The organism is Clostridioides sp. ES-S-0005-03 (assembly GCF_020658455.1).
Classification (GTDB): Bacteria; Bacillota; Clostridia; order Peptostreptococcales; family Peptostreptococcaceae; genus Clostridioides.
Genome location: NZ_JACVWI010000005.1, coordinates 57672 through 115342, shown reverse-complemented (window position 1 = coordinate 115342; position 57671 = coordinate 57672). Strand labels below are relative to the sequence as shown.

56 protein-coding genes (2 of these 56 cut by a window edge) are annotated in these 57671 nt (G+C 26.1%); 44 read left to right on the top strand and 12 right to left on the bottom strand.

The window, feature by feature from the left end; all coding sequences use genetic code 11:
- The 4 genes from dnaE to IC218_RS16825 all read left to right on the top strand — a co-directional run.
- A protein-coding gene (dnaE, locus tag IC218_RS16840; protein WP_227824992.1) for a DNA polymerase III subunit alpha crosses the window boundary here: on the top strand, window positions 1-2227 show its 3' portion. 32 nt of this gene lie to the left of the window's left edge; 2227 of the gene's 2259 nt are visible here — the last part of the coding sequence; its start codon lies beyond the left edge, outside the window; it ends in the stop codon at window positions 2225-2227.
- Between the two features lie 738 nt (window positions 2228-2965).
- Entirely contained in the window at window positions 2966-4867 is a 1902-nt protein-coding gene (gene ltrA / locus IC218_RS16835; protein WP_095903720.1) for a group II intron reverse transcriptase/maturase, read from the top strand.
- A 214-nt stretch (window positions 4868-5081) separates the two neighbouring features.
- Window positions 5082-6686 carry an OB-fold nucleic acid binding domain-containing protein gene (locus tag IC218_RS16830; RefSeq protein WP_413927335.1) on the top strand — a complete coding sequence of 535 codons (1605 nt, stop codon included), beginning with the start codon at window positions 5082-5084 and terminating at the stop codon, window positions 6684-6686.
- A 105-nt stretch (window positions 6687-6791) separates the two neighbouring features.
- Window positions 6792-6992 carry a hypothetical protein gene (locus IC218_RS16825; protein ID WP_095903721.1) on the top strand — a complete coding sequence of 67 codons (201 nt, stop codon included), beginning with the start codon at window positions 6792-6794 and terminating at the stop codon, window positions 6990-6992.
- Window positions 6993-7052: 60 nt separating this feature from the next.
- Here IC218_RS16825 and IC218_RS16820 read toward each other — a convergent pair whose 3' ends face one another.
- The 3 genes from IC218_RS16820 to IC218_RS16810 form a co-directional block, all read right to left on the bottom strand.
- Window positions 7053-7637 (bottom strand): hypothetical protein, encoded by a 585-nt coding sequence (locus IC218_RS16820; RefSeq protein WP_227824990.1) that lies wholly within the window; start codon window positions 7635-7637, stop codon window positions 7053-7055.
- 15 nt (window positions 7638-7652) lie between these two features.
- Entirely contained in the window at window positions 7653-8822 is a 1170-nt protein-coding gene (locus tag IC218_RS16815) for a ParM/StbA family protein (RefSeq protein WP_227824989.1), read from the bottom strand.
- Between the two features lie 243 nt (window positions 8823-9065).
- Window positions 9066-9740 (bottom strand): hypothetical protein, encoded by a 675-nt coding sequence (locus IC218_RS16810; protein WP_227824988.1) that lies wholly within the window; start codon window positions 9738-9740, stop codon window positions 9066-9068.
- Between the two features lie 271 nt (window positions 9741-10011).
- Here IC218_RS16810 and IC218_RS16805 point away from each other — a divergent pair, with 271 nt between their 5' ends.
- A complete protein-coding gene (locus IC218_RS16805; protein WP_227824987.1) occupies window positions 10012-10317 on the top strand; it encodes a hypothetical protein in 306 nt (101 codons plus the stop codon).
- 335 nt (window positions 10318-10652) lie between these two features.
- Entirely contained in the window at window positions 10653-10910 is a 258-nt protein-coding gene (locus IC218_RS16800) for a hypothetical protein (protein WP_227824986.1), read from the top strand.
- A gap of 408 nt (window positions 10911-11318) precedes the next feature.
- Here the strand turns inward: IC218_RS16800 and IC218_RS16795 are convergent, their stop codons facing one another.
- Window positions 11319-12524, bottom strand: coding sequence for a helix-turn-helix domain-containing protein (locus tag IC218_RS16795; RefSeq protein WP_227824985.1), 1206 nt, complete (start codon window positions 12522-12524; stop codon window positions 11319-11321).
- Between the two features lie 398 nt (window positions 12525-12922).
- Here IC218_RS16795 and IC218_RS16790 point away from each other — a divergent pair, with 398 nt between their 5' ends.
- Both IC218_RS16790 and IC218_RS16785 read left to right on the top strand, forming a co-directional pair.
- Window positions 12923-13195, top strand: a complete 273-nt coding sequence (locus IC218_RS16790; protein ID WP_227824984.1) for a hypothetical protein — start codon at window positions 12923-12925, stop codon at window positions 13193-13195.
- A 215-nt stretch (window positions 13196-13410) separates the two neighbouring features.
- Window positions 13411-14679 (top strand): replication-relaxation family protein, encoded by a 1269-nt coding sequence (locus IC218_RS16785; RefSeq protein ID WP_095903729.1) that lies wholly within the window; start codon window positions 13411-13413, stop codon window positions 14677-14679.
- A gap of 39 nt (window positions 14680-14718) precedes the next feature.
- Here the strand turns inward: IC218_RS16785 and IC218_RS16780 are convergent, their stop codons facing one another.
- The gene (locus tag IC218_RS16780; protein ID WP_227824983.1) at window positions 14719-15192 is read right to left on the bottom strand and encodes a hypothetical protein; all 474 of its coding nucleotides are present in this window, start codon (window positions 15190-15192) and stop codon (window positions 14719-14721) included.
- A 208-nt stretch (window positions 15193-15400) separates the two neighbouring features.
- On the opposite strand from IC218_RS16780, the gene IC218_RS16775 reads away from it, so the two are divergent.
- The 14 genes from IC218_RS16775 to IC218_RS16710 all read left to right on the top strand — a co-directional run bounded on the left by IC218_RS16775 (window position 15401) and on the right by IC218_RS16710 (window position 29249).
- A complete protein-coding gene (locus tag IC218_RS16775) occupies window positions 15401-17365 on the top strand; it encodes a ParA family protein (protein WP_227824982.1) in 1965 nt (654 codons plus the stop codon).
- 24 nt (window positions 17366-17389) lie between these two features.
- Window positions 17390-18169 carry a Flp pilus assembly protein CpaB gene (locus IC218_RS16770; RefSeq protein WP_227824981.1) on the top strand — a complete coding sequence of 260 codons (780 nt, stop codon included), beginning with the start codon at window positions 17390-17392 and terminating at the stop codon, window positions 18167-18169.
- A 210-nt stretch (window positions 18170-18379) separates the two neighbouring features.
- On the top strand, window positions 18380-19837 hold the full coding sequence (locus IC218_RS16765) for an ATPase (protein WP_227824980.1): 1458 nt from the start codon (window positions 18380-18382) through the stop codon (window positions 19835-19837).
- A gap of 115 nt (window positions 19838-19952) precedes the next feature.
- Window positions 19953-21356, top strand: a complete 1404-nt coding sequence (locus tag IC218_RS16760) for a CpaF family protein (RefSeq protein WP_227824979.1) — start codon at window positions 19953-19955, stop codon at window positions 21354-21356.
- A gap of 66 nt (window positions 21357-21422) precedes the next feature.
- Entirely contained in the window at window positions 21423-22376 is a 954-nt protein-coding gene (locus tag IC218_RS16755) for a type II secretion system F family protein (protein WP_227824978.1), read from the top strand.
- 29 nt (window positions 22377-22405) lie between these two features.
- A complete protein-coding gene (locus IC218_RS16750; protein WP_227824977.1) occupies window positions 22406-23302 on the top strand; it encodes a type II secretion system F family protein in 897 nt (298 codons plus the stop codon).
- A gap of 163 nt (window positions 23303-23465) precedes the next feature.
- The gene (locus tag IC218_RS16745; protein ID WP_227824976.1) at window positions 23466-23717 is read left to right on the top strand and encodes a hypothetical protein; all 252 of its coding nucleotides are present in this window, start codon (window positions 23466-23468) and stop codon (window positions 23715-23717) included.
- Between the two features lie 168 nt (window positions 23718-23885).
- Window positions 23886-24440 (top strand): hypothetical protein, encoded by a 555-nt coding sequence (locus IC218_RS16740; RefSeq protein ID WP_227824975.1) that lies wholly within the window; start codon window positions 23886-23888, stop codon window positions 24438-24440.
- 1 nt (window position 24441) lies between these two features.
- Entirely contained in the window at window positions 24442-25089 is a 648-nt protein-coding gene (locus IC218_RS16735) for a hypothetical protein (RefSeq protein ID WP_227824974.1), read from the top strand.
- Window positions 25090-25093: 4 nt separating this feature from the next.
- Complete coding sequence (locus tag IC218_RS16730; protein WP_227824973.1) at window positions 25094-25588, top strand: prepilin peptidase; 495 nt, start codon at window positions 25094-25096, stop codon at window positions 25586-25588.
- A gap of 98 nt (window positions 25589-25686) precedes the next feature.
- Window positions 25687-26349 (top strand): ABC transporter ATP-binding protein, encoded by a 663-nt coding sequence (locus tag IC218_RS16725; protein ID WP_227824972.1) that lies wholly within the window; start codon window positions 25687-25689, stop codon window positions 26347-26349.
- Window positions 26346-27707, top strand: a complete 1362-nt coding sequence (locus IC218_RS16720) for an ABC transporter permease (RefSeq protein ID WP_227824971.1) — start codon at window positions 26346-26348, stop codon at window positions 27705-27707. Before IC218_RS16725 ends, IC218_RS16720 begins: the two co-directional genes overlap by 4 nt.
- Before the next feature lie 63 nt (window positions 27708-27770).
- Entirely contained in the window at window positions 27771-28517 is a 747-nt protein-coding gene (locus tag IC218_RS16715; protein WP_227824970.1) for a VWA domain-containing protein, read from the top strand.
- Window positions 28518-29249 (top strand): hypothetical protein, encoded by a 732-nt coding sequence (locus tag IC218_RS16710; RefSeq protein WP_227824969.1) that lies wholly within the window; start codon window positions 28518-28520, stop codon window positions 29247-29249.
- 86 nt (window positions 29250-29335) lie between these two features.
- On the opposite strand, the gene IC218_RS16705 is transcribed toward IC218_RS16710, so the two are convergent.
- A complete protein-coding gene (locus tag IC218_RS16705) occupies window positions 29336-30001 on the bottom strand; it encodes a TlpA family protein disulfide reductase (RefSeq protein WP_227824968.1) in 666 nt (221 codons plus the stop codon).
- Between the two features lie 142 nt (window positions 30002-30143).
- Here IC218_RS16705 and IC218_RS16700 point away from each other — a divergent pair, with 142 nt between their 5' ends.
- From IC218_RS16700 to IC218_RS16660, 9 genes are all read left to right on the top strand, one after another.
- Entirely contained in the window at window positions 30144-30596 is a 453-nt protein-coding gene (locus IC218_RS16700) for a hypothetical protein (protein WP_227824967.1), read from the top strand.
- A 150-nt stretch (window positions 30597-30746) separates the two neighbouring features.
- Window positions 30747-31394: a sigma-70 family RNA polymerase sigma factor gene (locus IC218_RS16695; protein WP_227824966.1), complete on the top strand. Its 648-nt coding sequence runs from the start codon at window positions 30747-30749 to the stop codon at window positions 31392-31394.
- A 113-nt stretch (window positions 31395-31507) separates the two neighbouring features.
- The gene (locus IC218_RS16690) at window positions 31508-31939 is read left to right on the top strand and encodes a hypothetical protein (protein ID WP_227824965.1); all 432 of its coding nucleotides are present in this window, start codon (window positions 31508-31510) and stop codon (window positions 31937-31939) included.
- A 152-nt stretch (window positions 31940-32091) separates the two neighbouring features.
- Window positions 32092-32400, top strand: coding sequence for a PrgI family protein (locus IC218_RS16685; protein WP_227824964.1), 309 nt, complete (start codon window positions 32092-32094; stop codon window positions 32398-32400).
- Entirely contained in the window at window positions 32397-33341 is a 945-nt protein-coding gene (locus IC218_RS16680; protein ID WP_227824963.1) for a hypothetical protein, read from the top strand. The genes IC218_RS16685 and IC218_RS16680 overlap by 4 nt, the downstream gene beginning before the upstream one ends.
- A gap of 17 nt (window positions 33342-33358) precedes the next feature.
- Window positions 33359-35281 carry a VirB4 family type IV secretion system protein gene (locus IC218_RS16675; protein WP_227824962.1) on the top strand — a complete coding sequence of 641 codons (1923 nt, stop codon included), beginning with the start codon at window positions 33359-33361 and terminating at the stop codon, window positions 35279-35281.
- 19 nt (window positions 35282-35300) lie between these two features.
- Complete coding sequence (locus IC218_RS16670; RefSeq protein ID WP_227824961.1) at window positions 35301-37952, top strand: hypothetical protein; 2652 nt, start codon at window positions 35301-35303, stop codon at window positions 37950-37952.
- A 115-nt stretch (window positions 37953-38067) separates the two neighbouring features.
- Window positions 38068-41268: a peptidoglycan DD-metalloendopeptidase family protein gene (locus IC218_RS16665; RefSeq protein ID WP_227824960.1), complete on the top strand. Its 3201-nt coding sequence runs from the start codon at window positions 38068-38070 to the stop codon at window positions 41266-41268.
- Between the two features lie 232 nt (window positions 41269-41500).
- Window positions 41501-41950, top strand: coding sequence for a hypothetical protein (locus IC218_RS16660; RefSeq protein WP_227824959.1), 450 nt, complete (start codon window positions 41501-41503; stop codon window positions 41948-41950).
- Window positions 41951-42025: 75 nt separating this feature from the next.
- Here the strand turns inward: IC218_RS16660 and IC218_RS16655 are convergent, their stop codons facing one another.
- Window positions 42026-42901 carry a hypothetical protein gene (locus IC218_RS16655; RefSeq protein WP_227824958.1) on the bottom strand — a complete coding sequence of 292 codons (876 nt, stop codon included), beginning with the start codon at window positions 42899-42901 and terminating at the stop codon, window positions 42026-42028.
- A 236-nt stretch (window positions 42902-43137) separates the two neighbouring features.
- Between IC218_RS16655 and IC218_RS16650 the strand changes: the two genes are divergently transcribed.
- Window positions 43138-43986 (top strand): class I SAM-dependent DNA methyltransferase, encoded by an 849-nt coding sequence (locus IC218_RS16650; protein WP_227824957.1) that lies wholly within the window; start codon window positions 43138-43140, stop codon window positions 43984-43986.
- Here the strand turns inward: IC218_RS16650 and IC218_RS16645 are convergent, their stop codons facing one another.
- Window positions 43987-45825: an ATP-binding protein gene (locus tag IC218_RS16645; RefSeq protein ID WP_227824956.1), complete on the bottom strand. Its 1839-nt coding sequence runs from the start codon at window positions 45823-45825 to the stop codon at window positions 43987-43989.
- 7 nt (window positions 45826-45832) lie between these two features.
- A complete protein-coding gene (locus IC218_RS16640; protein ID WP_227824955.1) occupies window positions 45833-46501 on the bottom strand; it encodes a chromosome partitioning protein ParA in 669 nt (222 codons plus the stop codon).
- A gap of 248 nt (window positions 46502-46749) precedes the next feature.
- Between IC218_RS16640 and IC218_RS16635 the strand changes: the two genes are divergently transcribed.
- The 3 genes from IC218_RS16635 to IC218_RS16625 all read left to right on the top strand — a co-directional run bounded on the left by IC218_RS16635 (window position 46750) and on the right by IC218_RS16625 (window position 49429).
- The gene (locus tag IC218_RS16635; protein WP_227824954.1) at window positions 46750-47709 is read left to right on the top strand and encodes a phosphohydrolase; all 960 of its coding nucleotides are present in this window, start codon (window positions 46750-46752) and stop codon (window positions 47707-47709) included.
- A 57-nt stretch (window positions 47710-47766) separates the two neighbouring features.
- Complete coding sequence (locus IC218_RS16630; protein ID WP_227824953.1) at window positions 47767-48798, top strand: hypothetical protein; 1032 nt, start codon at window positions 47767-47769, stop codon at window positions 48796-48798.
- A 295-nt stretch (window positions 48799-49093) separates the two neighbouring features.
- Window positions 49094-49429 (top strand): hypothetical protein, encoded by a 336-nt coding sequence (locus IC218_RS16625; RefSeq protein WP_227824952.1) that lies wholly within the window; start codon window positions 49094-49096, stop codon window positions 49427-49429.
- Between the two features lie 328 nt (window positions 49430-49757).
- Here the strand turns inward: IC218_RS16625 and IC218_RS16620 are convergent, their stop codons facing one another.
- The 3 genes from IC218_RS16620 to IC218_RS16610 all read right to left on the bottom strand — a co-directional run bounded on the left by IC218_RS16620 (window position 49758) and on the right by IC218_RS16610 (window position 51562).
- On the bottom strand, window positions 49758-50009 hold the full coding sequence (locus IC218_RS16620; RefSeq protein ID WP_227824951.1) for a hypothetical protein: 252 nt from the start codon (window positions 50007-50009) through the stop codon (window positions 49758-49760).
- A 238-nt stretch (window positions 50010-50247) separates the two neighbouring features.
- Entirely contained in the window at window positions 50248-50835 is a 588-nt protein-coding gene (locus tag IC218_RS16615) for a hypothetical protein (protein WP_227824950.1), read from the bottom strand.
- A gap of 199 nt (window positions 50836-51034) precedes the next feature.
- Window positions 51035-51562, bottom strand: coding sequence for a hypothetical protein (locus IC218_RS16610; protein ID WP_227824949.1), 528 nt, complete (start codon window positions 51560-51562; stop codon window positions 51035-51037).
- Window positions 51563-51947: 385 nt separating this feature from the next.
- Here IC218_RS16610 and IC218_RS16605 point away from each other — a divergent pair, with 385 nt between their 5' ends.
- From IC218_RS16605 to IC218_RS16565, 9 genes are all read left to right on the top strand, one after another.
- Window positions 51948-52958 (top strand): DUF4116 domain-containing protein, encoded by a 1011-nt coding sequence (locus IC218_RS16605; RefSeq protein WP_227824948.1) that lies wholly within the window; start codon window positions 51948-51950, stop codon window positions 52956-52958.
- A gap of 98 nt (window positions 52959-53056) precedes the next feature.
- Window positions 53057-54028, top strand: a complete 972-nt coding sequence (locus IC218_RS16600) for a DUF4116 domain-containing protein (RefSeq protein ID WP_227824947.1) — start codon at window positions 53057-53059, stop codon at window positions 54026-54028.
- A gap of 66 nt (window positions 54029-54094) precedes the next feature.
- Complete coding sequence (locus IC218_RS16595) at window positions 54095-54499, top strand: hypothetical protein (RefSeq protein ID WP_227824946.1); 405 nt, start codon at window positions 54095-54097, stop codon at window positions 54497-54499.
- Between the two features lie 49 nt (window positions 54500-54548).
- The gene (locus tag IC218_RS16590; RefSeq protein ID WP_227824945.1) at window positions 54549-55181 is read left to right on the top strand and encodes a DUF4116 domain-containing protein; all 633 of its coding nucleotides are present in this window, start codon (window positions 54549-54551) and stop codon (window positions 55179-55181) included.
- A 36-nt stretch (window positions 55182-55217) separates the two neighbouring features.
- The gene (locus IC218_RS16585) at window positions 55218-55358 is read left to right on the top strand and encodes a hypothetical protein (protein WP_227824944.1); all 141 of its coding nucleotides are present in this window, start codon (window positions 55218-55220) and stop codon (window positions 55356-55358) included.
- A gap of 92 nt (window positions 55359-55450) precedes the next feature.
- Window positions 55451-55618 carry a hypothetical protein gene (locus IC218_RS16580; RefSeq protein ID WP_227824943.1) on the top strand — a complete coding sequence of 56 codons (168 nt, stop codon included), beginning with the start codon at window positions 55451-55453 and terminating at the stop codon, window positions 55616-55618.
- Window positions 55619-55880: 262 nt separating this feature from the next.
- Complete coding sequence (locus tag IC218_RS16575; RefSeq protein ID WP_227824942.1) at window positions 55881-56990, top strand: DUF4116 domain-containing protein; 1110 nt, start codon at window positions 55881-55883, stop codon at window positions 56988-56990.
- A 22-nt stretch (window positions 56991-57012) separates the two neighbouring features.
- Entirely contained in the window at window positions 57013-57192 is a 180-nt protein-coding gene (locus tag IC218_RS16570) for a hypothetical protein (RefSeq protein ID WP_227824941.1), read from the top strand.
- Between the two features lie 119 nt (window positions 57193-57311).
- On the top strand, window positions 57312-57671 hold the start of the coding sequence (locus IC218_RS16565; protein WP_227824940.1) for a DUF4116 domain-containing protein. 852 nt of this gene lie beyond the right edge of the window; only the first 360 of its 1212 coding nucleotides appear in the window; it begins with the start codon at window positions 57312-57314; the stop codon falls past the right edge of the window.

The window sequence follows — 57671 nt, the reverse complement described above, 5'->3', positions numbered from 1 at the left end:
AAAAATTAAAATTAAATTAAAAGAGGAAAAACAGAAAAAAGATAATAGTACTTCAAATTATTTAAATTTGATTGAGAATGATGGAAAGATAGAGGTATCTTTACTAAATAGTAAAGAGGTTTTATTTGTTTTAAAAAAAGAAAAGTTTTTTAAGGGTAATTTCATAAAAAATAATATATTTGATTATAGGAACAATTTTATAGGAGAGTTTGTTGATGAAAAATTAAAGGTTATAACTTGTATTAGGTTACATGGACACACAGAGTATTCTCTTCTTGATTCAATAGTAAGAATAGAAGATTTAGTACAAGAAGCAGAATATTCATGTTCAATTACAGACCATGGAGTAATGTATGGCTCAATTAATTTTTACAAACAGATGGTATCTCAAAATAAAAAACCTATAATTGGATTTGAGGCCTATTCTGAGAGTATAGATGGGAGTATGAATAAAAATCATTTAGTTCTTTTAGCTAAAGATGAGGTTGGCTATAAAAATATATCTAAATTATGCTCTATGGCCTATAATAACTTTTATAAAAGACCACAAGTTAAATATAGTTGGTTAGAAGAATACAATAAAGGTGTTATAGTTTTATCGGGATGTATAGCTGGAGAAATACCAAGAGCAATAGCTGATGGAAACAATAAATTAGCAGAAGAAGTCGCACTGAAATTAAAAGAAATCTTTAAAAATGATTTTTATATTGAGATTCAAAGACATGATATTAAAAATGAAGGGAAAATAAATAAACATTTAATATCATTGGCTAAGAAGCTTGATATAAAAGTAGTAGCTACTGATGATGCTCATTACTTAAAAAAGGAAGAATTTTTGATTCATGAGACCCATTTATGTAACCAAACAAAAACAACTATGGATGATCCCAAAAGATATAAATTCTCAGGGACAGGATATCATGTACATAGTTGTTTTGAAATGGAAGAAAAATATAAAGATATTCCTGAAGTTTTATTTAATACATTAGAAATTATGGATAAATGTAATTTGAATTTTGATTTTGGGAACAACATATTACCTGTCTTCCCAAGAGAAGAAGAACAAAATTTAACTGATGAAGAATATTTTAAAAAGCTTTGTTATAAAGGCTTTAAAGAAAGGTTCTATGGTAGTCCTAAATATGAATCATTTGAGTATAAAGAAAGATTAGAATATGAAATAAAGACAATATGTGAAATGGGTTATCCAGATTATTTTCTAATTGTCTGGGATTTTATTAATTTTGCTAAAAAAAATAATATACCTATAGGACCAGGTAGAGGAAGTTGTGTTGGATCTCTTGTTGCATATGTATTGAAAATAACAGAAATGGACCCTATTCGTTATGAATTGCTATTTGAAAGATTCTTAAACCCAGATAGAATTAGTATGCCTGATATAGATGTGGATATTGGAGATGAAAGAAGAGATGAAGTAATTAATTATGTAAGAAAGAAATATGGTAAAGATAGAGTTTCAAAGATTATTACTTTTGGAAGGATGGGAGCAAAAGGGGCTATAAATGATACGGCAAGAATTTGGGGTAAAAGTACAAGCTTTCGAAGTGAAATTAGTAAATTAATTCCTTTAAAACCTAATATTACAATAGATGAAGCTTTAGAAGAATCAACTGGGCTCAAACAACTTTATGATGGGAATTTAGAAGTTAGAGAAATTATAGACAAGGCAAAAAAAATAGAGGGACTTCCTAAAAGTAAGGGAATTCATGCATGTGGAATAATAATAGCGAGAGAATCAGTCACTAATTTCTGCCCACAAATTATTGTAAACAATAAGGATACTGGAGAAAAAGAATGGGTTACTCAGTATACAATGGGAGAGTGTGAATCTATAGGGTTGCTCAAAATGGATTTTTTGGGTCTAAAGACAATGACAATTCTATCTGAATGTATTGATGATATTAATAAGAATTATAATAAAAACCTAAAAATAAATAATATACCTGTAAATGACATTGAAGTATATGAACATATTTTTAAAGGAGATACAAGGGGTGTTTTCCAGCTTGAAGGTCCAGGTATGACAGGGTTTATGAAAAATCTGTTTCAAGATGTTCCAGCTTTTTTAAATACTATTTCAAATAGTTCCTTATCAAAAGAACAGATTGAAAAAAAGAAAGAAGAATTTGGAGATGTTTTATTTGAAAGACTAATCGCTGGAATAAGTCTTTATAGACCTGGCCCCATGGAAGGTGTGAAACGTTAGAAACCCCAATAAGGTTTCTCAATATAATCGCCTATTGGTAGATTATTATTGAACTTATATATCGAAGAATCAAATGATAGGGTAACGCCTTGAAGGGTTCTCGCTAATCTCCGACTTGCGTTCTTAAATGCAATTTTAAGAAGGTTTGAAGCTCGGTGAAGTAAAGACTAAGTATACCCTAACTATTCCACTTTAGAATAGAGGCAAAAGGCTCAGAGGTGAGCAATGTATACAATGGTATGGGTGTCAATGCCTATATATGGTGAGAATGTTGCTTAAACATAGCAACTGACGAACTTCCGAATGTACGGACTTTGAAATGGGACTTTACAGAAATGTAGAGGGGAGCTATTAATGCTTCGATTACCGAGGTTGAGTACGAATCTTCCAATAGAAAGACCTTGCAATGTTACAGGCATTGGAGAGTAATCAAGTCTATAGGAAGCACCTAAGTATAGGATAATGATAGATATATAGGAACGTTGAAAGCTATGAATTGTGGAGGGATTGCACCCAACGATACAAGTTTATTGGAAAACTCCTTACTGAAAGGTTTTGAGTATAACAATAATTAATCATAGTGAGAGTGTTGCCACAGTACCTAAGAAGCGATGATAACAAGTCGTGGAGGGATAGGCAATAGCCTGTGGGAAATCCTAAAAATATTCAATAAAATAAACATAGCTTCGAGTATGACAAAGAGAACCTAAATCCAATCTGAAAAGGAGGATGGTGTCTATGTTGACTTCAAGGAAAAAGAACAAAAACAAGAGTTTAAAAAATAGGAAAATCAGAACGACTGAATATTACAATATGCAAGAAGTAACTGATGACCTATACCAAGATAGTCTAAAAGGCAAAAACTTTAATAATCTGATTGATATTATATCGTCAGAGGAAAATATTAAAATGGCTTATAGAAATATCAAAATAAACACAGGCAGTAATACAGCAGGTGTTGACGGACTAACAATTAAAGATATAGCTACACTAAATGATACAGAATTAGTCAAAGGCATTAAAGATAGGTTGAATAACTACAACCCAAAAGCAATTAGGAGAGTTATGATACCAAAACCAAATGGTAAAGAAAGACCATTAGGAATACCTTGTATATGGGATAGATTAGTACAACAATGTATCCTACAAGTATTAGAACCTATATGTGAAGCTAAATTCCATAAAAATAGTAATGGATTTAGACCTAACAAATCAGTTGAAAATGCAATAGCCCAAACTATGAAGATGATACAACAACAGAAATTATTCTATGTTGTAGATATAGACATTAAAGGATTTTTCGATAATGTAAGTCATAGTAAGTTGAAAAAACAACTTTGGACTATGGGAATAAGAGATAAGAACCTTTTAATAATCATTACCAAAATGCTTAAAGCAAAAGTTCAACTTCCAAATGGAACAAGAATAAGTAATGAAAAAGGAACTCCACAAGGAGGAATACTATCTCCCCTACTATCAAACATAGTTCTTAATGAATTAGATTGGTGGATAGCAAGTCAATGGGAAAATGTTCCTACTAAAAAGGAATATAAATGTGCAGTACATTCAAGTGGTGTAGTAAACAAAGCCCATAAATTTTCAGCTATTAGGAAAACTAAACTTAAAGAAGTCTTCTTCGTAAGATATGCAGATGATTTTAAAATATTTTGCAAAAACTACAATGATGCAATCAAAATGTATCACGCAACAGAAGATTTTCTAAATACAAGATTAAAGTTGGAAATCAGTCCAGAAAAATCTAAGGTTACAAACCTTAAACAAGAAAAATCAGAATTTCTTGGATTTGAAATTACAACAAACCTAAAAGGTGATAAACGCATAGTAGTATCTCATATGTGTGATAAGGCAATTAAGAGAGTAACTAACGAACTTAAAGAACTTATCTATCAAATTAAACATAGTAGTAAAAAACAAAGATATGTACTAATTAGTAAATACAATTCAAAAATTATCGGAGTTCATAACTACTATAAAATAGCAACCTGTATAAACTTAGATTGCTGTAAGATACAAAATGCTGTAAACCTAAAATTCTTTAACGCTATTAAAAAGGAATATTCCAGAGATGGAAACTCACCAAATGGATATATTGGTAAGAATTATGGTAAATCTCGACAAATGAGATATATCGCAAACAAACCAGTTGTACCAATAGGTTATATTAAAACTAAAAATGCAATGCATGTTAAAAATATAATCAATAAGTACACTCCAGAAGGTAGAGAAGAAATCCACAAAGCATTATCAAGTGCAATAGATATGAATATTCTACACAGACTAATGAACCAAAGTATAGTAAATCAAACCATAGAATATATGGATAACAGAATTTCTGTTTATACTATGCAAAAAGGAAAATGTTCTGTGACAGGAAATAAACTCGAATATGATGATATACATTGTCATCATAAGAAACCAAGGAAACTTGGAGGAACAGACGAGTTTAGAAACCTAACAATAGTATCAGTAAAAGTGCATAGATTAATACATGCTACTAAGAAAACCACTATTAATAAACTCTTAACCGAGTTAGATTTAAAACCAGAACAACTGTTGAAAATTAATAAGCTAAGAAAGTTAGCCGAGAATGAAGAAATCAAAACAATTACTTTATTCTAAAAGATATAACAAAGCCAAATAATATGAAATATAGAAGTTAAAGAAATAAGATTATAGGTCAAAAACCTTGAAGTGTGTAAATTTATTGAATAATAAATAAAAGGATAAGTCCAAGGTGGAACGCCGTATGAAGTGAAAGTTTCATGTACGGTGTGAGGTGGGGGAAAGAATGGAGATATTAGAAATAATATCAAAATTTTACCTATCACCATAAATTCCTAATTATATAAATAATATGATAAATCCAGAACAAATTCATTACGATACTCCTAAATTAGAGCCAATTTTAAAAAATACTTATGGGATAATTATATATCAAGAGCAAGTTATAAATACTGTCATTGAACTTGCTGGATTTTCGAAAGGTCAAGGAGACTGGATTCGTAAAGCAATGGGAAAGAAAAGAGATGAAATTTTACAAGAGTATGAGCCATACTTTATATATGGTTCAGGAGATGCAGAGGATAAAATAACTAAAAAGCCTTTAAATATAGTTGGATGTATAAATAATAACATTAGTGAAGAAGTAGCTAAATCAACTTGGAACAAAATGGAGGATTTTTCTAAGTATGCTTTTAATAAAAGTCATGCTGGGGGATATTCTTTACTTTCATATCAAACTGCTTGGGCTTCTCATTATTATCCAGTTATTTTTATGAAATCTAATTTAAATGTATATATAACAAATACGAATAAATGTAAGGCGTTTTTAGCATATTGTTCAAGAAAAAATATAACTGTATTACCTCCTTCAATTAATAAGTCTAATAAGAAATTTTCAGTTGAAAATAATTGTATAAGATTTGGATTTCAAGGAATAAAAAACTTAGGTTATTCCTCAGAGCTTATTATTAAAGAAAGAGAAAGTGAGAGAGGTTTGTTTAAAACTTTCCAAGATTTCATTGAGAGAATGGTTAAATATCAAAAAACAGATAAAAGAGTCATAGAAAATCTAATATTTGCTGGAGCTTTAGATTGCTTTAATGATTCTACAAGAAAAGAAAAATTAGAAATACTTCCTTTTATATTAGAATCTTCTAAATTGGATAAAAAGAAAAATATACAAGGTCAAATTAGTATATTTGATACAGAAGATCTTTCAGATATAAAAGTAATAGATATCCCAAGATTAGGAGAATTTACTAATGACTATCTTCTTGAAAAGGAAAAAGACGTTGCAAACATATATATATCAGCTCATCCTTTAGATGATTTCAAAGATGTATTAGAGAAAGAAAAAGTAGTAGAAATTATTGACTTAATATCTGAAGAAGATGAAGAAGAAGAAAATCAAAATAATCTAACATGTTTGATTGATGGGATTGTTGAAGTAGCTGGGGTGGTTAAAGATGTAGAAATAAAATATTCTAAAAAAAATAAACCTTTTTATATATTTAACCTTGAGGATAAAACAGGAGAAATAAAATGTGTATGTTTCAACAAGTTAAAAAATGAAGATAACATAGTTGATAAAAAGAAGATAATTGCAAAAGCAAAATTATCTTGCAATAATTTTGGATATCAATTAAATATTTTAAGTTCAGAGAACTTAGATTCAAAGGCTAAGAAGAATAATTCTATTTTAATAATAGGCAATAAAAATAGAATTGAAGCTGTAAAACAGTGGAGATATCTAAAAGATTTTATAAATAAGAATGAGGGGAATAGTAATGTATATTTTAAGTTTGATGGTGTTGAATATCCCTTTAAAAATAAATTAGATTTGTCTTGGAAAAATTTATATGATCTTCAAACTGTATTTGGAGAAAATAATTGCAAATTAAATATAAATATGAAAAACAAAGTACATGTTAATTAACATGTACTTTGTTGTATTTAAAAAAATTATTAATTATAAAAAAACACATATAATAAATTAACTTTTAACTAATAGATAATTTTTATAAGAAACGAGGTGTAAGGTATGTTGTTTAATATAATAACGGAAAGTGGATGTATGTACAGGAATGTAAAAGTCATTTCTTCAAGAGGGTTTGCAAGAGATAAAAAAGATGTTAAAGGTGCATTAAAATATGAAAAAGGAATTACTCTTTTATCTCCAGTCTACATGAATAAATACATAGAGAATAAAAATGTTTATTCGATAGAAGAAGTAGAAGAGTAGAATACATTTAAATATATTTTTTCAAATAAAAAAGTTGGTTAATTTTAACCAACTTTTTTATTAATCATTGCATATCATATCTAAATCTATGTCTATGTCTAATTCTTCATCAACTTCTTGGTATTGCATAGATTCTTGTTTTTTATTAACTTCTACATCTTCATGAATTTCTTCTTTTTCCTCTTGTTTAGTTTCGACTTCAATATTTAATTCCTCTTTGTTTTCTATTGCTTCTTCTTCTACTACTGTTTCTTCTACTTCATTATCTTTTAGCTCTTCTATCATTACTACTTCTTCTAAATGATTTTCTTTATTATATATAATACTATTTATTCCTTCAGATAAGCTTTTTAAATCCACAGAAATAGATTTTCTTAAAACTTCTTCCAAATAGAGTTGAGTTTCTGAATCACTAATGTCAGGAAATCTTATTTTTAATAAACTTTCTCCTAATTCATATGCATTCATAACTGTTGTTAGAGACAAAGAATTAGAAATTTTATTTCCTCTTATAATCATTTTGCCTAACTCTTGAGACTTGTTTAGCTCCTCATTTCCTTCTAATTCATCTAAAATTCTGTTTAATTCAGTCTTATTTGAAATAAAAGTAAAAGCACAACTGTTTCGGATTTTTTTATTTTTCATTTGCATAATCACATCCTATTTTTGTTTTACTGTTTTTCTTTTTCTATCAATTAATTCTTCGTATTCAGTTAAATTTTCTTCATTACTTTGATTAATTTTAATAATTAAATCATTAAAAGCTTTTATTATTTTTTTTGTGTAATTTGCAAGTTCAATCTTCGAAATTTTTGAGTCTTTGAATTTTTGAGTTAGGTCTTTTATTAAATAAGAAGCACAGTTGTCCCAAGTAGCTGTTTCAGAAAAATATAAATTCCCACTATTATTAGGTAATAACTTTTCTAAATATTTTCTTAAAGCAATTGAGCCTCCACCCGTAAAAATTATTAAATGACTTCGCTTATATAAGAAAACATTTTTTGAGCTTAATTGATTAAGTATTTTATCATCTATAAAGTCTAAAACTGTATTTTCTATAAAACTTGCAACTGAATCATAACCATTTATCATATCATCGGAAATAGCATCAATTTCTTGGTTTTCTATCGCTTCTAATATATTAATAGAATCAATATCAACTATGTCAGCATTTATATTTTTTCTAAGAGTTGTTCTTAAATGTTCTTCAAGGTGGTTTGTCCCAGCTTCATCAAGAGAAAAACTTTCTAAAGTGTTCCCTTTTTCATCGTACAGTCTATGATTTAAGTTTTGGCCACCTATATCAATGACTCTAACTTTTCTTTTAGGAAATCTCATTCGAGGTACTAAAGCCATCCCTTCAGGAAAAACATTAAATCCAGTAATATTAAATGATTTGTCTGAACCATTTAATATTATATCTATTTTTTCATTAGATTTTATTAAATCAACATATTTCTCTCTTTGACGCTCATTTGAAAAATCAGATGATGGATATCCAACAACTACATACACATTTTCATTTTTGGAATGAACCTCTTTTGCAATAGATGTATATACACATAACTGGTGGTGTATATTATTTTTTGTTGTCTCAAAATTGTAAGAAGACTGTACACCTTCTCCTATTAAATATTTGTCACCTTCAAATTCTGCTCTAAATTGAAGATCAGAAGAACCATCAATATCAGAAAAGGTCCTTCTCGATTGTGTTTTAGAAGGGAACATGTAATGTGTTAAAAGCTCATATGTATTTGAAAATACAACTACTTTAACAGCATTTTTTCCAGGATCTACCACAATTATTTTGTTTGCCATTTTTTCATTCATACTTTTCCTCCATATATATAAAATTATTACAATATAATAAGATATTATCATAATATGTAAAATAATTCTATTATTTTATCAATTTATATAAATCATATTTATTTTTTTTGTTTTTTAAAAATAAAAAATAAAATTAAGAAATTTAAAATTAAATAATTTTAAAAAATAAAAAATAAAAAAATATAATTTAATATTTTTATAAATTTAGTAAAATATTAAATTATATTTATATTTTTTAAAAATTTAATTTATGCTATCAAATAGTTTCATTTCTTTTTCTAATAAAAAATTATCTTCTGATATATTGCTATTTATTGTTTCTATTATAGAGCTTCTTTCTAAATCAGATGTTAAATTTGATATTAGCTTTTTAAAATTTAAATGTCTCTTTTCTAATAATAAATAGATATCTTTATTTTGTTCAAATAAAGTATTTTTTTTATGAAAAGAAGATAAATTATCTTCTACTGCTTGTTTCTTTTCTGATAAATAGTTTTGCATATCTAAAAATGAAAAGTTCCCACTATAGTATAATAATGCATTTTGCTTTACAGAATCATAATTTTTCTTTAATAATATATTCTCTAAATTTATTGCTTTTTCTATTAAATAAATACTCTTAGTGGATTTTTTTTTATTAATAATTTGTTCTTTTTTTTCTATAGTTATGTCTTTTGGGAGATAATCAAATTTAGATAAAGAATCAGGTACAATTTTTAACAAAAGAAAAAATGAGAAGAAGATAAATAACATAAATATAATCTTTAATGTATTTCTTGATGTTGCACTTCTATTGTATAAAAACGTTTCATTAGTTTTATTATCTTTTTTAGTTGATTCAAATGGACTTTTGTATTTTATAACTTTGCCATTTTTCATTTTTAAAAATAAGTATTTTTCTTTATTTTTTTCTCTCATATTAGTTCCTCTCTATTATCTTAAATTAAAGTTTAATAAAAGAAATCCTTTAAAATGGATAACTATTTATTATATATCTTTGCATATGGGTTTGATAACTTTTAAAAGAGTAACAATATATAAATTCAAACATAATAACTCGTAAATGGTATAAGCTCTAATAATGTCAATATAAAGCTATTTTAGTTATAAAAACTATAGGCCTGTATAAGATAATACTATAAATTATAAGTTTTATAATATTTTAAAATATAGAATAGGAGAGATATTTATGAAAAAGATAAAGGGATGTATTATAGTAGGTGTTTTTATAGCTATACTTGCAATTATAGTAAATAATTTAGATATATTAAAAGATACAGATTATATAAGTACAAAATGTGCTTTTGATTTAGTAGAGGAAAAAGTACCTAAAGAAGCTATTTATCAAGGATATAAGAAAAATCAAGTAAAAGGAGAAACAGTGCTTTATTATGCTTATAAAGATGCAAGTCATATTGTTACATTATCACATCCAGAAAATGTAACAACAAGAGAAATAGATTGGAATGAAGTCTGTAAAATGAAATTTGATTAAGTTTAACAGATAAGGATTAAGTTTTTAAATATGTAAGTTTTTGAGTACATTTGTTTTTTAGGTTTTTAAAAAAAATAAACTTGACAAAAACTATTTTTTAGTATATTAATATAGGTTATTGTTCTGAGTAGTTATGAATATTCTGAAAATTGTTTGTTTTATTTTTTATAAACAACGAAAAGCTTGACTTTAGTTGAATAAATTAGTAATATATAAATATAATCATGTTGGTTAGCAATAAAGCAGAGAATGTCTATGGTGCTAAAACATATAAATTCAAATTAAAAGTGAATAGTCTATAAGTTTTATTTGAATGGAGAGAGGATAAGAATAAAATGCGAATAAGTAAAAAAAAATTAAATCAGACAATAGAAAAAGTTATAAGCAGAAATAAGGAAGAACTATATAAATATCGTGTTGATGAATTAAGTTTTCAATATGTAAATATAAAGAAAAACAGAAATAGAGAAGATTATGATATTATAGTCTCTATAGATGAAATAGAAGTTCCTTTATCTCTTATTCGAGACATAGTAGATGAAGCCTGCCAGGAGTTAGATATTAAAGTTGGTAGGACTTTTATAGAATTGTAGATATATATCTTATTAATAAAATATAAGTAGTGCAACATAGATTATGAATGTTTAGTGTAAAATTATTATCAAATAGTAATCTACACCTTTAAACTTTAGAGAGAAAGGCGTAGTTTTAATAAATATAAGTAATATGCTTCATCCTCAATGTTATTAATATGAGGATAGAATAAGAAAGTAAACTTTAACAAATTTTGTATTTAAATTTAGGAACTATATCCAAAATAAATATATAAAACCTCTCAGTTTTTGAGAGGTTTTATATATTTATTGAGTAAAGGTTGAAAAATCTTTTTAGATTTGGTAATATAAATATATAGAACCTATGTTTGAATTATTAAAACAAAAACACCTACAAGAGCTATTGTAGATGTTTTAATGGTATTTTTATAACTAATAGTTTAAGGTTTAATTACTAAGATCATTTATAAAAGTATCTATATATTCTTTGATTTTGAAAAGTCCATCAAGTTTAGTTTCGTCTTTCCATTCAGTTTCAACGATTTGTTCAATTAATTTTATTAGACTATCTTTTTGTTTTTTTGTTGCAGGTTCTCCATATATTAAAAAATCGTTATTTCTCAACAAATCTTCCAATTCATCTGCATTCTCAGATGGATGAGTTTGTTTAATTAATTTTATTAGATTATTTTTTTGTTTTTTTGTTGCAGGCTCTCCATTTATTAAAAAATTGCTATTTTTCAATAAATCTTCTAATTCATCTACATTTCCAGATGGAGGATTATATTTTATATTTTCAGATAGAGGATATACATTTAGTATTTTGTACAGTTCTGATCTATCTTGTCCTAAAGCATCTGACAAGGCACATGCAACTGACATAGATGGAGCTCTCTTATCTCCATCCTCGATTCTACATATATATGATGAAGATACATCTGATAATGCCCCCAACTCCTTGAAGGTTAATTGTTTTTCATTTCTAAGCTTTTTTATCCAATCTCCAAAACGAGTATCTGTGACTCTCTTAAGTCTATTGTAGAGTACTTTTATTTTATTATTAAATAAGCTTATTGCTCTACGTCTATCAACTTCATCAAGTTTTTCATCTATAGCAGGAAATACTTCTTTGTAGAGATTGTCTATTCTATTAAAAGTATCCTCTGAAAGATTTTTATTATTTAAAGTTGCGTTTATCTCATTTATTAAATTATTTATCTCTTCAATGTCTTCTAATTTAGCCATATCTTCCACAAATAAATCCCAGCGAGTAGATTTTATTGGAGCATATTTTCTTCTTAACTTTAAAATTCTACTATTTAAGATATTTTTTGTATCAGTATCAATTGAAGATTCCTTTAAAAATTTGGAAAGTTCTTCTATTTCTTCTAATTGTATAAACTCACCATTTTTACCTCTTTGCAGAGCATCATCAATCTTTTTTAATAGATCTTCCTTTTCTTTTAGTACTTTGTTTTCCTGTTTTATCTCTTCATACTTTTTTAGGAGTAGGTCCTTTATATCTTTGTCTATTTTGTCTATTTTGTGTAATTGCTGAATAGCGTTTTCTATTAAATCGTCGTCTATTATATCATCATTTTTAATTTTTTGGGCAAATTCTTCATTGAGAGTTAATAAGTCATTTAGATTCATATTATTGTTGGTTATAGACCAACATTCACCTCCTTATTATATTTTTATTAATTTTTAAGTTATAGTTTTTGCATTTATATATATTATACCACAATTAATCACGTTTAATATAAAAAATATTTTATTTTTAAAATATAGAAAAATAAACAAATATGAAAAATGAAAATTTTAAGAAAAAAGAATAAATATAAGAAAATAACGTAGAAATATGTAAAATACAGTAATATAAAAATAGTACTGAAATTAATTAAAAGTAATAATATAAGATGCCTTTAAATATTGACTAATAAGAACAAACGTTTTATAATAATAATGTACAGAATTATTCATTTAAAATAAGCAATAAAAAAGTTAAAGTAGACTATAATCTTAAATAATAAAATAGGAGATTATAGTTAATGAAAGAAAAAAATGTTATTATAGTTGAAGAAGAAAAAGCACCTAATTCAAGGGTTAAAATAGTCCTAATTAAAGAGGCTATTCGAAGATGCCCTACTGGTAAAACTCTTAATGTAAATGTTATTTGTAAAGAACTTGGAGAAATATTAGAAGAAAGATATCCAACAGAAGACTGTTTAGAATATCATTCTAAAAGGATGGGACTATTTTCCACGAGGGATATGGTTAAACAGATAAAATCCTATGTGGGCAAGAGTTATAATGGAGATTAATAATATTTTTAATATTCAACAAGAAATTTACTTTTTATAATTATATCAATATTTGAAATAATTATAAATATATTTTTACATTATATTTTTAAAATAATTTTTATATATAAAAAGGTAATTGTATTTAGGCAATTACCTTTTTATGTATAAAGAAGAATGATTTTATTATAAATAAGTATAATAATTTATACATAAGAAAGAAGAGGTTAACGAAATTGAAAAAAGATAATATTTATGACATAAAAAATACTTTAAGTGATATTGATCTTAATGTACTATATCATATATATATACATAGGTGCTTAACAATAAGACAAATATATAGAACTTTTTATATAAATGAATTTTCATTCAATCAATTTATAGATATAAAAATAAACTTTTTTATAATTAAAGATTTACTTGAAGAAGTTTTTTTTAATAAAAATAATTCTGCTTTGTTTCTGACAAAGATAGGTGTTGAAATTGTTAGAGAGAAGTTTTGTCTTGATGTAAATACTATCAATAAAGATAAAATTGTAAAGGGATATAATAGTTCATCAGATTTAAAATTACTATCTCGATTAATACCACACCAAATATTCTTAAATCAATTTGTTTTAGATTTTAATGTAGCTTTAGAGTATAAGCAATTAGACCTAAAGACAGAGTACTTTGATGAAAAATATGTTTCTCAATATCAAAATATTCGACCAGATGGGCTTTTAAGATTAAAAGACATGGATTTAGATTTGTTTTTAGAGTTAGACATGGGTACTGAGAGTGAAAAGCAGTTATCACTTAAATGGAAAAATTATAGAATGTTTTTAAATTCAACTGAATGGGATTTAGTAAGCAATAAAGTGATAGTCTTATTTATAGTGGAAAATGTTAAAAATGTAGAGAATAGGAAGAATGTAATTAAAAAAACTATTATAGATGAGATGTTGGACCTTCTTGGAGAGAAGTTTGAACTATTAGTCGGAACAAAAGAAGAACTTCTAAGAATAGTCTTTAACAATATTATACCCAAGTTAAGTAAAAAAGAAGAAGCATTTGAAAATATAATAAAAAGTAAACATGGATATTCTGTTTCAAAAGGTGAAAATCTAAAAGATAAATTAGGAGGAGATATTTATCCTTATTATATAAAGAAAACAGAGAAAGGTATTGAACATGAATTTTTAGTTGATTTTTATACTGGGAATCAATTAAATGTTGTTAGACGTATGGAGCTTTTAAAGAGAAATAGTTCATTATTTAATTATTATAACAAGAGAGATGTTAAATTAATAATTGTCTGTGAAGACATTGTTTCCAATATAAAAAAAGATGTGAATTTATCATCATCAGATGTGTTAAAAAATGAAAATATTTATTATACTACCATAAAAAGGTTAACTAAATTTGATTTAAAGACAGCCTTGTGTAAGATTGATGCTTTTAGCAGAATATATCATTTTTCTGATGATAATTTAAGTATACGATGTCTTGAAGAATCATAATAAATAGACTCTTTATTTAAAATAAAGAGTCTATTTATGTTATGAATTAAATATAAAATCGACCTTATCTAATACATCTTTTGGCAAAGGATTTATTAATAGTTTAGAACCAAATAAAAATTCTCTATCTTTCATTAAATTATTTTTTTCCAACAAAGATAAAACGTCTTCAAAATGTTTACCAATAATATCTTCTAACATATTAAAATTATAGTCTTTTAATAAACTCATCTGTTCTTTTGTTCCAAAACTTAGATTATTTAAAAAATCCCAAATGTTATTTAAAACCAACCCTGTTTTAGTATTAGGTAAGAGTTCTTTATATTTATTGTTATTACAATTAAAACTTCCTATTAATCTATCATTTTTATCTTTTAACAATCCATTTACTTTTAATACAGTGTTCATTCCTTCTTCTAATGTACAAGAATTAATACCTTTAACTTTTATGCAAGTCAATAATATAATAAGCTTCATCCCATTGTCTGTGTTAAGACAAATTACCTTTTTCATAAAATAACATCTCCAATCTAAACTTTTTAAAAAAATAAACATTTTTGAATTTAATGTATCTTAGATATTTTAAAGAAAAATATTCTAAATAAAAAAATAAAATCTAATAAGTTGATTTTTTATTTAAGAGATATTAAACTTTAAAAAGTTTTAAAAATAATGTCATAGTATATAATGTTTTAAAAGATTAAGAAGGAGGAAAATTAAAGTGGTTAAAATTTGTTTAGCTGTTGCATTTAAAGATTTAGAAGAATATCTAATTGATAATACTGAATATATTAAAAAAGAGATTGGGGAGGATGTGGAGTTTGTGGGAGAAGTTGTTTATAGAGAAGGTGTAATGCAATCTATAATTAACAACACTCCTGATATCTTGATTATTAGAGAGGGGTTGCCAGGTAAAGTTGATATATTAAGACTGGTACAAGAGTTAACTTTGTGTTTTCCTTTCCCTAAACTAAGAATAATTTTTATATCTAAAGATAGAAGAATTGGAGATGCTCTTCTTGCATCATTAGTCCAATTTAGAGTGTATGACATTATAGTAGGAAATAATATAGATGCTTTTTCCATTATAGATAAAATAATAAAACCAAATATATTAAATGATGTAGCTCAATTTTTACCAAAGATAAGAGAAACAGAAAAAAATACAAAATTATTTGAAGCTCAAGATTTAGAATTAATAAAAAAAGCAAGTGAGATTAATCAGGTTGTAAAGAAAGAAATAAAGCCTTTAAAATCAATAAAAAATATAGAGTATCATGATAAAAAAATTCCAAAGGATTGTTCAGAAGAGAAAATAATATTTGAAGGAGAAATAGAAAATGAAATAAAAGAAGAAGAGTTAGTAATAGAAGATGAACTAACAAATATAGAAAAAGAAGAAATAGTAATAGAGGATGAAGAAGATATAGTTATAGAAGAAGAAATAGTAATAGAGGATGAAGAAATAGAAGAAGAAGTAGTGATAGAAGAGCTAAAAGATAATGAAGTAGAAGAAACAGAAGAAGTAGTAGTGATAGAGGAAGAAGAATTAAATATAGAAGAAGACTTAATAGAAGAAGAACTAATCAATATAAATGAAAATTTAATAATAGATGAAGATATAAATACAAATGAAGAAAAAATTAATATAGAAGAAGATGTAATTGAAATAGAAGAAGAACTAATAGTAGAAAACAAAGAGGAATTAAATATAGAAAAAGAAACAGAAATGAAAGGCTATTTAAAAGAAGATGTTTCAGTAAAAGAAGATAAGAAACAAAAAAAAGAAAGGAAGATTATTAAAAAAAATAAACCATTGAGAAATAAATCTTCTTTGGCTAAAAGTAGTGAAGAAAAGTTTACATATGTAAAAAAAACAAACCAACAAATAATAAGTTTTTTAGGAGCTAAACAAGGGGTAGGTAATTCTCAATTATCTTTTAATGTAGCTGTTGATTTGGCAAATAAGGGATTAAAGGTATTATACATTGATTTAAATGAGAGAAGCTCAATAAATGATATTTTCTATTTAGGATTTGATGAAGTTGGAATTGATACAGCATTAGAAGGTATAGATAAGAATGATTATATTTTAATTGATAAAAGTATTGTTACAATAAATAATCTTTTAAATGAATATGAACTCTTATATAAGAGTTATTTAAAATTTCCAAAGACATTAGAATTCTTGTTTTTCTCTCAAAAATATGTAGAAGAAAAATATGAAATTCCAATTAATAAAATAAAGGACTTAAACCTATATTTAATTATGCAAAAAGGATATGATTTTATAATAATAAACGCAACAAATGATATGCAGAATGAATTATCAGAACTTCTTTTAATATATTCAGCAAAGATCTTTTTTACAATCGCACAAGATGCATCTATTATAAAAAATAATCTATTACAAACTAAAATAATGGATGAAAAAGGAATAAATTTTAGAGAGAAGTTCTATTATTTATTAAATAAATATGATAATTCAAACTTTAATAAAGATCAAATTTATGAGTGGGTGTCTGATTCTTTAAATTTAGAAGGTTTCCCTATTATAACAATACCAAATTTAAACAGAGAACTAATAAATTCTAATTTTAATGGATTACCTTTAATTTTAGAGAATAAAAAAAATAAAGAAATGAAAAAATCTTTTTTAGACATCTATAATGTAATAATAAAATAATAAGAAAGGGTTTAATTTTTAATAATGAAAAATATAAAAAACAAAGCTAATATATTACTACAATTTTCTCTTTTTGTACTATTTGCAGGGGGTGTATTCTTTTTCACTCAGTCTCAAGTAAAACCTGTTGCAGTTTACCAGTATAGTAGAAATATTCAAGAGAATACTGTAATCCAAAAAGGTGATTATATAAAAACATTTAAACCAAAAGACATTATAACAGAAAGCATGATTACAAATGAAAAAGATATTAATGGAAAGATATTAACCACAAATGTATATCGTTCAGAATATGCAATTAAGAATAATTTAGAAGACCCAGCTAAACTTGATGAATTTGCAAAGATAGATTTATCTAATCTTAGAAAAGTATCTATTCCCGTTGAAATGAAAGATGCAGTTGGAGGCAACTTGAAAAAAGGAGATAGGGTTGATTTAACTTTTGTTAAACAAGGGGATTCAAAAAATAATGATACTTCTGATAGTTTTACATATGCAAAGACATTTATGCAAGATGTTCTTGTTTATAATGTTGTTGATGATGGGGGTAAAAAATATGTAGACCAAACAGAAGGGACTCAAGCTTTGGCCAATGAAAAAGGGGAAGTAGTTGAAAGTGGCTCTTTAAGTATTGTTACTGTAGCAGTTACAGCACAACAAGCAGAAGAAATATATGCAAGACATAAAGATGGAGATATTGGAATTATTGGTAGATTTAAAGAGAGTCAAGACACAGGAACTTCTGGGTATACAATAGGAGAATATAAAAATATAAAAACACAAGAATCAAGTCCAGAAAATTAATATTAATAAAAAATGTTATTAAATAATTTATTTAATAACATTTTTTTTATGTAAGTAAAAGAAAAGTAATTATTTTTTATATATTATATAAGATATATTATTACAAGTAATTAACTAAGACAGGTTAAATATTACACATAACTATTTTTTTTAATATAGTAAGATGTAATATTCCAAAAATAGATTATATAAAAAAATAGGGGTGAAGAAATGAAAAAAATATTATTGTCTATTGGACAACCAACGCTTGATAATAAAATAAAAATTGATGTTATTCCCAAAGTAGGTATGGAGTTAGTTGGAGAAGTTGAAAATAAAGAATATCTAATTGAAAAGATAGAGGAAACAAATCCAGATTTATTAATAATATCTAAAATGCTAAAAGGGGCAGGATTAAGTATATTAGAGTTACTTTTAACAATAAAAAGAGAGTATCCAAAACTAAGAATAATCTTTTTAGCAGGAGAAGTCGATGAAAAAAATAAAGAAAAATATAAAGAATTGGCAGTGTTGGTGAAAGCTGGTATATATGATATTTTACATAAAAAATCAATTAAGCCAAGAGAAATAGTACATTTAATAGAAAATCCTAATACAAGAAAACAGGTAGAATATTTATTAAAATATGAAAAAGACAATGTTATTTATGAAGATGAAATAGTAGAGATAGAAGAAGAAAAGGAAGTTAAAGACTTAGAAAAAGAGGGATATAAAAATGTGTATGTAATTTCATCTATTAAGCCAGGTACAGGTAAAAGTTTTTTAAGCACAAATATTGCTACTAATATTGCTAAGTATGGAAGGAATAAAGATGGTTCTCGCCCAAAAGTAGCAATTGTAGAATCAGATTTACAAAATTTATCAGTAGGAACTCTTCTTCAGATTGAAGATAATAATAAAAATTTAAAAAATGTAATGGAGAAAATAGATACAGTAATAGTTAATGAAGGAGAGTCATTAGTTGATGATCCACTTAAAATAAAGTCTGTAAATGAATATATCCGAAGTTGTTTTAAGCAATATAAAAACTGTAAAAACCTATGGGCATTAACAGGTTCACAGTTCACAATGGAAGAAATAGAAAATATAAAAAATTATCATTATACTTATTTAATAGAAAACATATTAGATGATTTTGATGTTATTATTATAGATACTAATTCAGCACTGGACCATGTTTCTACATATCCTCTTTTAAGACTTTGTAATACTGCTTATTATATATTAAATTTAGATTTTAATAATATAAGAAATAATAGTAAATACAAAGAGACTTTAGAGAACATAAATGTGCTTAATAAAATTAAATATATACTGAATGAGGATATAGATAAAGATTATAAGATTTTAACTGGAGAAAGCATGCTTGAAGAATTGACTTTTAAATCAGATATGCTTGAGGAGAATGGATTTAATGTGATAGCAAAAATACCAGAAATCCCTAAAGAGATTTTTCTAAATAGACTGTATCAAGGCATTCCAATTGTATTAGATAACACAAACTATACTCTAAAAGCGAGACTTGAATTAGCTAAGGTAGCTAAAGAAATCTGTGAAATAGAAAATTTTGATTGGTTATACAAAGAATACCAAAAGTATAGAATGAGTATAAACGAAAAGCTAAATAAAACAAAAAAGAAAAAATTTTCATTGTTTGGCAAAAAATAAAAAAAGAACTATATAGTTCTTTTTTTTATTTTAGTATAGTCATATTTTTTATTATATAATTTTCTTTTTTTTATATAATATATAAATTTCAAAGAAAGGAGACAAGTAAAAATATATGGCTATTAATAAAGAGTTCCATTCCTTCAATAAAGATATAGTTAAAAATATAGGTTCAAATAAAAAAGGAAACAGCTACCTATTTGACTATGATGAAGCGTATGAACTTTTAAAAGTGAATGAAAATTTTAAGTCTGCCATGTCTGAAGATGTAGATTTAAAATTAGAAAATAAAAATAAGATAATAAAAAAAGATAAGAAATACTTTAGAGAAAAAAAGAAAAGCTATATGGATATGGTAGTTTCGACGATTAATTCAAGTGGAATTGAAGTAAGGGGGTATGAAAATGAATTACAAAAGCTTGCTTTAGAAATGGTTGAGGATTTATTTGGATATTCCACTATAAAAGAACTAATGTACGATGAGAAAGTTACAGATGTATATTGTCTTTCAAAAAACAAGATCTATTATGAGAGAGAAGGTTCAGAAAGTCCAATAAAATTTAATAAATCATTTAAGTCAGATGAACATTATAAAAATTTTATAGAACGATTATTAAAAGAAGCAGATAAATCCATGCTCGATAATGGAGAATTTAAAAGTATAGACTTTGATTTATATGAAGATAGATATAATGCTTTGTCTACAGCTATTAGCCCTAATGGATATGTCTTAACAATCAGAAAGCATAGTGAAAACCACATAAAACTACCTCAAATCATAGAAAAAGAATGTATGACACAAGAAGTGGCTGATTTTATTGGAACTTTGATAAGAGGGGGTTGTAATCTTATCATAGCAGGTATAACTGGTTCAGGTAAAACAACTACAATGAGAGCTCTTCTTGATTATTTTGTAGCACAGATGAATAGAAGGATGCTGGTTTGTGAAGATACAAGAGAATTGTTCCCAGAAAATGACCATACTCTTGAGCTTGTTACCAGCGAAGGATCCGATGAAAAAGATAAATCTAATATTAATTTAAGAGATTTAGTCAAGATAGCACTTAGACAAAAGCCAAGATATATTGTAATTGGGGAGGTTAGAGGTGTCGAAGCTGAGTCTGCTGTTGAAGCAATGGAAACTGGCCATGCCACTATTTTTTCTATGCATGCAGGTACAGCAATTGACGCTATAAACAGATTGGTAACTAAATATCTAATGCAAATGCCAACATTAGGAGTGGATGTCGTAGAGCGTATTATTGGGTCAGCCTTAGATTATATATTAATTCAAGATGACATACCAGGAATTGGTAGGAGAGTTACTTCTATAACAGAGATAAAGTTTGACAACAATACACGTAGAATAATAACAACTCCTATCGTAAAATTTAATTTTAGAACAAAAGATTTTGATTTTAAAAATAATTTATCTGAAGAAAAAGCAGATAAGATGCTTAGAAAAGGAATAAAAATAGAAGAGTTATCTGGATATATGGCAGATGAATGGACTGCTTAAAGATATACAATTTTTTATTATAAAAAAATAATATGTATATATTATATAAAAAGAGGTGATTTATGTTTGAACAAATATGTTTTATTTACAATAATAACATTGCTCTTATATATAGCAACAGCTTTGGTTTTAAGTAAAGTAGCAAATAAAAATAAAGAAATTAAGATAAAATCAAGGTTTGGGAATAAACATTTTAGATCTTCAGATGTCTCTGTAAAAAAACAGATAGAAGAAAAAATGTCCCAAAGAGCAAGTATTAAGAAAAAATATAAAGTGGAAACAACTTGTTTACAAGCTGGATATAACATCAATTATGGAGAATATAGTGTCATATGCATTGCTATGGCTATCTCACTACCACTTATAATGATGATTTTACTAAAAAATATTATCTTAGCTATAGTATTTATTTTTATAGGATATTCTGTTCCATGGCAATTTTTTAAAACTTTATCTAATAAAAGGGTAACAAAGATGGAATCTCAAATAGGCTCTTTTATTAGAATTATTATCGAAAGATATAAAATAAATAAAAACATATCTAAGTCCTTAGTTGAGACTTTACCAGATTTTAAGGGAAGTGAGCCTCTATACTCTGAATTAAAAAAATCAGTAGTTGATATCGATTTAGGTACGCCAATTGAAGAAGTTCTTTCTTCTCTTGCAAGAAGAACAGGTAGCAAATATCTAAAACTATTTAGTAATTATTATGAAGTATCAAGTATGTTGTCTTCTCAAGAGTCGAAAATAAAAATTTTAACAACATCTTTTTACCAATATGAAGATAATCGAATAATCAAGCGAGACTTGAGAAAAGAAATTATGGGGCCTGTTAGAGAATCATATATAATGGTTTTTGCTATTCCAGTGTTAATGATATATCAGTCTTTTGTCTCTGATGGATATCTGGATTTTATGATAAATGAAAAAATAGGTCAAATGGGATTGACTGGTATATTTGTTTCTATTTTATTATGCGTTTGGTTTATAAATGCTAAAATAGGAGCTCCATTAGATTAAATAGTTTTAAGAAAGGAGTAATATTAAAAATGGATGTTAACATGTTAAAATGGTTATCTGCATTATGTGCATTTTTAATCTTTATACCACTTGTAAGAAATATATTGAGAATTCTTTTTTCAAAAGAAGATGAATCTTTACATAAAAAAAGATTAAAACAGTTACAAAAAACAGAAAAACGAAAATCTGAGCAAGAAAAAAATAAAGAATTTATAGAAAAAATAACAACCCCTGTATCAACATATATTCTTCCTAAGATTGACAGAAAGAAAGATTTAACACAACTTGAGAAGGACTTAAAAATGTGTAATTGGGATAAATATTTTACTCCAGCTACTTTTATAAGCTTAGATATAACTATGAAAATATTAGCAGTTATAATTGGGTTAATTGTATATAGTATAGCTAATCTAATGTTAGCATTACTATGGGGGTCTATTATATTTTTTATATTAAATTTTTTGTTAAAGAATGCAGTCAAGGAGAAAAGATTAAAGATATTATCTGGATTTCCTGACTTTATAAATGTTGTTCAAGGTTTTTTAGTTTCAGATATGACGCTTGTTAAGGCGATAGAAAGCTCAATACCATACACAGGTACAGAATGGAGTAAATTAGCCCAAGAATTTGTCATTGATAGTAAAACAAATTCTCAAGAAAAATGTATTGAGAATATATATGAAAAAATAGATATTTTCGAAGTAAGGGAATTATGGTCTTTAATTAAATTAAATTCAGAACAAGGAATAAATATAAAAGAATGTTTTAGCAATCAAGCCAAAAAAATAACTGATTTAAATATGGAATTAATTCATAAGAAAATAAATACAAGACAAATTATGGCTACCTTAGTCCAAGCTCCATTACTACTATTATTATTAATAGCAATATCTTTACCTATGATTTCTCAAATGCTTATACTTTAAAACCAATTTTAGTTATATATATAAAATAAATTAATATAATAAAAAAATAAAAAAAAGGAGGAAAGGAGTTTAGCCACAAACTCTAAAAAAATATATGAATAACCAAATATTAATAAAAACAGAAAGTTGTAATACAAACAAATGCAGTGCTTTTTTTAAAGGGTTGTCTCAAAAGAAAAATAATTTCTTGACTAAAAGTACATATAAAATTAAAAATCTTTTAACAAAAGAAGATGGACTTATAGACAGAAGTAAAAGAGCCATGGCTGGGGAAGATGGAATGGAGCTTTTACAGTTGGTTATTATAATATCTGTTGTTTTAGTTATAGCCACTGCCGTATTTTTACTTAGAGATAAGATAGTTGCCTATTTTGGAGATGCAACAGGTGAAGTAGATAAACTGAAAGTAAAATAATAACTACTATATAAAATAAAAAGAACATTCATAATGAATGTTCTTTTTATTTTATATAGTAAAAGAAATAATACTATTTATATTATAATACTCCAAAAAATTATAAACATACAAAAATAATAGTATTATTAGTTAATAAATATTTATAGAAGGGATATTTAAGATTAGATGCTAAAAGTGATTAAAGATAAACTTAAAAATAAAAATGGGATGGTTTTTATTGAGTTCTTAGTTGGATTTTTAGTTTTTATATTTATTTTTTCATTCTTTTTTGATTTATTTCAAATAGGAAGTAAGAAATTTGTTATGACTCAACAAGCTTCTCAGATAGTAAGACAATTAGCAAAGCAAAGTGGGATCCAAAGCCAAGTACCTTTAAATTATCCAGGAGGAGGAGGTTCTTATTTAACATCTTCTCAGTTAATTAAAGTCACAGAAAATAAATTTAAAAAAATTGGAGTTAAACCTGAAGATTGGTCAATTGAAATAATCTTAAGAGATAAAGCACAGGCAAATGGAGAAAGAGTAATTTCCTTATCTGACACATCTAATATAAAAGCAGATTATAGAGATAGTATTGGAATTAGATTTACATACAGTTATAACTGGGGATTATGGTCTCAACTTGTACCTGGAGATTTTAATAAAACTACCAATGTAGATAAATATGCGTTTTGTGAATACAAGCATAACTATTCAAATTGGAAAGGAGAGGAAGATTAATATGGGGATAGAATTAATTTTATCAAAAATAAAAAATCGTTTAAATAATAATAATGGTAGCATAGCTATAGTAGGATGTGCATTAATACTTGTATTTGTCACAGTAGCAACAGGATTTTTAAGTTTGTCTAATTCCTCATGGGTTTTAAATGAAGTACAATCTATAATGGATTTATCAACAACTAATGCTTTGCAACAATCAATTAACAATGAATATCTTAGACAAGAAGTAATAAATGTATCAAATTCTGATTCTTCAATAAGTAATGATGGAGTTTTAAATGTTAACAATAAGCTACTGAGTGATGTTATTAGTACATCTTTTAGAAAAGAGTTAAATAGACAGGTAGGATTAACTCCATTTATTCAAAAAATAGATATTAATTATTTAAAACCAGAATTCGTTTATGAAAATTGGGGCCTTAATTATGCAGGAGACTCAAATAAGGAACGACCTCAGCTAATTTTAGATTCTATTGTTCAAATTACATTAAAGAATTACAGAGAATTTGATAATTTAGGCTCCTATATAATAAATGAATATAATGCAAGAGATAATGGTAATATGAAAATATCTGTTGAAGGAAAAACAGGAGATGGGAATTTAATTTTGACAATTAGAACTTTGTCAAGATTAGTGTACAGATAAAGTTATGTATAATAATTTTGATTACCTAAAAGAAGTAGAAGCTGTTTTTTCAAATCCTATAGTTGTAATTACTTTAACTTTATTTCTTTTATTTGCTTCTTACAGTGACTTTAAATATTTAAAAATTTATCATAAATTTAATTTTATATTTTTTTTATTAAGAATGGTATTTGTTTTCTTACCTGTATTTTCTTTGCCTCTAACATTAAGTAATATTAATGGTGCTATATTTGGATTCTGTTTGATGTATATACCAGCTATGCTTTGTGGAGTTTCAAAGGGTGGAGACATTAGATTTGTTTCTATCCTTGGGTTATATTTAGGATTTCCTCTACTTTTGAATATGCTATTAATGACCTATAGTAGTATAATAATTTATTTAATTGTAAGAAAATTTATTTTAAAAAAGAATGTAACCAATTTAGGGATACCATTGGCCCCATTTGTATTAATTGGATATGTTATGAATTATGTAATTTTTTTATGTATATTTTGTTGACTATAAACAATATTTTTATGAAAAAAGTTTGGTAATCTTTACTTATTATAATTAAAATGGTAGAATTAAAATAAAAAGGAAAGGAGATGGGTTTTGTTATGATAGAAATTAGAAATTTAGAAAAAGAATATATATTAGGAAATAACTGTGTGAAAGTAATAAACAACATAAACTTGACCATAAATAATGGTGAATTTGTTGCTATTGTTGGTTCTTCTGGAAGTGGGAAAACAAGCCTGCTTAATCTTTTGGGAGGGTTAGATAAACCTTCAAGTGGAAATATATTTGTACAAAATAAGGATATAACTAAATTAAAAGACAAAGAAATGAGTGAGTATAGGAGAGATTTAGTAGGATTTATATTCCAAGAATTTATGTTAGAAGGGAATAAAACAGTGCAAGAGAATCTCATGATGCCACTTATTTTTTCAAAAGTAGAAAAGAAAGAAAGACTCAATAGAGTAAAAGAATCTTTAGATAAAGTAGGAATTAAGGATAAATTAATGTGTAAAGCAAATGAGCTTTCAGGTGGGCAAAGGCAAAAAGTAGCAATTGCAAGAGCTTTAATAAATGAACCTAAAATTTTATTAGCAGATGAGCCTACTGGAAATTTGGATAGTAAAAATGGAGAATTAATAATTGATTTACTTAAGGAGTTAAATAAGAATAATAATTACACTATTTTACTGGTTACACACAACATGGAACAAGCTTCTCAAGCTGGACGAATAGTTAAGATTAGAGATGGAGAAATTTTATGAAAATAATTGATTATCTTAAATTATCATATTCTAATTTAAAGAAAAGAAAAATTAGAACATTAATAAATATCTTTTCTATAGCTATAGGAGTTACATTAATAGTAACTCTTGTAAGTTTAGGTAGCGGGCTAAAATCTTATGTAATGTCACAAATAAAAGAACTTAATAACTTACAACATGTGTCTGTTTATAATACTAAAGTACAATCATCCGAAGAATTAGAAAAAAAATTAGCCAAAACAGATGCAAATGGGGATATAGATGTAGAAAATTTATATGAGAAAAAGAAAATAAATGATACAGTTATTAATTCATTATCTAAAGACAAAAGAATTTCACAACTATTAGTAAAATATGAAACTGAATTAACAGAGACACAATATGGAGATAAGAAGATAAAAGAAATAAAAGCTGTTTCATATGATAAAGATTTTTATCTAAAGAGTGAGAAAGCGAGTCTTAAGCAAAAAAAAGAAGCTGACAACAGTTCTCTAAGTTATATATTAGAAGGACGAGAATTAAACAATAAAGATAAAAATGCAGTAATGTTACCAGAAAGTTTTGTAAAAAACACCTTGGGAATAGATAATCCTAAGGATATTATAGGGAAAGAGATAAACTTAAAGTCAGTTCTACCAGACTTTGATAAAGATAAAATATTTGATAGAAAGGCTACTATAGTAGGGGTTATAAACAAAAAATATTATCAACCAAGCTTTGTTATCTCTAAAGATTTAATGACAGATATTAAAAATTTTGAAGAAGGTGGAAATAAGTCATTAAAAGAAAGAGGAGCAGATGTATTAGAACTTTCTATCACTAAGCTTGAAAATGTAGAAAAAGTAGTATCATATATAGAACATAGTTTAGGATATACAACAGAAAGTGTTCAATCTGTTGCAAAAATAATTGAGAAAATATTATTAGGAATAAATATAATTCTATCTGTAGTAGGGATTATTACTATATTAGTAGCTTCTCTTGGCGTAATTAATACTATGATAATGTCTATTAATGAAAGAACAAAAATGATTGGTTTAATGAAGGCAACAGGGGCTTCAAAAATAGATATATTATGTTTATTCTTGGTAGAATCTTCGGTTATTGGATTACTTGGAGGATGTTTAGGCTCATTTTTATCTTATTTTAATTTATTAGGAATAAAGGGGATAATAACTTATATTTTAGAAAGCCTTGAAATTAATCAAGTATCTTTTTTAGATAAAATTGTAAATATGAATCTATCAATAACAATTTTAACTATTTGTTTTGCAGTAGTTTTAACTATGTTGGCAGGATTATATCCTTCAATAAAAGCGTCAAAATTAAATCCAATTGAAGCTCTTAAGTTTGATTAAAAAATTAATAAAGAAAGGGATGTTTCTAAAAAAAGTGTATTTTAGAAATGAAGGTAAATTTATATGAAAAATATATTTAATTTTGGGAGAAAGAAAAATACTGGTAATGAAAAAAATAGTATTGAATTAAAAAAAGAAAAAGTAAACTTAAGAAAAGATACAGTAAGTAAGATATGTTTAACAAAATCTGATTTTAATGATATTAAAAATATGAAGTTTGATGTAACATTAGTATTAGATTGTTCTCTATCAACATCTGATCTATTTGAAAACGGAACGATACAAGATATATTTGAAAGATTATTACCAATTTCCTTATCTTTTGATAATGATGGAATGCTTGATGTTTGGTTGTTTAACGATGAAGCTTATCAATTGACAAGTATAGATATGAATAATTTATTTAATTATGTTAAAGATGAAAAACTTTTTAAAAAGTATGTTCGTGGTGGAACAAAATATGCTCCTGTAATTAAAGAAGTAATCAAAGAAAAAACAGAATTAAATGAAGCAAAGAACCCAGTTTATGTAATATTTATAACAGATGGAGATAATTTTGATAAAAAAGAGGCTGAATTAGTAATTAGAGAAGCGTCAAATAAGCCTGTATTTTTCCAATTCATAGGAATAGGAAAACGAAAATTTAATTTCTTAGAAAAGTTGGATGTTATGGAAGGCAGAGTTGTAGATAATGCAAACTTATTTTCATTAAATGATATAAATGATATTTCAGATGAAGAATTATATGAAAGGGTTATGAAAGAGCTTCCTGAGTGGGTTAGAGAAGCTAAAAAGAAAGGTATATTTTAAATGAATGATGTATACATCAAAAAAAGTATTAAGAAAATTTCATTGAATGATATTATTTTTTTAAGAATTACAAATTTTGATGCGTATGGAAACATAATAAACATAAAACTATACCAAAAAGTTAATAACAGATATAAGCCTGTTGACATGCTGGATATTCCTTTTCCAATAATAAACAATATTAATACAAGTTCTTTATATAAATCTGTTAGTAAGAAAGAAGAAAGTAAAATAATTAATAAACTGAATATGCTTAAAAAAAATATACTTAAAAAAAATTCTTTTAATTTAGACTATATTAAAATTGGTATAATATGCGACATATATTATATATTAGGTAGGGATAAAAATTCTGATTTCTATGGTCTAAATTCTATAAAAGTAAATGAAATTGGAAAGATAGTAAAGATAGATGTTTTAGATTATAATGAGATAACTTATGTTTTAATAGATTTATTAAAAGATGAAAATATTGATGAAAGACTGTTTTTAATTGATGTTAATAAATTTTCTTTTATAAAGAAAGTTAAGGATTATTATGTTGTATCGTTTTATAGTTTACTTTCAAAAGAAGAAAATGAGCAATATGTAAAAAAAGACAATTATTTAATATTAATGGTTAAAAATAATTCATTCCAAATAATACTATCTGAAGAAGCTAATATAATGGGTATTTTAGATAAAAAAGATTTTAATGTTGTAGATGAGTCTTTTTTAAAAATGATACTTTAATGAAAGATTTAATTATAAAATGTGTAAACTGATATAATATAAGATAATAAAAATACTATAACACCTTTAAGGTGTTATAGTATTTTTTAGTTAACTTTCATTTTATAAATTTTAGGGCTTTCAAAAGCTAATTTTAAGTCATCTGTTAAAGTTATTTTATCATAATCAAATTCTTTAATTAAAGAAATCCTACTATTTTCATCAATAAAAAATAAAGTAGGGACATTTTTTATTGATGTTTCTTTTATAAAACTCAAGTCTTTATCAACCAAGATAGTTTTAGGCTTCTTTAAATTTAAGTTTTCATAATAATCATTTATTTCATCATTAGTGCTTTTTATAAATAATGGTATGTATATAATATTAGTGTCTTTTACTACTTTATCTATTAACATACTTGTCTTTTTGCAGAATGAACAATCTGTTTTATTCACTGATAATATTACTTTTTTACCATTTAGCTTATTAAATTCAAAAGTATTACCATCAGTAGTATTTAGAGTCAAATTAGAAACACTATTTCCTATGTTTTTCAAAGCTAAGTCCATTTTTTCAAATGTTGGGTAGTTCGCTTTTAATATATTCATTCCTTCTTCTGTATATTCTAATAATTTATCTTCAGAACTTTTAATAGTCTGTTTAACTTCACTTTTATGTTTAATAGTCTCTTTGTCATTTGTTTCATTAGAACATCCAGTTAAAATAATAGTCGATAAGCATAGAATCAGACCTATTATTCTTTTAATATTCAATAACATCACCTCGATTATAAAGTATTTAATAATATTATATAGTTTTTGTTGTTTATAAACAATAAAAAACTTAAAAATACATATAATATATCAAAATTAAAACAAAGTACATAAAAATATGTTTTAAAATAGGGAGGATATTATGATAGTAAAGAGAAGAATGAAATTACAAGAATTAGATGGAGAAGATGTAATAGCTATGAAAGCAGTTGGAAATTTCGAGAAATTTTTACATTCTTATTATAGCCCACATGGTTTTTCATATGTAAATAGTAAGAACGAATTCGTAACAGATAAAGAGTATTACAAACTTTTATTAAACTCAGGTAAATGTATAAAAATGGGCGATTTCATGATTTTTAAAGAGGGGTATCATGAAAGTTATGAAGAATATGCAAACAAATATTTAAGTGAAATTAATTGTGAATGTAGTTTTGATTTGGCAGAGTTAAATAGCGTTTCTAATTTTGGAGTTGTAAATTCTACAATAGATATGGTTAAAAGAAATCTATATCCTAAAGAGAGAGCATTTAAAATAATTGAAAAATACTTTAGAAATCCAGGATATGCACAAAATATTTTAAATTTAATATAATATATTTAACATAGTCAATATTTTTAATAAAAATATTGACTATGTTTTTTAAAAAGATAGCATCATACAAAAAATCTATTTTAAATTTTATTTATTAATTATAAAATACAAATAATTAATAAATAAAATTTAAAGGAGATAAAATAATTAATGCCTCTTGAAACAAAAAAAATATTAAATTATTCAGATGGTGTAAAAAGAGAAAAAGAATTTTATACTAAAGAAGAAAAAGAAAAAGTAGCTTATGCTAATAATAAATTAATACACCATGTCATAAAACAATTAAATACAAACGTCGCTTCGCATGATGAACTTTATAGTGTTGGTCTTGTGGGGTATGCAAAAGCACTTGAAAGTTTTGATAAGAGAAGAAATGTTAAGTTTTCTACATATGCGATAAACTGTATAAGAAATGAAATATTATACTTTCTTAGAAAAGAAAATAATCATAACAAGAATACAATATCTTTTAATAAAGTACTTTCAGCAGATAAAGATGGGCATAATTTGGAACTTGAGGATATTATTTCAGAGGATGAAATCTCTAAAAAAAGGTTTGAAGATAATTTAGTGGATAAGGAAGATCGAGCAACGATACTTAAAGCATTAGAATTTTTAAAGGAAGAAGAAAGAATTGTTATTATATATAGATTTGGATTAAATAATGGAATTATAATGACTCAATCAGAGATTGGGAAAATGATAAATATGTCTCAAGCTAATATATCTAAAATACAAAAGAGTAGTATAGATAAATTAAGGCTTATACTTGATAAAAATATTTACTATAAACAATAAAATAGCCAAAAAAATATAATGAAACACTCTAAAGTTATATAAAAAATAAAAATGTATATTATAAATAGATTAGATTATCTAATCGAAAAACTTTGGAGGTGTAAAAGATAAATATGAATGCAGTTTTAATTAACTCAAAAAAAATAGTCCTTATGTTTATGTTAAGCCTAATGATGTGTATGACTTTTTTACAAACTAATAAAATAGAATCCTATGCTGGTAATGATATAGGAGATGTTAAGGTTGAAGTTAATGGGAATGGAGGTTTAAGTGTTTCTGGAGGAGGTATGGATTATAAAGATGGAGCTTCTTCTTGGAATGGTTTTTTAGGGAAAATTAAATTCTTTGTAGTTGGTCTTTCAGGAGTAGGTGCTCTTATCGGACTTGGGAGCTTAATTTTCCATTTTAGTAAACTGGCTTCAACAGCTACTAATCCTCAAGAAAGAAGTAAAGTTTTAACTGGTATTATGTGGTCTGTTATAGCAATGGCTGGATTAGGATCTATATCTATTATAGGTGGATTCTTCTATGGAATTTTAAAATAGGACGAATAAAAAGACACTATTAACAAATTAATAGTGTCTTTTTATTATATTATTCAGCTTATATTTATTAATAAAAGAAGTCCTTTATATAATAAACAATAAAATTTATTTAATATAATAAAAACACCAAAAATTAGAAAGGAGTTTAAATAATGCCAAGAGTAAATTTAATGCCACCAGACACAAATGAAGAAGAAAAGGCCATTGGAGGATTAATTACTTTTAACCAATTTTTTTGGTTATTAGGTGGTTTTGTTTTAGGGATAATAACATATTTAATAATCATTTATTCAATTAAAATGCAATTTATTGCTATTCCAATGGCTATTATCGTATTTTTATCAAGTGCACCATTTGCCTTTTTTAAAAAACATGATATGCCTTTATTTAAATATTTAAATATAAAACGAAAATATAATAAAAAAAATAAAAAACTAATAAATAGGAGGAAATTAAATTGATTATAGTAATGCTGTTTTTTATATTATTTGTAGTTGGATTAATAGGTTTTGCTTTTTACAAGATTAAAGAGACTGATCCAAATAGGGGGAATGGAGCTTCTAAAAATAACTATTATGCAGATAATGCCCAAGATGCATTGATGTTTGAGGATATAAGAGATAATGTTATCCATCTTGGAGGTCATCAGTACCGAGCAATTATAAAATGTAATTCAATTAACTATAATCTTAAAACAGATAAAGAACAAGCTGTTATTGAAATAGCTTTTCAAAGGTTTATAAACTCGTTGTCTCATCCAATTAGCTTATATGTACAAACTAAAGAAATAGATAATTCAAGAGTAATGGACCTTTTTCAAAAAGATATAGAAAAGACAGTAGAAGAATTCCCTTTACTAAGAGATTATGCAATTTTAAACATAGATGATATGAATAATATGTTTTTTGAGATTGGAAACAACAAAGAAAAAAATAAATACATAATTGTACCCTTTAATGATTCCACAACTCTTACAAACTCAGATGATGATGAAAAGTATGAATATTCCTTAAAAGAAATATATGGTAGATGTCAAAGAATTATTGATGGGCTTACATCAGTAGGTCTTAAGTCAGAAATATTAAATACATATGACCTAATAGATTTACTTTACTCAACTTACCATAAAGATAATGCATCTCAAGTTAATAATATTCTTAATGGAGAGTTTTTATCGAGAATAGTAACAGGGGAGGACAGGTTAAATAAAATATCTAATAATCCAGAAGCTACTCTTGATTGGATTTTATATGAAGCTCAAATTAGATTAAAAACAGAAATCTTAGAAAATAAGATTATTGAAGATGCTGATAAAGAAAAAGCAACTGACTCTATGATAAAAATAGATAAAATTAGAAACTCAATTGCAGGATTCTATAAAAGCAATGAAAATGCAAATTAGATTGGAGGAATAAAAAAATGTTTTTTAAAAAGAAAAAAGAAAAATCAACCACTAAAATAATAGATTTTAGTAAAGACGATATATTAAATGAAACTAATTTGTTAGATAAAGGTATTCCTTCTTTAAAGGAACTTATATCACCTTCATCTTTTGAAGTAGATGCAGACTATATAAAGGTAGGTAAAAAATATGTTAGAAGTTTTATAATGCAAGGTTTCCCTGCCCAAGTTTATGTAGGATGGTTAGACAGTATTTTTAATTATGAAGGGGAAACAGATACAATTATTCATATTGATCCAACTGATGACAAGATAGCTTTAGAGGAATACACACGTAAAATAACACAATTTGAAGCCCAGCTTATGTCTGAACAAGAAAAAGGTAATATACGAAATATAACAAGGCTTAGAGATAAGATACAAGAGTTATATATGGAAAGAAGTAAGTTAGAAAGAAATACAGATAAATTATTCCAGGTTCAGATTGCATGTAATCTATATTCAGATAGTTTAGATGAATTAAATAAAGAGACTCAAAAAATTGATAATAAACTACGTGGAAGAAAAATGTATATGATGCCAACATATCTAAGACAAGATGATACTTATAAAACTGTTTCTCCTTATGGGAAAAGCTATGTAGAAGATATGTTTAGAAATTTTAATTCAGGAGCATTAACTTCCTGTTTCCCTTTTTATAACTCAGATATTAGACATGAAAAAGGTGTTTTTTGTGGGATTAATCTATCTACATGTTCTCCAATTTTAATTGATTTCTATGATAGAAGCAAACTTAAAAATTCGAATATTACTGTTATTGGGCAACCAGGAACAGGAAAAACATTCTTTGTATCTTTACTTACTATGAGAAGCTCAATAAGAGGAATTAGAACTGTTATTATTGACCCAGAGAGTGAATATGGAAGACTTACAGAAGCTCTGGGTGGTTCAAAAATTTATTTAGCTCCAGATTCTAAAGAGTGTATAAATCCATTTGACATAGAAGAAGAGGATGAACTGGATGAAAATTTCCTGCCAACAGGAATAAAGTTGGTTGATGTTAAGGGTAAAATTGCAGATTTATTAAACTTAATTGCTGTTATGGCTGGAGGATTATCTGGAGCTCAAACTTCAACAGTAGCACAATTATTACAAGAGTTGTATGGAAATTTTGGTATTACTAAAAATCCAAAATCATTATACGTAACAGAACCCTATTTTGATAAAAATACAAAAGAATTTATTCATGAGGGTAGAAAGAAAACCATGCCAATTTTTTCTGATTTTTATAATAGTTTATCTGAATATGCTGAAAAAAATTCAGACATGGAAGCAATGGATTTAGTAAGAGTATTAAAGATGTTTAAAAAAGGTGGAGTGTATGACTTATTTGACTGTTATACTTCTTCTAATATATCTAATTTTAAAAACTCTCCAATTGTCACATTTGATGTTAGTAAATTAGAAGAAAATATTTTAAGACCAATTGGTATGTATGTAGCCTTGTCTTGGACATGGGAGAAATTTGGTAAGAAAGACCCATACATAAACAAGAGAATTGTTTGTGATGAAGCGTGGATGCTTGTCTCTAAAAACATGGCTGGTTCTGAGTATTCTGCAAAGTTTCTTGAAACAGCTTCAAGAAGAATAAGAAAAAGAATGGGAGGACTTTTAGTTGCTTCTCAGAAGTTTACTGAATTTGTTGAAAGTACACAAGGTCAAGCCGTTTTAACTTCAGCAGAGACTAAAATATTCTTAGGGCAAGATACCACTGATATAGACTCTATTCAAAATATGTTTAAGTTAAGTGAAGGAGAAAAATTATTCTTACTTAGAGCAGATAAAGGAGAAATGTTAGTTAGAATTCAGGGAGAAAGCACAGTAGTTAAAGTATTGGCTTTTGACTTTGAGAAAAAATTAATAGAGAAAAGAACAGCCTAATGCAAGAAAGGAGATTGAAATGATAAAGAGAAAATTAAGAAAGTTTTTAGCTCTTGGATTATTAGGGATACTTACTTCTTCTACTTTAATTGGGGCAAATAATATAGATTCATATGCTCATAATACATATTTTATTTCAGTAACATTAGATGAGAGTTCTTATAATTATGTACCCAATGTAATTTTTGAACAAAATTCTTGGTCTGCCAATAAACATGCAGAAGCAGATTTAGGAAATTTTACAACAGTTTCTGAGCAATCAGACTCAGATATAAAATCAAAAAATCTTAAAGTGCCAATACTGAAATATGAAGGCATTAAAGATGAACAGGTAAAAGAAAACTATGATAGTGCAATGAAGGTAAAAGAGAATGATGAAGGAACAAAGGAAGATGACGCAACAAGAGGAAGTGGAGATGGAAGCAAATCATTAATTTTTACGTTCCCTGCACTACATGGGAAAGGACTTTTAGTTGATTCTGTAAATGCAAATGCAGAAGATGAAAAAAGAGCTGATTTAGTCGCAGATGTCTTAATTGGAGGTTTAAATAATGCTTTAAACTTTTGTTTAAGTTCTACAGAAGGGAATTTTACTATAGAGCAAATTAAGGCTTTTTCTGCTGACTTAGCAAATAAAGCTGTAAATAAATCAGGAAGTGTTTCTTTAGGGGAAGCTTCTTTTACAATATCTTCCGCATCAGATAAAGATCTTAAGAAGCTAATGGATGGGACTACAATAAAAGATTATATAAAAATAACTTCAAATAATAATGGAAGTATTATTGTACCAATGCAAATTTTTAAAGGGTATGTATCATCTGGGAGTAGAGAGCCTGAAAGAAGATTAAATAGTGATTATTATAAGCAATTAAAAGAAGGCGGAGATGTTAAATATTTAAATTGGAAACATGTAGTTCTTCAAGGAAATTATAATGCAGATGTTAAAAAGATTACATTTTCAAATGAAAATGAAATTTCTAAGCCAAATCAATTAACAATTATGGTTGGAGATTTCTTAAATGGAATGTTAAGTGGATTAAGAAGATTATTAGGATTATATGCTATGGAAGATTTAATGTTAAATACAGGGGTAAGAGATAACAATTATTATTATGGTATTATGCCAAATGCATGGATGAGTTCAGCAACTTTATTAAATATAGTATGCCAGATCATTGCTTGGAACTTAATAGGGTTTTCTATAGTAAGAATGCTTTTAAAAAGACAATTAGCTACAATCAACATAAGTGAAAAATTATCTCTTATGGAAGGTTTTAAAAACCTAATAATTACAGCCTTTTTATTATGTACATTCACTTTAATATTTCAAGGTTTCTTAAAAATAAACTATGAACTGGTAGATATGTTTGGGAAAAGTAGTAGCTTCTCCAGTTATATAGGAACAGCTCATACTATGAATAGTGGTTTAATAGCAACGATATTAATAAATATAGCTTTCTTTGTAATAAATATATATTTTAACTTTTTTTATGTTTTAAGAGCTGTTACAATTGCTCTACTTTATGCAGTAGCACCTCTTTGCATATTTAGTTTAAGTTTAGGTGGAAAATATGTACAAATATTTAGCAATTTTATGAAAGAATTAGTTTCACAAATATTTATCCAAACTTTCCATGCTATTTTAGTAGCATTTTTTACAAGTGTAAGTTCAACTCAAAAAATGAAAACTTTTGAATTGTTTGTTGTGTTTTGTTCCTTTATTCCTTTAACAAATTTTTTAAGGTCAAATATACTTGGTCTTCCATCAGGAATTACTGATCAGGCTGAAAGAATCTCTGGGATGGGAAGAGCTATTGTAGGTGGTGCAGTAGCTGGCGTAGTAGGAGAATCTGTTGGAGGTAAAGGTAAAACAGGAGGAGGAGTCGTTGACAATGAAATGATAGGAATGGGAATAAATAGTAGACCATCTTCTTTTTCATCTGCACTTAAAGATAAATATATTAATGGAAGCTCTTCTTATAATGGAATAGATAATAAAGATTTATTGAGTGGAATAGAAGATTCTAATAAATCAAATTACGCAACTCAAATTTATGGTGAGAAAAGTTCTTTTGATAAGGCAGTTGGTACAGCTAAGACAGTTGGAAATGTAGGTAAATCTGTTGGAAAGGCACTTGGATCAGCTGGAATGTCTATGGGATATGGTGCAATAGGTGATCATAGAGGAATGGAGAGGATGGGTTCTGGTGTAGCCAGTGCCACATCATCAATAAGAAATTCATTAGCGGGCAATAATCCAGATTTAAGTGGATTTGGGATTTCATCAATGTATGATAATGGAGAAAGTAATACAGCAGTTTATGACGCTCAAGTTGGTGAAAATGGAGTTAGATTTAATAATAGCTCCATTGATGATAGTACATATGGAAGAAATTTAAATGAAATGTATAATGTGTTTAATTCTAATGGAGAGTATTCAGATGATAAAGAGAAAGGATACTTAAGAGATAGTGCTAAACAGTATTACCAATCACAAGGTATTATAGGGGTTGGAACTGTATCAGGTGATAATGGAGAGAAACAAATGGCTGTTAATTTTGATAAAAGTATGGTAAGTAAGAATAGGAACTTCTCTTTGCGAGATATAGGAGAAATTAAACCATATGAACCAATGGCTAAGTCTACTAATTTAAAGAAAGATATAAAATAATATAAAAGAAATAGGACTGTTCTATCATTTTAGATTAGAACAGTCCTATTTCTTTTATATTTATGGAGATGAAAATCTATATTAAAATGTTCAGATTTTAATATGGAGGGATTTAATGAATAATGACGAGAGAAATCCTCAAGAAGAAGAGCAACAACTTAATAGAGAAATCTTAAATTCAATTAATAGAAAAAGAAAAAAAAGTTTTATGAAAAAAATACATAATGTAGGCAAAAAAATAAGTAAATTAGTATCAAACTTATTTTTGACTTTTTTTAAAACAATAATTTTACCTATTCTACCTTTGTTAATTGGATTTATCATAATAATTTTTCTTGTTTTCTTTTCTTGGGACTTAATTTTTAACAGTAGAGGTAAAACTATGGATTATCAAGAAGAGGATGTCACGCAATATAATCAAGTTGCCTTGGATGATAAAGGGGATATAACTTCTACAGATTTTAGTACAGGTAATAAAATAGTTCAGGCATTTTATACATTCTTTGCAGAAAAGTCTATTTGGGTGGTAGTAAAAGAGGATGGAATAAATGAACCTGTACAATTTAATTCAGAAGAATATGTAAAAAAATATGGTGAAAATGGGATGAGAGATAAGTATCAAAGAGAAAAGAAATTTTATTTAAATCCTAATGCTCTATGGTCCTTGGATGAATTTTTAAATAAAAATCAATTTAGGTTCCCTGAACAATTTGTCCAACCAGTCCAACATGATAAGGATACTTTAGAGTTAAAACAATTAACAGATAAAAATAGGAAGCTTACAGCCAAATCTAAAGAATATGATTTAAATACAAAAAAACCGAAAGCTAATGGTAAAAAAACTGAAGGTGTTTGGGATTATGGGTTTGGTTCAATTTTAAATTATAAAAAATTTAAGGAAGAATCAAAGAAAGAAGGTCTTTTCTCTGAAATAGAGATTTGGGATATAGAAAATGAGACAAAAGTAAAAGTTCCAATAGATGAAGCTGAAGATATGGTTAAAAGTGATAGATATACATCTTTTAATAGCTCTTACAAAAACAAACTATATTCTAAAAAAATGCCCGAGAGAGATGAAACAGTTTATATGATAGATCAGGTTACAAGCCCTCTTGGATTAATAAAAAATAATATAGTACAGGAATGGGTTGACACTAATGAGACTTTTACAGCATCTGAGTCTTTTACAAAAACAGTAACAGTTGGAGGGAAACCTAAAAAAATAGAATTTAATGCATATGTAACAGGTAATATACAAAAGTTTGAAGCAAGATATGAAGGTGAGCCTGATGCTTCTCAACTTGTAGGAGGGCAGTATTTTGAAGATTACATAGGTAACTATACAACATATGTTCCGAAAGAAGTTTTAACTTCTTTTAATTTTAAGGACAGAACAGGGAAAACAGATAAGGAACTATTAAAATTACTTGATAGAGGAGCCTTTGGAGAAGGTTCAGCAGAAGGAGGAACATCTTCTGGAACAGTTGACTTAGGAAGTTTTAAATTAGGTTCTGGAGCTTCTTCAGATAATTATAAAAAAGCAATGCAGTACTATGACATCTTTAAAAAGTATGGAGAAATGTATGGAGTAGACCCAAAACTATTAATAGCTATAGCATGTCAAGAATCGGGAGGTAGCCATGAATCTTATTTAGGTGCTTCAAGGTGTGCCAGTGCAGGATGTGGTATTATGCAGATAGAGCAACCAGGGAAGACTATAACTAAATCTACAGCATTTAACCATAATACAGGGCAGATGGAGACGATGTCTATAAATATGGGTACTGTAACAAGTATAGATGGAAATATAAAAGCTGGAGCTATGCTCCAAGCAGAACGTATGAAAGCTCAGAACTATAATATAATTTTAGCTTTGCAGACTTATAACTATGGTACAGGTGTAGCTAATATTATGATAAAAACATATGCTCAAGCAACAGGAAAAACTCCTGAAGAGGTAAGGAATAATCCAACTGATTTAGGATGGCTGGCATACAGAGCTGACATAAGTGATAATCCAGGTAAGTACATAAATGGTTGGAGTCATAGTAGGTATGGAGATAAGCAATATGTAGAACATGTTTTAAGGTACTATGTTGCTGATGGAGACAGTGGGATATGGGTAAAAAAAGAAGATGGTTCTACTGTGACAATTTCTCCAGATGGTAAGTTTGAAATTGGTTCTGGAAGTGGTGGAAGTTCTGGTGGTTCAGCAAGTTCAAAAGATGGATGGCTAAAAGGCATTTGGGAAAAATTGAAGGAAGGCTGGAATAAGTTATTCCCAGAATTTGAAAAACCTCTAAGTGAAAGACGACTTGAATTTTCTAATAAATATCCAGAGAATCAAATACAAAATGTGATAAAAATGATGTTTGTAATGGAGGAAAGAAAATATATCACAGAATATGAAGATTTTACAGATGAACAATGGAAGAAAAAATATATATTATTATTTACTAATCCATTAGGAGATTCTTGGGGTAGTGGAAATGGATCAAACCAAAACATAGATGTAGCATCCATATTCCCAAAAGGTTTCGAGGCTCCAATAGATGTATCTCCAGTCACTATAGGTAAACCATTTGATCAAGTTCATCAAGGAATTGATTTGGTAGCTATAAAAGGAACAGAAGTAAAAGCCATTTCAGATGGGAAAATAATAGAAGTAAGTAGTAACTCAATAAAAATACAACATGATGGAACCACTCAGACTTATTATTCTAATCTACAAGAAGTATTAGTTAAACAGGGAGATTCGGTTTCTAAAGGTCAGGTAATAGGTAAAACAGGAGGAGGTAAAGAAGGAAATGTTCTACACTTAGAATTAAGTATAAATGGAGCTAAACAAGACCCATCTTGGATTGTAACTGGAGATTTTATTGCAGGAGACTATAATATTAATGCATCAGATGCAGAGATAATTAAAAAGGTAATAGATCTTGGAAGAACCAAAATTGGTTGTCCTTATGTTTGGGGAGCTAAAGGTCCTAATTCATTTGACTGTTCTGGGTATACAAAATGGCTTTATAAACAAGTAACTGGAGTTAGTATAGGGGATGGAACTACTGGCCAAGTTAGTACTATGAGGAATTTTAAAGTAGATATAAATAATATCCAACCAGGAGATCTACTTTATAGAATAGGTGGCTCAGGTAACCATGTTGTTATGTATGTAGGTAATGGTAAATGTATGGAGGCTATGGGGACTAAATGGGGAGTTGTATATAGCGATTTTTCTAAATGCAAATCAAGAGGTCTAAATAAGGTGTATAGACCTATAGCTTATATAAATTCTAAAAAAGGCATAAAAAATTAAAAATAAATAAATATATTAAAATTTAATAAAATAATGTTAAAATATTAAAAATAAATATAAATATATAATTTAAACAAAATAAAATATTATTTTTAATATTTAAGATTAAAATAAAAAAATATATTATACTATTTAATAATAAAATAAATAAAGTTATTATTTTTATTGCGATTGTCTATAATAAAAAGGTTTTATAATAAAATCAAAATCATAAATGAGTTGGGGTGATTAAGTGTACATAGCCTTAGAAAAAAAGATGTTTATCTCTTTAGTTATTATAGTTATGTTACTTTCTGTTTTTTCTGTTCAGTCATATGCTATAAATGAACAAAAAGTAGAACCTATAAAAAATGAAGACATATATAATAATACAAAAGGGAATAAAAATGGTGGCTATATGACTGGTGATGATGTAATGGAAAAAGTAACGATGGATGAATTCTCCGATAGAATTGAAAAAAAGGGATTTGAAATAATAAAGTTTATGAAAGTATTCGCTAATCCATTCTTTACAATTTGTTTTATAGTAGCTCTTATATTTACAGCTATTGGAGCATTTTGTAAAAGAGGAGGTCTTTTATGGGTTGGTATTAGTGCTATGATAATAGTAGCATTTTCATACACTGCTGTCATATATTCTTCTGATATCCTCAGATGGGTTCAAACTTGGATAGTTAGTTAAAGAGTTTAATTTATAATAAATAAAAGACAGTATCTTTACATGTAAAGATACTGTCTTTTTATCTTAAAAAACACATTAGTTTTGTTTAAATACTTTTATTTCTTTATTCAGATATTTGACTATTTTATAATAAAAACCATTGTCTGAAAGATAAATGTATTCTTCTTCTGTAGGTGTTAGATTATAAGAAATTACCTGTTTTATATTCCCTATTTTTTTACTATTTCTTTTTATAGCTTTATTTATATCATTAGGAATTTTAATTTGGGGTGATTCACTATATATTTTAGTATATATATTATTTTTAGTTAATTTAAAAACATTTATCACATTATCAAATTTAACTTCAAAGTTAAAAGTACCTTTATCAGTATTAATTATTTGACCATTTTTATAAGTTTTAGAAATAGATTTTATCTTCCCATATATATTTTTATTATCCTCAGATATATGTCTTATTATCTCTGCATATACTCCATTTAAATTGTCTTCAATTCCATTTTTATAAACCATTTTTCTATTTGGAAGAGTTTGGTTTATCCCAACAATTTTTAATGCGTTATTATTATTAGATAAATAAACATCATACTCCCCTTTTGTTGTAATTGTGTTATAAATAAAAAACTTTTTATATAAAATTCCTTCTTTATTAACTCTTCTTACTGTTCCAATATCTTTAAAATTATTTATAGATTGAGTAACCTTAGAATCTAAGACTCTATTAGGATATATAATAGTATCCACACTTAGTATAAATACAATCATTAAAACAAACGACATGCATAATAGTGTATGTTTGCTAAAGGCTTTACTTTTGTATGCTCTATATAAACCATAAGGAGGCAATAGAATTAAAAACATCCAAATATGATTTTTCTTTCTTATTTCATGCCTGTTATTACTGTCAATTAAAAATTTCTCAAATATATCTTTAATTTTAGATTCTTTCATTTAAACTCCTCTCTTTTTCTTTTATGTAATTATATACCTATTGAAAGATAACTATAATAAAAGTTGTTCCTATATATCACTGCAATTTAAGTATCCATGCTAAGATATTTTAATCACCTATTTTTTAGCTAATTTGAAAATATTATAATATTTTCAAATTATAAAAAAAGAAATCTCCTTATATAATAAAAAAAATGTTTTTGTCTTTAGGCAAATATAAAAAAGGGGAGAGTATTGTGAGAAGAAAAGATTCTAAGAGGATTGAGAATAACCAAAAAGTATATAATTTATTAGAAGAAAGTAGAAAAAGAGTTCTAAATGAGGATGAAATTGAAATAATAAAAAATATGCATACAGGATATGGAGGAATTAGTAATAGTACTCAATTTTTTACTCCAGAAGTAGTAATAAATTATATGTTAGATTCTTTAGAATCTACAGGATTTAAGGGAGGTAAAATCTTGGAGCCTTCTTGTGGAAATGGGAAATTTGTGAATGCTTTAATTTCAAGATTTGAAAATGTAGAAATTACTTCAGTTGAATTAAATAATGAGTTATATTATCTAAATAAAATTTGTTACCCAAATGTAAATGTAATAAATGGAGATTGTTTGGACTATTTAAAAGAATTTGAAGGTGAATTTGATCTTGTCATAGGAAATCCTCCATTTGGCAAGAGTCATAAAAGAGATAGTTTTAAATTTGGGAAATCTTCATTAGAGTCTTATTTCCTTGAATTATCTTTAAGAGCACTTAAAGAAGGAGGTTCTCTTATAATGGTTCTTCCTGATTCAATTTTATCTTCAAATAAATATTTTAATTTAAGAAAATTTGCAATTGATAATTTTAGGCTTGTTCAATCTATATCTTTACCAACAACAACATTTTATTTTTCTGGTACAAGTGTTAAGACTTCTATTTTACATTTCGAAAAAAAAGACTGTAACAATAAAAATTACTCTGTTTTTATGGCAATGGTAGATAAAATTGGATGGGACAGTAAAGGTAATAAAAATGAAAATGTGCTAATTCCTGTTTATAATGAATTTAAAAAGTTTTGTCAAATCGAAAAAGATATATCTTAATTAAGATATATCTTTTTCTTGTAAAAGTTCATATTTAGTTCCAATGCTCGATTTTTCTATTTTAATTTTATTGTGAGATGATAATTCTTCTAATTTAGAAATTATGTCTGCTATAGATAACCTTCCTCCATAAGAGGAAGAAATTTCTTTGATTTTTAAACCTAATTCAAATGAATTTGTAGGCAACATAGATATCAAAATAGAAGCTAATTTGTCATCATCTTTTATTCTTTTTAATTCATCAAATGGGTCAAGAGTATTTGGAGCTTTAGAAAAAGAAGCCCTAAATCTTATAGGGTAAGTTTTATTTAATGTAGCTGAACTTATATATCCATGGCCAGATGGTAAATCTGGAAGTTTTTTTGTTTCATCAACCGTTAAATTACCCTCTGATTGAGCTATCTTCATGTCTTCTTGGTTTGTCAATCTTAGAAAAATCTTGGTATTCAATTGAGATACTAAGGTGCTATCTAAATTATTAGGTTTTTGTGTTGCTAATATTAAATAGATACCAGATTTTCTTGATTCTTGAGCTAACTCAGTAAGTATTTTTTTTACAGGTAAAATTTTTTGACTTTTGTTTGGGGCAAATCCATGAGCCTCGTCTAACATACAAAAAAACGGAGGAAAGAAATCTTCACTATTGTTAAGATAATTTTTTCTAAAGGAATATAATTTTCTTAATAGATAAGAAGCTATCATTTTTAATCTTTTAATGTCTCCTCTTATAATGGCCCATTTACCATTTAATAAAGTCTGCTTTACTACAGAGATATCTTTTGTAAAGATATTTGTATTTTCCAAAGATACGCATTTCCAAATTAAAGCCTGCAAAGAAGCAACTCCTGAAATTTTATCTTTATATTTATAATAAAGATCTAATTCCTTAGAATTTAAATTATCTTCAGGAGTTTTCTTTTTTGACCACTTGTTTTGTTCAACTTTCTCAAAAGCATTTTTAATTGAACTTATCTTATGTTGGAGATGTTTTAAAGTATCTCCTTTTTGGTATAATACTTCAAGTATATTTTTCTGTGGCTCTGTTAGTTCTCCAACATATTCAAATAATGAAAATAGTTCAAATATGCCAAGTTCCTCAAATTTAATGCCAATATCTTTTCCAATTTCAAGTACGTTGTATTTTTTTTCAAAATTATAATTTAAAGTAGAGCCTAAATTGTCAGAGTGTTTATTAAAATCAAATTCGTTATGGGGGTCAAAAGCTAATCCTGGTATATTTAATCTCATCAACTCTTCAATTAATACTCTAATTGCAGAAGATTTTCCAGAACCAGAAGAACCAAATAAGCCAATATGGGGATTTTCTCTAAATGAATGGTGATTAAGAAAAAGAGGTATACCTTTTTGATTAGATACAGAACCATTTTCCCATAAAGGAGAAACATTTCTAATATTATCAGGTAATTCATTTTGGCTATGTTCAGTTCCTTTTATTATACCAATAGTCATACAATCAGCTTCATTTACATTATTTACGATATATTTGATTTCATCATATGTAGCATGAAACACATCGCTATTTGGGAGAATAGGACAGGGGATTTCTTCTAATAACTTTACTTTTGCAATATATGTTATTTCATTAAGGTTAAATCCTGCATGTTCAGCAACATTAAGTGAGCACCCTTTTGGTAAAAGTTGTTCATCTATAATTGGGATAATTGAAGTCTCAATAACTTCGCAAGGAACATTTCCTTGAACCTTATCTTTTATTATTAAGTATTCATTTTGAATAAATGCTTTGTTTTGATTTACTATATTTAGATATTTAACTCCAGTTGCTCCAAGTACGATCCCTTTTTTTAAGTTGTTTACCATTATAATATTATAATCCTTTCATTTTATTTATAGTTGTTATACTTGTTTCTTTATCTTGAATTAATTTATAATTTGTTTTAGCTATATCAATCAAATTATTATCATGAGTAGATATGATTGTTTGTTTTCCAGTATAGTCTATAAGATTAGATACAAATTCAGCGACTTTTTCAGAAAAGATTCCTTTTGAAACAAATTTAGTTGGCTCGTCAAATACATTGGGAGCAAAATTATTATCAAGAGTTTTACCAATTGCCATTAGTAAAGATAATGCTATTATATCTGTTAAACCACCACTATCTTCTTCTGCTGGATTAATTTCCTTCTCTTTTCCATTAGCTTTTTTTATAATTTTAACCTCTGAAGTAGGGGTTCCATCTTTACTATCTAAGACTAATTTTACTTTGTATCTGTCTCCAAAAATATCTTGGATAGAGCTTGTAGCTAATTGAGAATATAATTCACTTGCGTTTATTCTTGCCTCAGAGCAAGATTCCTCAATTAACATTTTTATAGTAAGATAATCTTGGTATTTTTCAGAGAGAGTAACTAATTCTGACTTCTTGTTAGAAATAGATTCATTTAGAATTTCAATTTTACCCATTTTTAAAGCAATAGAATTCTTAGTTGTACTTATGTACTCTTCTATTCTTTTTAATTTATTACAATCATCCATAAAAACATCTCCTTTTTAGTAAAAAATTAATATGTTTAATCCTATTAAATATCTATATAAATATAGTTAAAACATAAATTAATTACTACAAATTTAAAAATAAAAAAGTATATTTTTATATTGTTTATATAATTATAAAATTTATATTTTTTATAGTCAATAAAATAATAAAAAAAATGATTATAAACTATATTATTATATCTAAAAAAGTTTTAATAATATTAAAAGAGAAAGAGGAGTGAGTTAATTTGAAAATTGAAGAGTTGAAATCTAATAGCGGAGTACAAAAAATATTATGTAATGTGGATGTTGTAGAAAATATGACAAAAAAGAAAGATAAGTATTATTTAAAAATGGATTTTAGTGATTCAACTGGCAAGGTAAGTATTATGATTTGGGATAATGATCCAAATTATGAATACTATAAAGGACTAAATTATGTTTTAGCTGAAGCTTCTTTAGAATTTGTTAAAGTTAATTCTGGAGGATATGAAGAATATGCTCTCCATGATCTTGTTGTTAAGGAAAGACCTTCTATTACAGATTGTGTGGACAAAGAAAGATTAAAAGATGAGTTGAGAGACATAATTAAAGGCATAAAAGATGAATCTTTAAGAAATATTTGTTTTGGGGTTTGTAAAGAAAAAGAAATATTAAATGGATTATTTGAGGCTCCAGGCTCAGAGCAAAGTGCTTATTCTTTTAGTGGAGGAGTTTTAGCACATATAGTTAGGTTATGTAAATTGTCTATAGTAATTGGTAATGTTTTTAATTCTTGGACTTTTAATAAAGAAGGTTTTAATGAAAAAATAAATGTTGATTTATTGATAACAATTTCTATTTTGCATGATTTAGGTAATATAGAAGCTTTAGAGATAAAAGATGGCATTGTTAAAAAGACAATAAAGGGAAAAATGTTTGAAAACTCTTACTTAACATCTAAAATATTGAACAATATTTTAGATAAGTATGGAAGCAATTTAGAAGAGTCTCATCGATTATTATTAGAACATGCAGTTACGTCATCTAAGGGGAAACAGTCCTATGGAGCAATTAATACTCCAAGAACAAAAGAAGCTAATTTATTCCATAATATAGAAAAGATAGATATATTAATGGGAAATTTTGAATTTATGAACAGATGCTCATTAGATGGTGATTTTGAAAAGTTGTTTGATAAACTTTATTGTTTGTGGGATTTTGAATAAGAAAAGTTTAGAAAATAAATAAAAAGGTCAAAGATTTTAACTAAGGGGGAACTTATTATGATTAAAAGAGAGCGAAATGAAGAGAAAACAAATGAGTTATTACAAGGATTAAAAGATAAAAACGTAACAATAGAAAATATTGATAAATATTTAAATGAACAAGGAGTAAGTGTTGATGTACATGTTGGTAGACATAGAAATAAAGTTAAAATAAATCCTGCTTTATTTGGAGTAGATATAGAACAAAATGAGGAACTAAAATCTTTTTTTACTGATTATATGAAGCCAGGAGCATTATGCTTTATTCCTCAAATCTATGAGAAAAAATTAGCAACAATAGAAAGTTCTTTAAGAACAAAAAAAATGGAAATGGCAATTGGTTATTATGGTAAATACATGCCAATAGAAGTTTATTATGAATATGAAGACTTTGTTGAAATGAAAAAAAAGGAATACTTTAAATTGAGAGATGAGGTTGTTTCTATTTGGAATAATTTAATGAGTTCGTTTGAAGCTAAATTAGATAACTCATTAGAAGCATTATCTGCAATTTCAAAGGAAGAAATAAAAGAAACAATAATGAAAAAAATGCCAACAAAAGATAAATATTATAATAGTTTTTATGTTGAAACGTCTTTAAAGGCTTTCCCTATAATGGAAAATATTGGCTTGTTTGATGAGAAATTAGAAGAAAAGGTTAGAGAAGAAGTTAAAAAAGATAGCATAAATGCTATATATGAGATTATATCTCAAATCATGGGAGAAGCTTTTAGTTGTATTAATAAGGCATACAATTTCTATAATAAAAATGGACACATTACCAATAAGTATCTTATTTCTCTTCAGAAACTAATGCATAAAATGGCATCAAAAAATATATTAAAAAATAAATTGATTGATGACATTATATATACTATAAAAGAGTTAATAAAAGATGAAAAGTTAGAAGATATAGCTGAAGGGTTAGAAGTTGTATTAGCTCAAATATATTCTTTTGCTAAGGATATTGAAATTGAATCTTTATTAGATTTAAGTGATTGTGAATTAGATGAAGAACAACTTCTTTCTTTATATGATTTAGTTAGATAAAATTAAAAATATTTTTTATGTAGAGGATACTTCTTAAATTTTAGCTAAAGTGCTTTATTTTAAAATTATTATTTATAAATATTTTAAATACTCCAATCTCGATATAATTAGAGTGGAGTATTTAAATTTATTTTAAAACAGAAATAGATTAAGATTAGTGGGGATGCGATAGATATTAGATATTATAGATGATTAGCTCAAAAATACTATAAAATAGAAGAATTTTAAAAAGTTTAAAGCCACTTAATTTTATGTTAATATAAAATTATAAAGTATTTGGAAGGAGTGTATAAAAATGGGAGATTTCTTTATTGAGGAATGGTATTTCGTAATTTCACCAGACCAAAAAATAGTAGATTTTGAAGAAACTACTACTTTTATTAATGGCTTACAGGTAAAATTTAAAATAAGTGAAAATTATTGGTACAAAGAAATAGAAATAGAATATATGATATATATTCCATATTCTAATTCAATTTTTACAAAAGAATATATTAAAGAATTTGATGTAAATAATCCTTCTGATAACGATGAATTTTGCGATGAATTAGCTAACCTAAGAGTGGGAATAGAGGATGGTATAGAAAAATACTTAAAAGATAAAAAAAAATTAATAGATGTAGAATATTAAAATCTCTTTGCATATAAAGAAGAAGTCATTTATTAATTTAAATGACTTCTTCTTTATTATTAAATATGTCTTTTTCTATATTTTTAATAAGCAAACAGTAGTTATCTAAATTGTTTAAAGAATCCTTTTCCTTTTTTTCTTTTTCGGATAATTCATTACTGCGTCCATTTATATACATTTTTTTGAAAATAAATAAAAAGGATATTATAGCTTTGTTTTTTGCTCTTATTATATTTTCATCTGTAATTTGATTCAAATTTTTTACATTGTCTTTTAGAGATAAAAATAACTGAATAATTAGGTTGTAATATATATTTGTACAATCTAATTATTCAAAGAAAGAGCAATTGAAAATATTTTGTTTCTCAAGTTGATTAAAAGTATTTTTCTTCAAATTTGATGTGATGAACCCTCCCATATCTAATAAATATATATAATGCTTTGATAATTTTACTTTAAAATCACATGTTAATATTTTAGAATAGAATTTTTTTAGTTCTTTGATTGTACTAAAAAGTCCATAAATTGGGAAAATAAGGTCATCAGAAAGAACACGTTCTTCTCTCAACCATGAATTCATTTTATTAATGTAATCTGCTCTGACTTCAACTTGTTTATAAATGCACTTATAAAATATACATTCATAACATATTTCTCTTATAGTTATAGCTAATATGGTTTGAACAATGCAAATAAAAATGTATAAAATTAAAATTTCGAAAATAAAGATTTTATCTCACTCCTTTTTTATTATATTTATTAAGTTTTTATTAACTAAAAACAACCTTATTATTAGATAAACTTTTTCTAAATGTTTTTTAATGTATACACTCTAACATTTCTTTCCTGTATACATTACTATAAACTATTTTCTTTGCAGTTATATCCATTTCTGATTTAGCTTGTTTTTCTTTATATGAAAATGTGTCAATGTGTTTATTAAGGGCTATTAAACTTTCATTCATGGCATCTAAAGCCTCTTTTAATGTTTTTATTTCAGATACTAAATTTTCTCTATCAGCTTCTAATTTTTCTTTTTCAGATGATGTTTCTTGCATTATGCTAATGTATTCTTTTTCATGTCTATCTAATTTTTTAATTAATTCTCTAATTATTGTCAAATCAATTTCTCTATTGAACCCATATTCTATTTTATATAATGTTATTATTTTCGTATCTCTTAAATCTGTTATTAAGATAATATTGTCTACTAATCTAAAATTCGTTTCAGTGTACCTATCATTAAAACGTCCTGTATAAATTAATTTGCTTTGTTCAAACATCTTAGTTAAATCTTTCTGATGTTGTTCTTTGTTAAAATTAAGATCCTGCTCTATACAATCTTTCTCACATTTTTTTATTCTTTCTACATATCTTCTTAATGCATGGTTAGTCACATTTATCATCCTGTTTTCTCCTAATCTTTGAATTTTTTAATAATATATATACTTAGGTGAGACCCTCTTTTTTATATTTGTTATTACCTTTAAACTTAATATTAGAACCCCTTATCCTTTTAGATGTGTCCAAGTTCTGTTTTTTAACTAAAAAGATAAGAAGGGCAATTAAATTTAGTATATTTTTAATAATTCCTTATAATTTGATTTATTTATGAATAGATATATTTTCCTCTATATTTTTAATAAGTAATTTATACTTATTTAGATTATCTAACATGTATTCTTCTTCTTTAGATAAATTTTTGTTTTTATTCATATATACTTTTTTGTAAAAGTTTAGAAATTCTATAATAGACTCATCTATTTCTTTAACTATTTCAGACCTTCCATTGGCAACATAATTTTTATATGTTTTAATCGTATTTTTTAATTCCAGGAATAATCGAATAATTAAGGTATAGTATACATTGTTATAATCTAATTCCCTAAATATAGAGAGGTCAAATTCATATTTATTAATTAGCTCTTTTTTTGTTTCTTTGCTTAAATTATTTTTTATAAAAGAATCTATCTTTAAGCTTTCTACATAATCCCTTGATAATTCTATTAAAATTTTATCACTTGATAAAATTGAAAATGAATTATGAAACTTTTTTATTATAAGTTGGATTCCATATATAGGTATTAGAAACTCAGCTTCAATATCAAAATATTCGTGTGCAAAAAAATACATTTCTTTTTTATAATTAGGATCTACATTAATTTTCTTATATATATTATTTGTTTTAAAAAAACGTATACTTCTTAAAATTAAATAAAAAATAAGTTGAACAATTATTAATAAAAAAAATGTAATAATTAATAATAAAATAGTCTTTAATAAGATCATTTTCCTGCGTTTTGCTACTTAAAATATGCTCAATTTTTTATGAGTAGCTCTCCTTTCTTTTATTTTAATCAGGTTGAGTTAATAAGTCAGACTTTTGTATAATTCAATATTAGCATCAATTTTTAAAAAGTGCAATATTTTATATAGTCAACAAAAAGTGGAAAAAAGTATACAAATATTATATAATAAAACTATGAATATAAAAAAGAATTAAAAGGTAGGAGATATTATGGGGCAAATATTAGAAATGTTAAAAGAGAATGGTCTTTATTTAGAGAATATAGATAATCAAACAGAAGAAATGTGTCTGATTGCAGTAAGACAGAATGGGTTAGCCTTAAAACATGTAAAAGATCAGACTGAAGAAATATGTTTAGAAGCAGTTATTGAAAATACAAATTCATTATATTATGTAAAAAGACAAACAGAAAAAGTATGTATTGAAGCAGTAAAAAGAAAAGCATGGTCTTTAATATATGTAAAAGATAAAACATATAAATTATGTTTAATGGCTGTAAAGCAAGATGGTTATTCTTTAAAATTTATAAATAAAAAAGAACTTAATCTTTCAGACGAACAAATGAGAGATATTTATATAGAAGCAGTAAGACAATCAGGTTTTTCTTTACAATTTATAGAAGAACAGACAGAAGAGATTTGTCTTGAAGCAGTTAGAAGTAATGGATTGGCACTTGGTTATGTAAAGAATCAGACAGAAGAAGTTTGCCTTGAGGCAGTTAGAAGTAATGGATGGGCCTTACAGGATGTAAGATGGGATGAGCTTAATTTATCTAAAGAAAAAGAAGAGTTAGTTAGTATAGAAGCAGTCAAGCAAACTGGACATGCTTTACAATATGTGAAAGAACAGACAGAAGCTATTTGTTTAGAGGCAATTAATCAAGACGTAAAATCTTTTTTCTATGTAAAAAATCAAACAGAAAAAATATGTATTAATTCCTTAAAACAAACTGGAAGTATATTTAGGTACATAAAGGATGCAAGGAAATACATCAAGAAATTTGATATCAGATTTTTAGTTGAGAGTGGAAAAGTCCGAGGAGTAGTAGCTATGAAAATAGATGGAGTATGGAGATTTACATTAGGTTGCCAAGATAATATTACTAAAGAGACTTTTATATATAAGATATATAATACAAATGGTGGATTTGATCCAGAAGAAGGTGTAAATGTTCATAGAAAATTTTATCTTAAATTTTTAAATCAATTTGTAAATATATAAAATAGGGTTTCTTATAGGAGGCCCTATTTTATATATCGTGAAGAATTTGAATTTATCAAGGATATTAATATTAAAACATTAATTAGGGAGGATATTATATGGGATTAAATAGCGAGTTATATAATAAATATATTTTTAAGCTTAAAGAAAATGGTTATAACTTGAAGGATATAAAATGGGATGAGCTTAATCTATCTAATGAAGAAGCTTATAACTTATATTTAGAAGCTGTCAGCAGTAATGGAGAAGTTTTGAAATTTGTTATTTGGGACAAGTTTAATTTCTCAGAAGAACAAATATATAACTTATACTTAAAAGCAGTAAAAAGAAATAGTAGTGCTTTGGAATATGTATATATTTTTGAAAATTTAACAAAAACTCAAAAAGATAGATTGTTTAAAGAGACTATTACGGAATTTGAGGCAATAAGACATATAAAAAATCCAACAGAAGAATTATGTTTAGAAGCAGTTAAACATAATGGGGCAAATCTACATTTTATAGAAAATCAAACTGAAGACATGTGTATTAAAGCTATCAATCAAGATTGGGAAAATATTATATATGTAAAAAATAAAACTGATAGAATATTATCAGAAGCTATTAAACAAAATGGATATTTGTTAAAAGATATAAAAGAGCAAACCGAAGAAATTTGTTTAATGGCTATAGAACAACAACCTTTAGCACTTCAATATGTAAAGGTTCAAACAAAAAGGATATGTATGGAGGCTATAAAACAAGACAAAGGAGCTTTGAGATATGTAAAAGACAAAACTATGGTAAGTAATAATTTAGATAGCAATATCTCAAAAAAACAAACTTATGAAGACTGTCTTGAATTAGTAAAACAAAATAAACCAAATACAGTTATTCTAATCCAAGAGAAAAAATCCTATGAAAATGATAATTTAATTAAGGAAATAAAGTCACTTATAGAAGAAATTTCAAATGAATTAAAGACAGATGTCTTGTTGATTTTTAAAGAGCTATTAATTGAATTAAAAATGGGTGTAATAGATTTTTCAAGTAATCTAAGAAATTCCTTAAAAGAAGTTATAAAAAAGTAAGTTATATAGTATAACAAACAAAATTACAAAATTGGATTAAAAATTTAATATATTTGGGAGGTTAAGATGATTAAAAATTACTTATGCAAAGATTGTAAAGATAACAATAACGGATGGTGTAAGAAAAGAAAAATGCAAGGCTTAAAGAATATAACAGAATGTACTTTTTTTACAAGACTTCATGATGAAGAAAATTTAAAAGATGATAATATAGAAGGATCTAAATCATATGGGAAAAGAGAGTTATCTTATCTTTTATGTAGAAAAATTATTGAATTAGAAAATAAAGGTAAGGATAATTTGTCAATTGAAGAGCTAAAGAAAATAATGGTTGATATTAATAAGATATTAGATGTTGAAGAAGAAATAAAAGGAATATATATACAATGTCAAATAGATAAGGATATTTTTAATAGTAATAAAAGAATAATTGATAGTTGGATAAATAAAGGAAATTTTGATATGATATAATAAAAATAATAAATAGTCCGAGAAAATAAAAATAGGAGAGGGGTATATTATGAATAAAAGTATAGAAAAATGCAAAGCAAGTTCTATTATATTAGCAGAAAAAGATGGAGTTTCTCTATGTTTTGAACCATTAGAAGAGATTGAAATGGAAGAGGTATTACTGGAAGAGAAGGAGGGGTTTTCTCTTTACCAGAAAGTAGAAAAAAATAGTTTATTAGAAAATAAAAGTTATAATGAATTAAAAAAGTATATTGATTTGCTAAAAGATACAGAAAATCAAACAGAGGAAATGTGCATGGATGCAATTAAGTTTTGCTGGCAAACCCTAATGTATGTAAAAAATCAGACTAAAGAAATGTGTATAGAAGCAATAAAGCAAAACCCTGTAGCTATATTATATGTTAATGAGAAAAGCTTTGACATATGTATGGAAGTATTAAATCAAGATGGTTTATTGCTTAAGTATATAAAACTTGATGAGATTAATTTAACTAAAAAGCAGATTCATGATTTATGTATTATAGCAGTAAGAAATAATGGCTTTGCCTTAAAATACATACAGGAACAGACAACAGAAATATGTTTAGAAGCAGTTAAGAATGTTAAAAAGGCAATTAAATATATTAAATTTGATTCAGTTAATTTAACAGATGAAGAAGTTGAAAATATATGGGCTTTATAAATATATAATTAATTAGGATAAGGGGAGGAAAATAAAATGAAAGAAAATAAAATATACTCTACTACATTAAGTAATCGTAAAAACTACAATTTACCCTTTTACTTTATTAGTGTTGAAGGTATTAACCTTACAGATGAACAAAAGGATATTTTGTATACTGAATTAGTTAAAAAGTGATGCTTAGAAGATGAGGAATTTAAATTTAGTTATTTTTATTAAATAAAAAGTGTTTTACATAAAAAATTAATATAATAAAAGGAGAGAATGTTATGAATTATGAAAGATTATTAAAATGCTTAAAAAAAGCTGGTCTTGAAAAAGGTATTGAAGAGAACCAAACAGAAGTGCTTTGCTGTGAAGGAGTAAAACAAACAGGATGGGCCTTACAAGAAGCAAGAGGGGATGAGTTTCATTTATTTAAAGAAAAAAAGAATTAGTTTGTATAGAAACAGTAAGACAAAGTATACACTGAAGATTGTGGATATAATGGAATTCACAGAGCAAAGAGAGCTATCTAAATTAAAAGATAGCTCTCTTTATTTATTTGGTATTAGATAAGCTAATTATATAACTAACTCAATTAATTATATTTTATATAAACAACAAAATTGATATAATTATTATAAATAAAATCAAAAAATAATATGATAAATATAAAAAAAGTATTATAAAAATAAAATTTAAAAGGGGGAAATATAAATGAAGGAAGTAAGTTTAAATAGGATAAGAAGGAATCCATGGGAATTTGAATATGCACAAACCCAAACTTATGAGATGTGTATAGAAGCAGTAAAGCGAAAAGGGGTGTTGCTTAAAGATGTAAGGTGGGATGAACTTAATCTAAATGATGAGCAAATATATAACTTATGTATTATAGCAATTAAGCAAGATGGCTTTGCTCTTAAATATGTGAAATTAGATGGATTTTTAAAAGAACAGCTTGATGAACTATATCTTGAGGCTGTAAGAAATTATGGATTATCACTTCAATATGTAGAAGAACAAACATATGAAAGGTGCTTAATAGCAGTTAGAAAAAATGGAGATGCACTAAAATATGTAAAGTGGGATAAACTTAATTTAACTAAAGAACAAATATATGAATTATGTAAAGAAGCAGTAAAACAAAGTGGAGAGGCCCTTGGGTATGTAAAGTGGGATAAACTTAATTTAACTAAAGAACAAATATATAGCTTATGTATAGAGGCAGTCAAACAGAATGGATATGCTTTAGAGTTTGTAGAGGAACAGACTGAGGAGTTATGTAAAGAAGCAGTCAAACAAAATGGAGAAGCACTTCAGTATGTAAAAAATCAAACAGAAGAGATTTGTATTATAGCAGTAAGGGAATATGGCACTCTTCTATCATTTGTAAAGGAACAAACCGAAAGAATCTGTATAGAGGCAGTTAGAAATACTGGAAGAGCTTTACCATTTGTAAAAGAACAGACTGATGAAATATGTCTTGAAGCAGTTAAAAAAAATGGATTATCTTTATATTGGGTAAAGAACCAAACAGATAAAATATGCTTAGAAGCGATCAAGCAAAGTAGATTTGCATTAGAATATGTAAGAGATAAAAACTTAAATGAACTTGGTGTTAGAATTTTTAAAGGTAAAGATAAAGTAAGAAGTATAATAGCCATTAAAGAAAATGGAGTATGGTTATTTACTATAGGTTGCCAGAAAAATATTACTAAGGAAAAGTTCATTAATAGAATTTATACAGAAAATGGTGGATTTAACTTAAAGAGAGGTGTTAATGTTCATAGAAAAGCTTATATTGATTTTTTAGATACTATTAACTAAAAATAGAAATGGGGAAAAAATAATGAATGATATATCAATAGATGAAATGTATAGAGATATTGTTAGTAGAGGAAGAAAACTTTCTTTTAATTTCATATTAAAAGAAGAAGACTTATATTTAAAAGATAAAAAACAGATATTGGAAATATGTGAAAGAGAATTAAATCAAAACAATAAAAAACAAAGAAAGCTATTAAAATAGCAACATGTTTTGTTAATATAAATATATAAGAAATAATTATTATGAAAAATAATAAAAAAACTATAATGAATAAATTATAAGGTTATTAAAAAATAAAGATTAAAAAGGGTGGGTGTTGTATGAAAGAGGCAGAAAAAGATATCTATATAGAAATGTTAAAACGAGATTGGTATACATTGGGACAAATAGAAGAACAAACAGATGAAATGTGTTTTATTGCCTTAGAGCAATCGGGAATGGCTCTTGAGTTAATTAAAGATCAGCTTGATGAAATGTGTTTAATCGCAATAAAAAAATGTCCATTTGCACTTGAATTTGCAAAGAAACAGACACTTGAAATGTGTTTGCTTGCTGTTAATCAAAATGGATTAGCTTTAGAATATGTAAAATGGAATGAACTTAATTTACCTATAGAAGATGTAGAAAAACTTTGCATTACTGCAGTTAAACAAAATGGGGAAGCTCTTAAATATTCTAAG

What these genes read in the sequence shown, in the direction of transcription:
- ltrA (WP_095903720.1), top strand. Translation starts at nt 2,966, where the DNA reads ATGTTGACTTCAAGGAAAAAGAACAAAAACAAGAGTTTAAAAAATAGG.
- IC218_RS16825 (WP_095903721.1), top strand. Translation starts at nt 6,792, where the DNA reads ATGTTGTTTAATATAATAACGGAAAGTGGATGTATGTACAGGAATGTA.
- IC218_RS16820 (WP_227824990.1), bottom strand. Translation starts at nt 7,637, where the DNA reads ATGAAAAATAAAAAAATCCGAAACAGTTGTGCTTTTACTTTTATTTCA.
- IC218_RS16815 (WP_227824989.1), bottom strand. Translation starts at nt 8,822, where the DNA reads ATGAATGAAAAAATGGCAAACAAAATAATTGTGGTAGATCCTGGAAAA.
- IC218_RS16810 (WP_227824988.1), bottom strand. Translation starts at nt 9,740, where the DNA reads ATGAGAGAAAAAAATAAAGAAAAATACTTATTTTTAAAAATGAAAAAT.
- IC218_RS16805 (WP_227824987.1), top strand. Translation starts at nt 10,012, where the DNA reads ATGAAAAAGATAAAGGGATGTATTATAGTAGGTGTTTTTATAGCTATA.
- IC218_RS16800 (WP_227824986.1), top strand. Translation starts at nt 10,653, where the DNA reads ATGCGAATAAGTAAAAAAAAATTAAATCAGACAATAGAAAAAGTTATA.
- IC218_RS16795 (WP_227824985.1), bottom strand. Translation starts at nt 12,524, where the DNA reads ATGAATCTAAATGACTTATTAACTCTCAATGAAGAATTTGCCCAAAAA.
- IC218_RS16790 (WP_227824984.1), top strand. Translation starts at nt 12,923, where the DNA reads ATGAAAGAAAAAAATGTTATTATAGTTGAAGAAGAAAAAGCACCTAAT.
- IC218_RS16780 (WP_227824983.1), bottom strand. Translation starts at nt 15,192, where the DNA reads ATGAAAAAGGTAATTTGTCTTAACACAGACAATGGGATGAAGCTTATT.
- IC218_RS16770 (WP_227824981.1), top strand. Translation starts at nt 17,390, where the DNA reads ATGAAAAATATAAAAAACAAAGCTAATATATTACTACAATTTTCTCTT.
- IC218_RS16765 (WP_227824980.1), top strand. Translation starts at nt 18,380, where the DNA reads ATGAAAAAAATATTATTGTCTATTGGACAACCAACGCTTGATAATAAA.
- IC218_RS16760 (WP_227824979.1), top strand. Translation starts at nt 19,953, where the DNA reads ATGGCTATTAATAAAGAGTTCCATTCCTTCAATAAAGATATAGTTAAA.
- IC218_RS16750 (WP_227824977.1), top strand. Translation starts at nt 22,406, where the DNA reads ATGGATGTTAACATGTTAAAATGGTTATCTGCATTATGTGCATTTTTA.
- IC218_RS16740 (WP_227824975.1), top strand. Translation starts at nt 23,886, where the DNA reads ATGCTAAAAGTGATTAAAGATAAACTTAAAAATAAAAATGGGATGGTT.
- IC218_RS16735 (WP_227824974.1), top strand. Translation starts at nt 24,442, where the DNA reads ATGGGGATAGAATTAATTTTATCAAAAATAAAAAATCGTTTAAATAAT.
- IC218_RS16730 (WP_227824973.1), top strand. Translation starts at nt 25,094, where the DNA reads ATGTATAATAATTTTGATTACCTAAAAGAAGTAGAAGCTGTTTTTTCA.
- IC218_RS16725 (WP_227824972.1), top strand. Translation starts at nt 25,687, where the DNA reads ATGATAGAAATTAGAAATTTAGAAAAAGAATATATATTAGGAAATAAC.
- IC218_RS16720 (WP_227824971.1), top strand. Translation starts at nt 26,346, where the DNA reads ATGAAAATAATTGATTATCTTAAATTATCATATTCTAATTTAAAGAAA.
- IC218_RS16715 (WP_227824970.1), top strand. Translation starts at nt 27,771, where the DNA reads ATGAAAAATATATTTAATTTTGGGAGAAAGAAAAATACTGGTAATGAA.
- IC218_RS16710 (WP_227824969.1), top strand. Translation starts at nt 28,518, where the DNA reads ATGAATGATGTATACATCAAAAAAAGTATTAAGAAAATTTCATTGAAT.
- IC218_RS16700 (WP_227824967.1), top strand. Translation starts at nt 30,144, where the DNA reads ATGATAGTAAAGAGAAGAATGAAATTACAAGAATTAGATGGAGAAGAT.
- IC218_RS16695 (WP_227824966.1), top strand. Translation starts at nt 30,747, where the DNA reads ATGCCTCTTGAAACAAAAAAAATATTAAATTATTCAGATGGTGTAAAA.
- IC218_RS16690 (WP_227824965.1), top strand. Translation starts at nt 31,508, where the DNA reads ATGAATGCAGTTTTAATTAACTCAAAAAAAATAGTCCTTATGTTTATG.
- IC218_RS16685 (WP_227824964.1), top strand. Translation starts at nt 32,092, where the DNA reads ATGCCAAGAGTAAATTTAATGCCACCAGACACAAATGAAGAAGAAAAG.
- IC218_RS16675 (WP_227824962.1), top strand. Translation starts at nt 33,359, where the DNA reads ATGTTTTTTAAAAAGAAAAAAGAAAAATCAACCACTAAAATAATAGAT.
- IC218_RS16670 (WP_227824961.1), top strand. Translation starts at nt 35,301, where the DNA reads ATGATAAAGAGAAAATTAAGAAAGTTTTTAGCTCTTGGATTATTAGGG.
- IC218_RS16665 (WP_227824960.1), top strand. Translation starts at nt 38,068, where the DNA reads ATGAATAATGACGAGAGAAATCCTCAAGAAGAAGAGCAACAACTTAAT.
- IC218_RS16655 (WP_227824958.1), bottom strand. Translation starts at nt 42,901, where the DNA reads ATGAAAGAATCTAAAATTAAAGATATATTTGAGAAATTTTTAATTGAC.
- IC218_RS16645 (WP_227824956.1), bottom strand. Translation starts at nt 45,825, where the DNA reads ATGGTAAACAACTTAAAAAAAGGGATCGTACTTGGAGCAACTGGAGTT.
- IC218_RS16640 (WP_227824955.1), bottom strand. Translation starts at nt 46,501, where the DNA reads ATGGATGATTGTAATAAATTAAAAAGAATAGAAGAGTACATAAGTACA.
- IC218_RS16630 (WP_227824953.1), top strand. Translation starts at nt 47,767, where the DNA reads ATGATTAAAAGAGAGCGAAATGAAGAGAAAACAAATGAGTTATTACAA.
- IC218_RS16625 (WP_227824952.1), top strand. Translation starts at nt 49,094, where the DNA reads ATGGGAGATTTCTTTATTGAGGAATGGTATTTCGTAATTTCACCAGAC.
- IC218_RS16620 (WP_227824951.1), bottom strand. Translation starts at nt 50,009, where the DNA reads ATGAATTCATGGTTGAGAGAAGAACGTGTTCTTTCTGATGACCTTATT.
- IC218_RS16615 (WP_227824950.1), bottom strand. Translation starts at nt 50,835, where the DNA reads ATGATAAATGTGACTAACCATGCATTAAGAAGATATGTAGAAAGAATA.
- IC218_RS16610 (WP_227824949.1), bottom strand. Translation starts at nt 51,562, where the DNA reads ATGTATTTTTTTGCACACGAATATTTTGATATTGAAGCTGAGTTTCTA.
- IC218_RS16605 (WP_227824948.1), top strand. Translation starts at nt 51,948, where the DNA reads ATGGGGCAAATATTAGAAATGTTAAAAGAGAATGGTCTTTATTTAGAG.
- IC218_RS16600 (WP_227824947.1), top strand. Translation starts at nt 53,057, where the DNA reads ATGGGATTAAATAGCGAGTTATATAATAAATATATTTTTAAGCTTAAA.
- IC218_RS16595 (WP_227824946.1), top strand. Translation starts at nt 54,095, where the DNA reads ATGATTAAAAATTACTTATGCAAAGATTGTAAAGATAACAATAACGGA.
- IC218_RS16590 (WP_227824945.1), top strand. Translation starts at nt 54,549, where the DNA reads ATGAATAAAAGTATAGAAAAATGCAAAGCAAGTTCTATTATATTAGCA.
- IC218_RS16585 (WP_227824944.1), top strand. Translation starts at nt 55,218, where the DNA reads ATGAAAGAAAATAAAATATACTCTACTACATTAAGTAATCGTAAAAAC.
- IC218_RS16580 (WP_227824943.1), top strand. Translation starts at nt 55,451, where the DNA reads ATGAATTATGAAAGATTATTAAAATGCTTAAAAAAAGCTGGTCTTGAA.
- IC218_RS16575 (WP_227824942.1), top strand. Translation starts at nt 55,881, where the DNA reads ATGAAGGAAGTAAGTTTAAATAGGATAAGAAGGAATCCATGGGAATTT.
- IC218_RS16570 (WP_227824941.1), top strand. Translation starts at nt 57,013, where the DNA reads ATGAATGATATATCAATAGATGAAATGTATAGAGATATTGTTAGTAGA.